Genomic DNA, 56,785 nt, shown 5'->3' on the forward strand with positions numbered 1-56,785 from the left:
CCTCTTCCAAAACACGCAAGACCTCTGGAAGAAGTTGCTTCTTCCGTGAAAGGATACCGGGAAGATCAAAGAGCCCCTGCCCCTCCTTCGGATAGATGAGCCGTTCATCAAGGCTGGAAGCGGTACGGCTGATCAGCTTGCTGTTTTCCTTCAACACATTCGTCACAAGAAGCATCACCCAATCGAGGCGCTGGTCCCCTGCTACACGATCGAGGGAACTCCTTAAATCAGGGATGTTCTCGGAAAGGTCCTCCAACGTCACGACCTCAACCTGGCCGATACCGATGGAATATCCGTATTCCCGATAGACCTTGAAATCGGAAGTGACCACGTGATCGGGGTCCTTTTCCGAAAGGACCGAGGTCCGGCTGAACATCTGTTCTCCGAAAAGACGATAATCGATTTCGGCTATCTCAGCCAGCCGAAACACCGCGGATCGGTCCTCTTCCGTCGTGGTTGGGCTTTTGAGGATAACCGTATCCGATAATATTCCGGAAAGCAAAATTTTCGCACAACGCTTGGTGATCGGCCGATCGAAGGCAAGGTAGTGCTGAAAAACGATGGTACAGGTACTGCCGACAGGCTTCGAAGAGACATAGATGGGATTGCGGGTCTTTTCAGGAGCCAGACGGTGATGGTCGATGATCTCGATAACCTCGGCATGTTCGATACCTCGAATACTCTGGGAGGCTTCGTTGTGATCGACCATAATAAGTTGCCGCTTCGGCCTGTCGATAAAACAGCGTCTGGTAACGACTCCCAGAAAGTGATCGGGATCGGTAGAGGAAAAAACCGGCAGTCCGCGATATTCAGACTGGATAAGCATCTGCTTGGCATCATCGAAATGGGTCTCTTCGGTCAGATGGGGGTAATCATTTCCCATAATATCCTTTACCGGTGCCGACAAGCGCAGGAGCCGAACGGTCTCCGCCGTATCCGTGGCCGAAAGAAATACCGTTCCCTGATAACCGGAAAGGTCTATACTTGGAGCCGCATCCCCCTCAATCCATGTGAGGATAATGGCCGGAAACTCATTCTTTATTGCATACTGGATGATACTGGATCGCTCGCCGACCACAAGCACAGGCGTATCGGGAAGCAGACGGGCGATTCTGTCGACACTCACCTTGAAGGGCATGGCACCGACCATCACGGGGGCCCGGAACCCATCGACCTTCCCCCGACGGTACAGCCGTCCGGGTAGTACCTTTTCAAAATTCGAAACCCGAAAGGTATAGCGGGGGCGCTCGCCCACCTGCTCGCTTATCAGATAATCGGAGACCTCCTGAACGCTCACCAACCCGACAAGATGTTTGTCCCATTCGCTTTTAAAAACGGGCACAATACTTACGGTATAATCATGAAGCGCCCTAATGGCCTTTAGGATCGGCTCTTCGGCCTTCAAAAAGATGGAAACGGGGCTGAGGATATCGGCGACTCGAGGATGAACATCTTTCAGGAGCCTTGGCGGCTCGGTTTCAAGATCCCTGAAGGTCTCTTTCGTCTGATTATTCAAATGGCCGCATCGAACCGCAACATAGCTATGCTCCAGATCAATCTGGTTTTTTAGCTGGGCATATGCCCAGGCGGAACAGACCGAATCCATATCGGGATTTCGATGCCCTGTTATCACAATCTCTTTCACCCCAAAGCCTCCGGCGCTATTTTGGCAGGGAAACTATGCTCCGTCCAGCCCTAAAATGTGAGATTGCCGTTTCCGCCAAAACCAGATACTATATCGTATAGATTTTGCGTAAAGGAGCCTGGCAGCATGAAAAGGATTGTGATTGCCGTAGATCACGGCGCTTTTGAATTAAAGAAACGAATCATTGCCCATATAGAAAAAAAGGGATATGAGGTTGACGACCTGGGGGTGTTCAGCACCGATTCCGTCGACTATCCGGATATGGCGAAAAAAGCGTGCGATGCCTTTTTGCAAGGCGGCTACGATTACGGCATCGTCGCCTGCGGCACAGGCATCGGCATTTCGATTTCCGCCAATAAGGTAGACGGCATCAGATGCGCCCTTCCTCAGAACACCTTTGCCGCACGAATGGCAAGGGAGCATAACAATGCCAATTTCCTCGCTTTCGGAGGGCGGATCGATTATCCTGAAAGTGTGGAGGCAATGATAGATGCCTTCGACGATGCACAGGTTTCGCAAGAGGAACGACATAGGAGAAGAGTAGAAAAGTTGAATGCCATGGGAAAAAAGTAGTTCGTTTCGAATGAAACTCCCGACACTTCCTCAGGGTTCGGTAATCATCCTTCTTACGGTGATTGCGTTGGCCCTTTTTTTTATTCTCAGCACCATGGCCCAGACGGTCATCGTTCAGAATCAAATTGCTGCCAGCGAATTGATCTGCGGATGGAAAGAGATCAAAGATCGCATACTCACGGCCGACAGCATGCCCCCCCCCCTCTCCCTTAAGGATCTGGCGATCGGATCCTATTCTCAGCTTCTCCGCACAACAACGGAGCGTAAGGAATACCGGGCCTTGAGACGCATAGATTCTTCCCTCAACCTGACGATGACAAGTATTCTGCTTCAATGGTCTATTATTCGTCAGCAGATTGTTGTCATCATATCGGAACATGCTACGGGAGACCCCGAACTTCTGGTAAAATACATGACATCACCGCAAGTAAATTTTTTCGAAAAGAACCTTACCGATTTTCGTTCCTATATTCTCGCATACAGTGAGCGACAACGGGCTCTGTTTAATCTGCAATACCTTTTTGTGGCCGCGGTCATCATACTGATACTGCTGCTGCTCGTGGGAAATGCCTTTAGTTCAAGGGAAAAGCAGCTACTGGATCGAAACATCCGGACCCTCACCCAATCACTTATCCAGGTCCTGGAAGGTGAACGGAAAAAAATTGCCTATGATCTTCATGATGAAGTAATACAGGAACTTGCCTCCCTCAAGATGGAGAGTGAAGCCATCGGTGAAGAGGCGGAAGAGGTAGCACCCCTTCTTGGAGGCCGAATGAGGACACTCAGCAACAGACTGCAGGCGGTGATTAAACAAACGAGGGATATCAGCCTTAATCTGCGGCCTCACGACCTTGATCATCTCGGTCTTGTGGGCGGGATACGGGCACTGTGCAGCGATTTTTCCAGACAATACGGCATAACGGTTCAGTTCTCGGCAACAGGAATGGATGCGATTAGATACGATTTTACCATTGCCATCAACCTCTATCGCATTGTTCAGGAGAGCCTGAATAATACAAAAAAACATTCCGGTGCCAGCGAGGTTTCGGTAACGCTCCTCGGTGCCAGCCCCGATATCATCCTGAGAATTAGAGACAACGGAAGCGGTTTTTCCCCATCCTCGATACTCTACAAGCCTGGACGCGGCCCTTATCAAATCGGTATTACCGGTATCAGAGAACGGGTCAGGCTTCTTTCCGGAACATTCAAAATCGTCAGTAAAGAGGGAAGCGGCACAGAAATACGAATTACGGTGCCCGCTCTCGAAGAGGTTGCCTTGTGATGGGCTTAATAAAGCGGGGATCGAAACTCCTTTTCATCGGAAATCCCATGATCGATATGGTGGCAAAGGCTTTTCCCGCGGGGATGTCCCCTCCGGATAGCACCTCCCGTCATCTTCCCATGGAGGAAGTAAAAGTGATCGAAGAGGCGTTGGATCTGCAAGGAACCTTGCTTTTTCGTGGTCCCGCCGGTGGCGCTTACAGTGCGGCTGCGGCTGCGGCGGTCTATCATTCGAAGGTGACGATGATCGGATCAGCAGGAAGCGACGAAGAATATTTCAGGCAGGGAGCCGCTATGGGGAAATTCCGCTTTTTTGATCCTGTCGCCTCAGAGATGGAATTGGGAGATCAAGCACTTTCCGCCGGTAGATTCATATCCTTCACGGAAGACAAGACAGGTCCCTTTGCGAATCCGTCAGCGGCACTTTCCTTTCGGCAATGCCATATTCCCCCGATCTCTAAGCAGGATATTCCCTTCTTCGAAGGGTTTCTGCTCTCACGGTTTCCCGCAACTTTCACCGTGGCATCCCCCCTTTGCGCCGTCGATCTTTCCGCCCCCTTCATTGCCGACAGACTCCACGATCATATAGATTCCCTCGAAAAGAACAGCCGTTTGATACTCTTCGGCAACATCGAGGAGAGTGAACATTTTTTTGATGTCGATTTTGGCTTCGGCAGGCAGCCGGGTTCGGCCCTACGAAAAGCGATCGATACATTTTGCAGGCGCGGTCACTGTTATCTCCTGAAAATGGGTGCTCAGGGGGCATGGATGTTTCAATGGGAAGGGGAAAAGCTCGAAGAACGCTACATTCCTCCCCTATCCGTAAAAGGAATTCACCCGGTGAACACAGGTGATGCATTTGCGGGAGCCTTCCTCGGAAGCATTGCGGCAGAACACTCTCTTCCAGAGGCGTTAAAGGCAGCGGCATATGCAGGAGCGGCGGTCGCCTCCGTTATCGGAAATATTGCCGGAGGTAGAAGTGATCAAACGGACAAAGCCTCATATTCGGAAGGCGAAACGACAACGGTATAACGCTTGAGAATTGCTACCAAAAGATCGAGGCTCTCTTCGATATCCCGGAATCGTTCCTGGATATTTCGTTTTTCAACCCCTTCGATGGCCCGTATGTTGGTAACGATCCCCGGCTGGCGCTGTTTCGCATCACGATTCAGTAGCATAACAAAACGATAAAGCTTACCGAAAAGGGCTCCACTCTGCTTAACCAATTCGGCAGCTTCCGTATCGAGAGTTTTTTGATACTCTTCAATGGCGGTACGGTCCTCGGCAGAAATTCCGTCGGATTGTAAAAGTGACGCAGCCTCCTTGTCCCCGATCGTACGGTCCCCGATAGGTACATCACCTGCAAAGGTACAAAAGGCCTTCAAATTCGTTTCAAGCCCTTCGGCATCGCTCATGATGCGTACCAAACGCTGGCCCAAGGTCGGATCGGGGAAAAAACCCTCATCAAGGAGCTTTGCAAGCTCCCGGGAAATCGAGGGGCGGTAGATGGCTTCCAAGAAGTTCGTCACCGTTTCAAGGGGCAAAACATAACGAAAGCCTACAAAGCCGGCAGCAAGAAGAAGACGATCAATACCCTCCCCATATTCCTTCAACGGCCTGTAGGAAATACCGAGAAAGAGTTTCTCCGCAATCGGACGAAGTTTTTTCTCTTTTGCCGACTTCTCCAGCCGAAAGCGGTCTCGCAGAAATTTCTCTTTGATACGCTGAATCTCGTGTAGCTGACTATTCTCAGGTTTCGGATAGGTAGAGGGCTGAAAAGCGGCATCCTCTTTTTCGATTTGGAGGAGCAGGAGGAACTCCTCGGCCGAAAATCCCCTTTCCCTGGCCTCACGCAGATGATAGAGCCGCTGTTCCAGGGTATCAGAGGCCTCATCACCACTGAGAATCGATATATCCCTTTCAAAGGAAATCGATACCTCGAAATCCTCCCAGATATAGTAGAAGTCAAGAAGCTCTTCCTCAACCTGAGTCAAGGCTATCGGTGAAAATGCCGAAACATAGCGGGGATTGAGAATACTAAATGAGGGATCGAATTGTACCAATAGGCCCTGGAAATCATAGCGGAGTAACTCTGCAAAAAGTAAAAGATGGAAAAAGCCATCCGAAAAACCGGAAAAGCGATCACCGGAGAGGAGCGTAAGCAAAGACTCAAAACGCAGATCAAGCCTTTCAAGGGCGGCAAAGGGATCTAAAGAGGAGGAAACTTCAGCTTTCATTTTTTCGTATGAGAGGGATTCCAACAGCTCGACCGCCTCATCATCCATCCAGGAGCGAAACAAAGTTCTGGCTATCTCCGCCGTCACCTGCTCATCCCTGCCAAAGGCAGAGAGGCGGGAAAATTCCCCGGCAAAACTGTGGATACCTCGAGCCAGCTTCAGCATGGCTGAAGCGAATCCTTCCCCAAGACGCTTTCCCGAGGAATCAAGCCAATCGGGATGGCGCTCTCTAAGGCTTTTTATAATGGCTTTTCGCTGCTTATGCTTATACCACTCCTCCTCGCTGCCCCAGAAAATTCTGGCAAAGAGTTTCAGCAGGAAATCAAATAGCGAAGCCATTGTCGTTTGGCTATTCCGGTATGCTGTTAAATGGAACAGGAAGTAATTCGCCGAAGGTGTAGGTCTGTACAATCCCGGAAAGGTTTGCAACATACACGGGAGTCTCTGCCGAACAAAATTCGGAAAGCACCTGAAGGCAAACGGCACAGGGGACAGCGGCCTGTGCGGCATCACTGACCACAAGCAGAGCTTTGACGGAAAGATGCCCCTCCTCCGACATTGCTTTCATCACTGCACCTCGTTCGGCACATATGGTGGCGCCGTAGCTCGCATTTTCCACGTTGCATCCACTGTACACCGTTTTGGAAGCACTACTTACCAGGGCCGCACCGACCTTAAAACCAGAATAGGGTGCATAGGCGTTCTCCCTTGCGGCAAGCGCCGCTTCCAAAAGCTCAGTCGTCTTCATAAAAGCCCTCTTTCATTTTTTAGGGGAAAAGGTGGCGACTATTCTCTTCCGACCAGTCGTTTCTGTCAAGACACACCGCTCCACCATCGCATAATAGCATCATATCCCTTCACTGCCTTACAGAGCTCTTCAATCTCAAGGTATTCATCATTAATATGGGCGCACTCCTCTCTGCCGGGTCCAAAGCCGAGGGTGGGAATACCAGCGACCCCACAACTCCAGCTACCGTTTGTACAAAAGCGATAGGTACCTTCCCCCTCAAGGACTCCCGCCTTTGAAAGAACCGCCGAAATAGTTCGGCGAAAGGGGTCATCCTCTGAAAGCAACCACGCAGGGGGGGCCTTTTCAATCTCTTCCTTTTTACCATCGGACCCCAGATATGATCCCTTTGCAATCCTGACCTCCACCTTGTACTTCGGCTCGTTCCTCTCAAATGCCGCAATATGCTCCCGATACCTGGAAAGAACAGAACTACCGGTCTCGCCCGGAAGGGTTCTGCGGTCGATGGTTACACGACATTGGGCAGGAAGGACCGAAGCTCCGGGATATGGAGAAGAGAGGATATCGGTTACAACCCCGATACCCGGCCCCAAAACGGGATCGACAGGAACGTCCATCTCATCCAGCGAGCTAAGCAAGCCGACCATTGCATCAACGGCGTTCACGCCAGCTTCGGGCGAAGAGGAATGAGCCGACTTACCGATGGTCGTCAATTCAATTTCAACACGCCCCCGCTGTCCGTACATTAATCGTCTTTTACTTGCTTCGCCGATAATAACCCCCTCAACCGAATATCCGGCAGAATGCAGCGCAGTGACTATCTTTCCGAGGGTGAAGCCTTCAAAAAGTTCTTCTCCTGCAGTACCGCAGACGACGATGCCGGAACCAGGGAGTTCTCCCTTCTCATCAACAAGTAAAGCTGCCGCGGAGATCATGGCAGCCAAAGCCCCTTTCATATCTGAGGAGCCCCGGCCGTAAAGCTTCCCGTCGCGTACGGAGCCAGTGAAAGGATCGCTGCTCCAGAGCGAAGCGTCGGCATCGACCGTATCGATATGCCCGTCGAAAAGCAAAAGTCGTTTATTTTTTCCGGGAAACAGCGCTATAAGGCTAGCCCAGCCATCTATAGAACAATCGCAGCCTCGACAAGTGGCAAGCTGATTTTGCAGAAAAGCAGCAAGTCTCGATTCTGATCCGCTTACACTCGGAATCGAAACCATCTGCTTTGCCAATTCAACGCAATCGCCAAGAATTGAGTTCATACGTTCCTCCATCATATACACAAAAAGAAACCGGTTGTAGCATAGCCAACCGGTTTCAAAGAGACAAGATCCGATCTTCTATTCTTCGAGAATATATGGACTTCCCCACGCCTTCGGAGCCAGTCCGGAACCGGCAATCAAGAAAGCAATCAAGGTAAGTAGATACGGCATCATCAGAGGGAATTGGTAGGGAATGGAACTTCCCATGGCCTGAAGGTTAAGCTGAAAAGCATCGACAATTCCAAAAAAGAAGACCGTCAGGGCTGTGTATAAAGGATGGAAACGGCCGAGAATAATCGCCGCAAAACCAATATAGCCTTTTCCTGCAATCATGTTGTCGACAAAAAGCCCCAGGTCACCTATGGTCTGGCTTGCCCCCCCGATGGCAGCGAAAGCCGAAGCCCAAAGAATCGAAATGTAACGTATTTTATGGACCTTTATCCCCATGGTTTCGGCTGCTTTCGGATTTTCCCCCACCGCACGAATCTTCAAGCCCCAGTTTGTCTTAAAAAAGATGATATAGACGACGGGAATCAAAATATAGGCAATATAGGTAAAAGGATTTTGCCGAAAGAGAACACCAATGATGGGGATGGATGAGAGTCCCGGAATGGCAACCGCCATAAGACGCTGCCCCATAAGCTGTTGTGTATGGGCTCCGAAAAGAACACGGGAAAAAGCTCCGGTGATGCCAAGGCCAAGGATATTGACGGAAACACTCACCACTACCTGATCAACTGCAAGCGTAACGGTACAGAACGCATAGACCAGAGCAATGATCATATTAAACAGTACCGCTAATACAATTCCCTGCACCGCCCCAAGGTAGTAGCTGCCGAGAAACCCAAAAAAGGCGCCCATCAACATAAAGCCCTCAAGTCCGAGAAAAAGCACCCCGCTACGCTCGGAAAAGATACCGCCCATGGAAGCAAGCAAAAGGGGCGTTGCAAGGCGAATACAGGAAGCCAAAAAATCCTGCGAAAAGATCATGTGTATGAGTTCGCTAAACATTCTGAAGTCTCCTTTTCAGCCTGCGAAAGAAACGCGGCATTCCCTGGGCCGCAATGACAAAAATAATTGCCAAAGCCTGAATGATATAGATAAATGAGACGGGAATCCCGAAATCGATTTGCAGCCCACTCGCGGCGTTACGAAGAGCACCGAAAAAGAAGGAAGAAAAGATGATACCCACAGGATTGAGATTGGCCAGCAAAGCAACGGCGATGGCATCATAACCGTAACCAGGCGAAAAACCTTCCATAAGACGTCGATGGACACCGAGGACCTCCACCGATCCTGCAAGACCGGCCAAGGCCCCGGAGACAACCATGGAAAGGACAAGAATCTTCCGGTAGTCGATTCCCGCATAAAGGGCCCCTTCCGGATTGAATCCTACCGCCCTGATCTTAAAACCAAAGGTGGTTTTGTAGAGGATCACCCATACAATGACAACCATGAGAATGAAAACCCAAATTCCCTGGTGCAGGGTATAGCCTCGAATTACCTTATGCAGTAATGCGGTATCAGGGAAGGCGTCGGTCTGGGGATAGTAAGCACCCTCCGCTTTTAAAGGCCCCTGAAGAAAAAAACTGACAAGCAAGATGGCCACATAATTGAGCAGCATGGTAACAACAATTTCATTAAAGCCTTTATAAGCCTTTAGGATACCCGGTAAAAGTGCCCAGAGAGCCCCCATGATCATACCACAGATGAGAACCACCGGCAGTAAGAGGGGGGATGATTCAAGAAAACCGCTGGTAGCGACAACGGCTGTGGCAAGGGCGGCAAGCTGAAGCTGTCCCTCGGCACCTATATTGAAGATACCCGCACTGTAGCTAAAAGCAATTGCAAGACCGGTGAAACCGAGGGGAATGGCGAATACAAGGCTTTGCGAAAAATTATTCAGATTGCCGAATGCCCCATAAAAAAGCTGTCCCATAACGGTAAAAAGACTTCGGTCTTTGTTCACAATTACCAAGGATCCGACAAGCATTCCGATCAGGACCCCGATCACGGGAATGACAACGGTTCGGAGCCTACTCCACTGTAATAGTTCTCGTAATTTTTCTTTCATAGCTGTACACGCTCCGTCTCATCGCAGCTGCCTGGAACCTTCCTACCGGCCATCTGCAGACCAATCTCCATGGGATCGACATGATGACCGACAAGTGAGCCGGTAAACTGCCCCTCGTAGATAACCTCAATCCGATCGGAAAGCGAAAGGATTTCATCGAGCTCGGTAGAAATGAGCAGTATAGCGGCACCGGCATCACGCTGCTTGACAAGTTCCGCCCGAACGAACTCTATTGCCGAAATATCAAGTCCGCGGGTCGGCTGAACCGCAATGATGAGCTTCGGTTTTTGCTCGAATTCCCGTGCGAGAATGACCTTCTGCTGGTTACCGCCGGAGAGCTGCTTTGCATAGGTTTCAGGAACACATCCTCGTACATCATAGGATGCTATAAGGCGTTTCGCATATTCTTTGATGACTCTTCTTTTAAGAAAACCGAATTGGGAGAATTTGTGGTTGGAAATCTCTTTTACCACCATATTATCCTGAACGGGATAATTCAATATCAAACCTGTTCGTTGACGGTCGGGAGGAATGTGGGAAACATTCTTACCATGCAACTTTGCAGTGGACCAGTTCGTCGTCTCCTCACCAAGAATTTCGATCTTCCCGGAGGTCACGGGAGCAAGTCCTGTCAGGGCATTACCAAGCTCGAGTTGACCATTTCCATCAACACCTGCAATACCGAGAACCTCGCCGCTACGTATTTCAAAAGAGAGGCCGCGAACAGCATCTACGCCCATGCTTCCCTTCACATGAAGGTCCTGGACCCTAAGGACAACATCTCCGACCTTTTTTGTCGGCTCCGCCTCCTTGAGAAAGACTTCCCGGCCGACCATCATCTTTGCAAGCTCTGACTCGCTGGTATCCTTCACGGCAACATTACCAACAACCTTACCATCCCTTAGGACCGTAACCGAATCACAAATTGTCATCACCTCCCCAAGTTTGTGAGTGATGAAAAGAATAGTTCTCCCTTCTTTCTTGAAGAGCTTGATGATTTCAAAGAATTCAAGAACCTCATTTGGGGTCAGTACCGCAGTAGGTTCATCAAAAATCATGATGTTTGAATGTCTGTAAAGTACTTTTAGTATTTCGACACGCTGTTGAAGTCCAACGGAGAGATCCCCTATAACGGCGTTTGGATTGATACAAAAATTATATCGATCGGAAAGCGCTTGTATCTTTTCCGCTGCCCCATGATAGTCAACCCAGGGGCCTTTTCCGCTTTTCAAACCAAGAATGACATTCTCGGTTACCGTCAACTTCTGAATCAGCATAAAATGCTGATTAACCATCCCAATTCCCAGGCGAATAGCATCTTCACAGTTGCCGATATAGACCGGTTTTCCATCGACCAGGATTTCTCCCGAATCCATTCCGTATAATCCATACAGACAACTCATCAGGGTTGATTTACCGGCACCATTTTCGCCGAGCAGAGCCCGAACCTCGCCTTTTTCAACCTGAAGAGAAACCTTATCGTTCGCCAATACCCGGGAAAACCTTTTGGTAAGATCCTTGATCTCTAGAATCGGTGCCACAATACCGTCCTTCCAAATCTGTTTTCGACGTGTGGATATTTGCAGACAGGACGCACAGGTATACGCGCCCCGTCTGCAATTTTACGTGATTGATTTTGGTGAAAGGGTTAGTTAACCCTCTTGTGCAGCGTACCAGCCTTCATAGCTTCGAAATCGGCCATAACCTCATCCTTAAGCTCGGCAGGAACCATTTTTGACCAGGTTCCAGGATATTCGACACCGTCGGCGACCCCCCATACCTTGGACATTCCCTTCCAATTTCCTTCTTTGAGCATTTTGCCCTGCATCAGGATCATATCGGGAACACTCTGGACCATGGAGGTAAGAACGATATCAGGAGCAAGACTGTTGAAATCACCGGACCATCCGATCACATAGGCCCCCCGCTCTTTGGCCGCCTGAATGGCACCAACGTCACAAGCGTCACCGATGGCAACAATAACATCAACACCATTGGCAATCTGCGCAAGGGCCGCTTCTTTACCCTTGTTGACGTCGGTCCAGCTACCGGTATACGCAACGGTAAAACTTGCCTTGGGATTAACTTCCGCAATGGTTTCTCTCAGCATGTCGATCTCGGCCAGGGTGGTAGGAATTTCCATGGCACCGATGAAACCGATTTTGTTGGTCTTTGTAAATTTTGCGGAAAGCTTTCCAGCCAGATAAGATAACTCGCCGAGACCAAAGACGCCGGAACCGACGTTATCGGCCTGAACTTCACCACCAACCTGATAGAATTTTACATTGGGGAACTCGGGGGCCACTTCCATGATTGAATCACCGAATTCAAAACCGTGACCAATCACCAGGTCATATCCCCTCTGTGCATAATTCCGAAGGATAGACTTCTGCTGAGACTGAGGAACCATCTCGGTATATGCAATTTCAAAACCGAGTTCGTCCCGCAGCCGCGTTAATCCCTCGTATGCGGACGTATTCCAACCACCGTCGTTGATGGGACCGGACATCAACATTGCAACTTTGACCTGAGCAGGCGCATCAGACGAAGTAGTATCGGCGGCTGGGGCCGCATCCTGCTGTCCGCCGGCAAACAGAACACCGGTGCACAGTACTGCAATGACCATCATCGCAATAAGAATCTTGTTTCTCTTCATACCCTTTTTCTCCTTTTTTTCGGGGCTGGGTCACCCCTATGTATGTATGCAGCAAACCGCTGCCAGGGTACTGAGCCACGGAACATCATACACCTATATGTATAGATGTATAGATGATCTTGCAAATATTATCCCCTCTTTCTCTCCTGCTGTCAACACGGACTTATTTATTTTTGAGAACGGTTTCAGATACTATATACAGAAACACACTATTTTATCCACCATAAGGGAAAAATGAATGTCACAAAGAACTATCGGGCGGCGGTCCGACCTTTTCGCTCTCCCCTTGCCAAAACGCTAAGAAAGGGAATCGTCATGATAAAGAGGGCCATAGCGGCAAAGAGAACGGGAAAAGAGAAGAGGGAAAGGGCCGAGCCGAAAATGAAAATGCCAAAGGCATTTCCGCCATCAATGGCACTTTCTTGAAACGCAAGAGCCGAGGCTCGAAGCCTGGCAGGAACGGAATCGACCACCTTGGCAATCAGGAGTGCAAGAGCCCCGGCATACCCGACACCGGAAATAACGGCGGAAAGATAGTAAAGCAGACGGGGCGAAACTTCCATAAAGGCAAGGATGGCACAACCGGCGGCAAAAGAGAGAAGAACGGGACCGAGAAGCCGGTCGCGCCCCAGCCTGTCGGAGAGGGCCCCAAGCGCCATGGTCCCCAAGGCCCCCAGGGATTCCCGTATGGTGAAATAGAAGGCTGGATTACCGATAGAGGGAAAACCAAGCGCATATCCGGTAAGAAAGGTAAGCAAAATTCCACTTGCCATGCTCAAGGCAAAAATTCCCAAATATGTGCTCCGCAGCTCCGGAATACGAAAAAGATCAAACAGCTCTCTGACGGAGACGCCTTTTTCCTCATCCGGAGAAGCTTGGTGTGGTTCTCCGATTTTTTCGGGGAGCGTAAGAATCAAAAGTGTTCCAGCCACCCCGCAAAGAGATGAAGCAATAAAAAACGATGCAAATCCAAAGTTTTGAATAAGCGTCATGCCTAGTGCAGGAGCAATCATGACCGATAAGGTAACAGCCGTTCGATACATTCCGATGCCTGTTCCCCTAAGCTCATCCGGAGTGTGGTCGGCAACGTAACTGGTTGCAGCGGAGAGAAACGTGGCCATCCCTATAGCCTGATAGACGCGAAACAGGGCCATGACCACAAGGCTGGGGCTGAGCCAGATACCGATAGGCGCCGTGGAAAAGACAAGGGAACCGATGAGAAGAGAGAGCTTCCGGCCTCGACTGTCGGCAAGGGATCCAAGTAGAAACCGAAAGAGTACGGAAAAGAGGGTAAAAATCGCCGCCTGTACTCCAATGGCGAAATCCCCGCCGCCTGCATGTTTGACATAGAGGGGAATAAGCGTAAAGCTGGTCATAACCGTCGAAAGCTCGAGGAAACCGGCAAGATATACGGTACTCAGCTCTTTTCCAAATATTTCTCTTCTATGCAAGAAGATACTATTCATCGCATCTTCCCATTCGTCGTCCCCACTGAACATTACCGAGGCCCGACCGACGTATCAGCGAGCTTGCAACACGTTGAGTCTCCCTCCGTATCAAAGCCTCATCGGCAGTTACAAGTATTCCATTCTCGAGCAGGGGGCGGCCGGCAACCACCGTTGTTTCAATATTTGCCTGTGTCGAGGAATAGACCAGTGATGAAATCGGATCATGCACCGGAATCGACCGAACATGTTCGGGATTGTAGATGAAAAAATCGGCCTTTTTCCCGATCTCCAAACTTCCTATCTCCTTCTCCCTCAAGAGGGCTCTGGCCCCTCCAAGGGTAGCCATTTCAAGGACCTCCGCAGCACTGACTACCGAGGCATCCTTTGAAACAAGCTTGTGAAGAAGGGCCGTCGTCTTCAAAAGCTCAAGGGTATCCTGGCTATCGTTGCTCGCAGCCCCATCGGGGCCGAGACTGACGGGAATTCCTTCCTGCAAAAATCTCGGTACCGGTGCGGTGCCGGAGGCAAGGATCATATTGGAGACGGGACAGTGGCAGACACTGACGCCGTATCGCTTGAAGCGTTCGATATCCCTTTCAGTCACATAGACACTATGAACCGCCACAAAATCGGGACCCAGCATGCCGGTTTCTTCCAGAAGGTCTATCGAACCGATTCCGTAGTTGGCATGAGCATACTGATCGTCATCTTCGGTCTCTACCAGATGCATGGTGATGGGAATTTTCCACTTATCGGCAAGTTCCCGGGTAAGCTGGTAGCCACGGCGACTCAGATCCCAGATAATTCCCGGGGCAACAGAGATGCTTATGGAGGGATGATGCTCATATCTGCAGCAGAGATCGTCGCTGTCGCGGATAAACGCATCCTCACTTTCGGTCCATTCGCAGGCAATCTCGGGGGAAAAGCCGGAAACATCGGTATGACTCTTACTCAATACCCCCCGAATACCAAGATCCTCGTAGGCATCAAGAACAGGCTGGTCGAGTCCCGGCACGGCATGGCAATACTGAAAATCCGTTACCGTTGTGGTCCCTGTTCTGAGGGCCTCTGTGAGCCCGGTCATCGCGCCCCAATACATGCATTCCGGATCGTAGTTATGCAGCGCAACCCTCACCGAGCTGTTGAGCCACTCAAAGAGGGACTTATCCCGTCCCAGTCCCTTGAGGAGGGTCTGAAAGAGATGGGTGTGCGTGGTGATAAAACCGGGAAAGAGGAACCTTCCTGAGGCATCGATTCGTTTCTTCGCCAGATAGCGGCCGGCAAGTTCCTCATCGGGACCAAGATCGATAATGGTGTCTTTTGCAACGGCAAGAGAACCATTTCCTATTATTCGCCGCTCGGGATCCATGGTGATCACATAATCGGCATGCTCGACAAGAAGATCGATCTCCCTCATTGTTTCCTCCTCTCCAAATAGGCTTAGTACTTGTAGCTGTTCAGATCCACTTCCCTATTCACGCCGTAAGAAAGTCTCTGTCGGGTATACATGAAAGAGGGCCCATGCGTGGCCAGGGTAAGGAGCCTCGAATGAGGGTGAGCCTCGCAACCGAAGGGTGAGCCGCTGTTCGGGGTTATCGGCCCACCGGCAAACACCATTGAATAGTTGATGAAGAATTCATCGAGCATAGACTGCCGCATCAAAGCCGAGGTGTAACTGGGGGATTCAATCAATAAGCGATGGAATCCGGCAAGTCGAAGCAACTTCAATAGGGCGGAGGCGTCAGGCCGTACCCCTTCTCCGGTAATAAAAAGCGGAACCTCATCGGCAGAAAGAGAGGCAAGGAGCCTGGCAGCCTCCGCTCCCGCCTCCTTATCGACAGAAACAGCATTAAAGAAGGGGCCTATCTCCCGAAGCTTTCTCGGAAAGCAGGAAGCAAGATAGGAGGCACCGGCAGGACCGGTGGCAATGGCTATGGGAAACCCCTCTTCCGGATCAATGTTGAAAATCAAATGACGAAGCGGAATATCGGTGGCGTCGAAGGAAACAACGATATTCATGGGATGAATCGGTTTTCCCAGCAGGTTTACCCGCTCTTTCGCAAGCTCGGGATCAAAAATGTGGCTGGTGTTGTTGGCTTCCGTCTGAAGGGTTCGGGCACCGAGGATAACAGCGTCACTATAGGCCCGTAAGGCGTTCAGTATCCAGAAATCGGCAAGAGCCCCGTTTGGATCGAAGAAATTGTTTTTGGCAATAACCGGTCCTGCCGGCATATCGGCAAAGGCCATCTTTCCGTCGGAAGAGAGAACGATAGAACTCATAACATAAGGTCGATCCGCCGGTGCCGGGGGAAAAAGCAGTTCATCGTACACGGCTTTTACCTTCGGCAGGGCCGCGTCCGACGAAGATGCAGCTATAGTTCTTAGCCTCTCATCATCCCGATAGCAAAGATTAAGACTGACTTGGTCCGTCGGGAAATCAAACGTAACCAACTTCTCCATAAAGCCTTTCGCCTCCTTTTACGCTCCCCCAGCAGGGGTACAGGGTTCTATATACTATGCAACTCGGTTGTAGAATTGCGCTGGATCAACTCCAGAGGAATGACTTTTCGAATAATTCGCCTATCCTTCAGGCGAAGGCGGCGAAGAACGGCTCTGGCCGCAAGCCGACCAAGCCGGTAGTTGGGATATTTCAAGGTTGTCAGCGAAGGATAGATAAAGGGGCTACTTGGTGCATTATCAAAACCGGTTACCGATAGCTCTTCGGGAATTCGTATTCCAAGCTCGCGGGCCCCTGCCATCGCTCCGAGTGCGATGAGATCGGTAGAACAGATGATTGCCGAGGGACGCTGAGTTCTTTTCACCAGCCTCAGCATGGCCTCATAGCCGCCGTGAATGGACCAGTCGCAAAAGGTATTGTACTCGGGATGCCAGGGAAGTCTCAGATGATCCAAAGCGTCTTTAAAATAGTCGAAACGTAACATGGCGGAGCTGTTCCCGAAGGCGCCTCCTATATGTCCGACCTCCTTATGGCCCAAAGCAGCAAGGTGTTCCGCCAAGAGGCGCATTCCGTACCGCTCATCGCTTACAAAAGTGTCGACCTTAGTGGGGATTTCCGGGCGGGAGATCAATGCAACCGGCATTTTTTCCGCAAGCGCATCGAAATCAAGTTCTCTTCCTGCAGAAGCGAGGAAAATGGCTCCCTCCACCATCTTATGGGGCAAGAGCTCATAAAAGGTCTGTTCCCTGGCAAAATCCTCGTTTGAATCAAAAACGATGGCGTCATAACATCCTTCATCAAGGACCTCGATGATGCCCCGCATCGCCTCGTTCATTAACGGGTTGAGAATTGTCGGAACAACAATGGCAATAGAACCAACCTTACGGCTTCCCAGGGCCCTGGCAACCGGATTGGGAACGTATCGTAGTTCCTCTATTGCACGGTTAACCCTCAGACGTTTATCCTCGGTTACGCTTTCCGGGTTATTCAGAACCCTGCTTACTGTAGAAATTGAAACCCCAGCCAATTTGGCAACGGTTTTGATTGTGACGGTTCCCCTTTGTTCACTGCCATCCTGTATGACGTCCACGAACTTTCTCCTTTGAAAACGTTTTTGAAAATGGTTTCAAAGGAGATTGTATCTACAACCGCCCCATCTGTCAATTTTTATACGATTCCATATACGATCAAGCATCGCCCTCCGGGGGAACAATGCAGATAAAAGAAACATCACTCCCCTGATCCGCACGAAACTGGTGTTCGAGCCCGGGTGAAACATACGCGATGCTTCCCTTTTTTATCGGATATTCATGTTCACCAAGCAGCAGTGTTCCCTTGCCCGAGGTGATATAGTTTATATGGAGCCAGCCATGGCTATGGCGAGGAGTAAAACCACCCGCTTTCAGGTGGAACTGCCGCATCACATAATCATCCCACCCTTCTTTAGGTCCGATAAGTACCTGCTTTCTCACACCCTTTAACTGATCTCCGGAAAGTTCAACCACGGGGACATCATCTTCATGCGATATAAACATAGACGCTTCTCCTTTGCTATGTATTTGCAGTTTATTTCGATCAGGATTTATTTTGATCGGGCAATGCAATAGATTCGGGATCGTTCACCTCGGAAATAACACGCCAATCAAGTTCATCCTCCAACCCTTCGCCAGTGATCTGCTCGAGACTCATCTTCAAGTAGCGACCGGTAGCCTCCACGGCGACAGTTCCGTCGGGAAGAAAGAGTTCACCACTTCCCTCGAAGAGCCTGCCGCGATCACTGGTAATTCGTCCGACGGCACGAAGTTCGACACCAAGCGGGACAGGTTTGCGAAAGCGTGTGGTAAGGTCAACCGTCACCCCCCACACCGTACCCCCTGCACCAACGGCAATTGCCCTGCCAATGGTCTCATCGAGGATGGAAGCGGCGATTCCCCCGTGCAGTCGGCCGGGATAGCTCTGGTGCTCCTCTCCCGTGCTAAAAACCGCTACGAGCTCACCATGCTCAATTGAGTAGAACCGAGCCTTCAGCCCAAAAGGATTCTGCATACCGCAGACAAGACACATCCGCGAATTTTCCTGTTTTCCTGTTACCTTGTATTCCATAACGGAGCTATAGTATCATGAAAGCCGGAGGAAACCAATGATTTACGACTACCAAGGCACCTATCCGGATACCGGTGCAGGAGCTTTTATTGCGGAAAGTGCGGATATTGCCGGGGCCGTTACCGTGGGAAAAGACGCCTCTATCTGGTTCAATGTCTCGATTCGTGCAGATCTGGCTGAGATTGCTATTGGCGACAGGAGCAATATACAGGACAATGCCATCGTCCATGTCGACAAGGAGAAACCTGTTGCCATCGGTTGCGGGGTAACCATCGGACACGGAGCCATCATTCACAGCTGTACCATTGGTGACGACTCTCTTATCGGGATGGGAGCGATCATCATGAACGGCTCTGTCATCGGAGAAGAGAGTATTGTCGGTGCCGGTGCCCTTATCACGGAACATAAAACATTTCCGGCAAGGAGTCTCATCATTGGTTCTCCGGCGAAGGCGGTCCGAACGCTTACAGAGGAAGAGATCGAAGCGATTAAAGAAAATTGCAGAGAGTATGTTGCATTGGCGGAAAAGTACCATCGCAAGGAGCGGGAGAACTAAAACCGGGAAAACAGCACTTCGCATGCAGTTTCCCATACAAACCATAAGATCAGGGGTATGGCACCGGCACTCCCCGTAATTCCACCATCTCGTCGGTATGATAAAAACTGAAGGAAAGAAGTGCCATAGACAAAATGGTATTTGTCGGCCGACGAAATCTGATGTCAGCCATGGTTGGAATTCCAGGCGGGAAAGAAACTCCGGCGGCAAGAGAACCGCCATCCCCCAGATCGGCATATTGGTACTCATTGCCTTCCCTGTCTATGATTCGTGCCGAATAAGGATAGAGAACAAGCTTCCGTTCCTCACCTTCCCCGTTATTTCCCGTAAAGGTGATGACAAGCCGTTCCGGTCTTTTTTCTACGGCAACAAGGGTAAAGCGGATCCCATTCACCGACGAGGTAAAATCCTGCTGAACCTCGGGCGCGGCCGCTTTTCCTTGCTGCTGATCAGGCTCTGCCGTGAGGTTCTGATCAGTAGAGACAATCCCAACACGAAAATCTACCCAACCACGGTACTCTTTCAAAGTATGCGCATCAACGAGGGAAAAACCAAGGCCGTAGCTCCCCTCCGGAATGGTCGACGGCAGGCTTATCGTCACTACCTCGGAAAAATTCCATGAAGGATCTGAACTCCTCCTGCTTACCGGCGTAAAAGGAGACGCCCAGATAATCTTTCCATCGGAACTTTGGTAGTAATATTTCCACTTAACCTGCCCCTCTCCCCATTTTACCCCGAGATTGTTGACCAGAATATACACGTACATCGTCTGACCGGGAGAAAAAAGCGGCTCAGAAACCCGCTGAAAACTTGATGCCGAGCCGGTATTTTCCTTAACGATCCACATCTGATCGACAGATTCGGCAAAGAGAGAGACGTTCCAGAAGAAGGTGAGAAAAACAATTCCCAGTATCACCTTTTTCATATTTTACTCCCATAATCCTTTGAGTGAGAGTATACACCATCCCCCGGGTTTTTCAAAAATCTTCTGTCGCTTTGCATCCGTTGAAAGTCAGAACGGATTACAGCACCATGCCGCCGTCCACAGATAAGGATTGTCCCGTAAGGTATCGGCTGTCACGGGAAGCCAAAAACGATACAACTCCCGCCATTTCCCAAGGTTCGGCAAGCCGCTGCATGGGGCAGTCGCGAGCCCGCATATCGAGCCATTCCTGTGCGGTCATACCATCCCTTCCTCCGACCACCCCGGCAACCGACTTAACCATAGCTGTTAAGGTATTCCCCGGGCAAAGGGCATTGCAGGTTGCACCGTAGGGGGCAAGTTCCATTGCTACGGAACGTGTCAAACCTATTACCCCGCTTTTGCTTGCAGAGTACTCGGCAGAGGCAGGCCAGCTTGTTTTTCCCGCCATCGAAGAGACGTTGATGATCGAACCGGACTTCTGCTTCATCATAACAGGAGCCACCGCCTGGTTGTACAGGAAGGTGCCGGTCAGATTTATATCGAGAAGGCGTTTCCACTGCTCATAGCTAACATCCGCCAGGGGAGCTCCGGTGTAAAGCCCGGCCGAGCAGACCAAGATATCAATGCTGTCGAACTGAGCAAGGACCTCCTTGATCACCGCTGCCGCCCCCGTTTTATCGGTCACATCCTTCATGATGCTTACGGCCTTCACGCCGAATTTCTCACAGGCTTCGACTGTCGACCTGTTCTCTTCCTCTTTCAGATCGACACAGACGATATTCGCCCCCTCCTCGGCAAACCGAAGGGCACAAGCCGCTCCTATACCAGTAGCCGCCCCGGTAATCAGGGCAAGTTGTCCGTTAAAACGTTTCATTCCGGTGACCTCGCTCATGTATCATTCATATAGATGTATATACATCATATGAATAATACCTCGTCGTGTTGTAGGTGTCAATCGTAGATATTATAAACAGAGGAACGCCTGCAAGGCCCGCTATCCGAGCGCAACTTATTTCCGCTCTTTCTTCGGAAACCATCCCTTCTCAACCCGGCGTTTCTGGTGAAAGAGTTCGCCGATGCTCCAGAATGAAGAAAATCCGGCCACGCCGAGGATGGCAGAGAGAACGATCTGTCCGATATAAAGGGAAAGGCCGCAGAAAAGAAGCCCGGCGATAAGAAACAGCGGCCAAATTTTTGTTCCGAAGTGATACTCGCCCTGGATTACCAGGGGATGAAAGAGGCCAATCAATACAAAGGCGGCAAGGCCGATTAGGATGCCCTCAATGTGCACGGTTTGCCCCCTCCTCCTCCAGAAAGCAAAACTGCCCCAAAACCCTTCCTGCCGTTTCAATATCAGCTCCCTTGACCAAAAGGTAATCGGTATCAAAGGTGGAAAGGGCAAACACAGGAATCCCTGCTTCGGCAAGAGGAAGGGTAAGGGAGGAGAGAATGCCGGTGAGCGAGAATTCCAGGGGGCCTTCGACCTTGAAAGCACGCCAGCCGCCTTCCATGGTTACACCGTCGGGAACCCTCTGCTGAGAACAAACAACGGAAAGTTCATCACCGGTTCGGGTAATAGAGACAAATTTCTCGTCTCCGGTCCACGACGGCACAGGGGCATCGTGCTCCAAACGACATATCGCAAGGATCTGTGGTAGTAGCGTTAGGTGCAACATAGGCTTAAGCATAGCGAAAAAGGAGAGAAACGAAAAGTCCGGCCCACCCATAACAAGGCAAGCCGGACAAGAAACAGAGACAGAGACGAACGGGCTTTGTCTATATCGTCTCAATCAATACGCATTCATACTTATTCATTTGTTTCGATGTTCTCCCCTTCTTCAGCATCGGCGGCACCTTCGGTCGTGCCTTCGGAGGGCAAAACATCATCCGAATAGGATTCCTCCTGATCGGGGATTTCGAAAAGATCCTGTTCGGGGGCCACATCGGGGCTCTCGGGAGCAGGTTCGGCAAAGGCAGGAGGATTTTCGTTTTCCGGCACCGGAGCGGCGACGGTATTCTCCTCCTCATGCCGGCAGGAAAAAATGCCGACCAAAAGAAAGGATGCTGCAAGAAGCAGAAACACATGTCGTACGTTTTTCTTTATCATACTATTCCTCCCCCTTTTCAACAGCGTCGGAGGGGCCGGAAACACTATACACGGAGATCAATTCGGTACCGAGATTCTTCTCGCTTGTCAAAACAAGATCACCGATATGGACACGTCCATCACTGTCAAGCGCTACCGATAGGGTGTCGCCGCCGAGGGTGATGACCTTTTCACTGGTTCGCAGTTGATCGTAGCTTAGGGCGCCTATAAGGATATGCCCCTTTAGGAATCGATCGACTGCCTCTGCATCATCGCTTGCCTGAGCCGTTATTGCCTCCAGGGTTTCATTCGGCGGAACCAAAAAGGTAAGCGCTTCATTTTCAGCAAGAAGTGCTTTGATATCACCCTCGTTAATCAGCTGGGCAAAGCGGGCGAAATCTGGATTGCTATCCATAACTTGTGTCAGGGAGTCATTAGCCGACACAGCAAAGGCCGACAATAAAAATGCGATAGATGCACCAATAATCATTATCCGTTTCTTCATACTATTCTCCTTCATGTTAAAGTCTTTTCAATCGATCACAATTAACAAATCTTCCGGCGTATCACCTCCTTACCCGTTTTCTCAATCTACGGATAAGTTATATGCCGGATATCAAGCTGACTTGGGGTAATTGTTAAGCTTTTGCAAAGATGTAACGAGATTTCGGCCTCTTCGGTAGACAGGAGAGCGGAGCTTTGGTAGATAACAGTGCAGCGTTGATATGATTCCAAAGGGTATATGTTTTATACAGAAACGGATCTGTCAAAAACGAGGTATGAATTATGAATCGTGTGAAAAAAATTATTCTTTTCCTTCTTTTTTTTCTTTTTCTTCCCTGGATTCTATGGGCACAAGATAGCGCCACCGATGCTCCTGAGCCCTGGACACAGCACCTTTGCGGCAATGTAGTAAGCCTTTCCGAATATACTGGACAGGCCCTCTCATCACTGGCCCTGAAGCGGACCATTCTCTTTGACGAGCATAATAGACCGCAAACAGAAAAAGGTTATGGTGATGGGGGTGCTCTTAAAAACAAAACAAGCTTTGCCTATAACGATGCGGGGCTTATTGCAGAAATTGTGGGTTCGGGGGCGGACGGCGGTTTCCGCTGGAAGTATGCATATCAATATGATGAAAAGAACAAACTTTTGCGCGAATCCTCTTTCGATGCGCAAATGCAGCTGGAATGGTACGATATCTATCGATATAACGAAGAAGGAATTTTAATTGAAAAAGTCAATTATCAGGCGGACGGATCGGTCAACTTGCAAAACAGCTATCAGTACGACGATCAAGGCCGCATCTCACTCTGGTTGACCCTCTACTCGGACGGAAAACTGCTCAAAAGGGTGGCTTTTTCCTACGATCAAACCGGTAAAGTTACAAAAGAGGAGCGCTATAACGCAAACGGTCTCTATGAGCAGGTCCAATACAGCTATAATGAAACGGGGCAGCAGACCAGAGCAACGGTATCCGATCCGGAAGGCGAGATGAAAGAGACAAACACCCGCCTTTACGATGAGAGGGGCAATCTGTATCGTGAAACGGTACGAAATGTAGAGACAAAGGAAGAGAGCAGTACCTCATATATCTATGATCCGCAGGGAAACTGGGTTCGAAAGCGGGAAGCCTCGGGTAACTACATCTTGCGAGAGCTTAACTATGCCCGGTAGGAGATGAAAGGTGGCGTGCATACTCTTGATCGAAGACAACCCATTTATTCGCGAGGCTTTGAGCGGATACCTCCAACTGGAGGAGCATCAGATTGTGGAGTTTGAGGGGACGAAAGGCGTTATAGAAACAATCAAACGCGATATTGCAGATCTTGTGATCCTTGACATCATGCTGCCAGATGGAAACGGCTTCTCGCTGGCAAAAACAATTCGGGAATTTTCCAATGTTCCGTTGATGTTTTTAACAGCAAAAGATTCGGAATCCGACCGCATTCTCGGCTTCGAAATGGGAGCCGACGACTACGTAACAAAGCCCTTCTCTACAAAGGAACTGGTCCTGCGAGTGCAGGCCCTTTTAAAGCGGTATACATACGGCCGCTCGGAACTTACAGGTAAAAACAGTTGGTACTGTGAAGAGCATAAACTTGAAATCGATCAAAAGACCCATCACCTTCTCATAGACGGCAGCGAGGCATACCTGACAGGTGCCGAATGGAAAATACTCCTTTATCTTGCAAAACAGGAAAGCATCGTCGTTTCCCGTGAAAGAATTCTGGCCGAATGTTTGAATTACTTTTTCGAAGGATCGGAAAGAACCGTTGATACACACATTGCCAATCTCAGATCAAAATTGGGAGAAGGAGAATGGATCGAGACGGTTCGCGGCTACGGATATCGCTTTCAAGGCCATAGGGACAGGGAAGAGGGATGAAAAGCATCTTTTCCAGAACCTTTTTCGGCCTCCTCGCCTCTTCTCTCTTTGTCCTCACCGTTATGTCGTTCATGGTGGGATTTGCCATAAAAGCCTCGATTCTCAATTGGAACGAGGGGAAAAAGGAGGAGCTGGAGGCCCTTCTCATACCCATCATATCCAAGGTCCACAGGCTCAACGGAGGACTGTCGGAAGGAAGCCTGGAGAGTGCACTTACCCCATACATGACCGACTCACTATACGTATATGTCTTTGATGAACAAAAACGTCCGCTCTTTCTTTTAAAACAGGGAAAACGACTTACACTTCAGGAGTTGGAAAAGGAAGAGGGACCGCTCCAGGCCCTACTTCACCAATCCCAGCCCCTGGAAATCCGGGATGGAGATAATGTAATAGGGTACCTGGCGGTAGATAGTGTCGACTTTTTTGCCTATGAGGCGAATAGACAATTTGTTGCAACAATGCGCCGGGCAGTCACCACCGGAACGATCATCACCACAGGGCTCACGTTGGTATTTTCGCTTCTGTTCTCATCATCCTTTTCACGACAAACCAAAGGGCTCGTGAAAGGGATAACAGCCATGAGCAAAGGAGCCCGTAACGTAGATTTTCCCAGTCTGGGAACGAGGGAGATGAACAAAATTTCCCAGTCCGCCCTTGATCTCCAAAGCCAGCTGTCAAAGGAGGAAAGTCTAAGAAGGCAGTGGATGCAGGATATCTCACACGATTTGCGAACCCCCATCACCGCCATTAAGGCCCAATTCGAAGCGATGCTGGATGGGGTGCTCGATATCGGCAGGCCTCGTCTTGCAAATCTCCTTACGGAACTAAACCGTGTAGAGACACTGGTACGGAACCTTCAGGAACTCAGCCGATATGAGTCGCCGGAGATGAAGATCAATGCCCACTATTTCCAGGCCTCAGCCTTTCTTGATGATATCAGGGAACGCTTTGCCCTTCTTGCCGGGCAAAAGAAGATAACGCTATGCTGCGAGGGGAAAGAGTTCTGGTTTTTGATTGATGAACACCTTATGCAGCGTTGTGTCTCCAATATTGTTCAGAATGCCCTTCAGCACACGCAGCCAGGCGGAACCATTCGAGTAACATTGGAATCGGAGGTGAAGGATGTCGTCCTGATCGTCGAAAACAGCGGCCACATTGCAGCACGTGATCTTGATCGAATGTTTGATCGTCTCTATCGGGGCAACAGTGCCCGTATGGGAGGCGGATCGGGTTTGGGGCTTTCGATAGCAAAAGCCATTGTAGATCTTCATCACGGCAGAATCCGGGCGGAAAACAGCGAAACAACGGCACGATTTATTCTTTTCTTTCCCGATCGAAGGCGATTATAGGATAAAGTTATGGTGTCGATAGCTTCACTCGCATGTATCACCAATATTCGGAACACTACATATATGCTACACTCCACACGATATCGAAAAAAGGAGAACATTGTGAAACCTTGCATTCTACCAGTACTTGTAGCAATTATCTTGGTCCTAAGCGGTTGTGTAAGCAGCAATACACTTTCTGAGAATAGACCAGCCCCTCAGGCTGATGAGACCAGTGAAAAAAGCCCCGGGGCAGAGACAGCAGAAACAATAGACCAACGTCCGAAAGAAGAGCCTTTTTTTCAGGACGGCCTGTATCTCTACAATTTTGAGAAGGCCACGACATCCCCGGAGCAGGAAGCCCAGTATGCCCAATCGGGGATCCTGCTGAAACAGTCGACCATCAATATCTACGATAATGTTGTGGTTGCGGTCAAAGCGGGGCAATTTACCGATCCCGTTTCCATGCTCCACTTTACAGTGGCGGAAGACGGCTCGATGAGGTGCAGCGAAACCCCAAGCATTACAGGAAAACTTCAGGAGGACGGCTCCTTTCTTTGGGGAGGTTATCTTGAACAATTCGATTCCTTATACAAAGTTGAGGTTGAAGGATCGCTTCAGCTGGTGAAAGAAAACCTGCGGGCATCCTCCGGTTATAACGGTGTCTATCACATCACCGAATCCATGGGAGACAAGGCCTTGGAGGCAACGGTAAAGGATGGATATCTCATCTATCGTCCCATTAATCCGGAGGAAGCCGACGAAACATTCCAGGGCTGGCCCACCTTGGTACACCCCGACGGCAGCTTCAGCTCGAAGCTGGAGATCATCGTACGAACAGAGATGGGCTATTCTCTCACGGGGGACGGTGAGAACATGCAAACACAGAGCGCCGACAATACCACCTACATCATTTCAGAAGGTCATGTAGACCCGAGCGAGGGCCTGGTTCTCAACTATGCAGCATCCTTTAACACCGCCATCGACGACACATCGGGAGAGGGTACAAGGGTCTATGCAGGTATGAAGGTCGGCGACGCCCAGCTGGGAAATCTTGATCGATCCGGTTATCCGGCCCCCATGGTAAAAACGGCGGTGCAGGACGGAAAGGCAAAAACAACAGCATATTATCCCGACTGGTATCTTAGCCCTCCGCTCTTAGCCGACAAGCTTACTGCGGCGGGGGCACGACATCTATCGGACCAAGAGGGAGCATTACGTTCCGCAGAGACCATTGCAATCGGTGAGATGGCCTTTCAGCTGCAAGTCAGTCTAAAGAGTGCGGTAAACCGCTATTTTACCGAAGAAAGCTCCGGAGAAGAGCACGATAGCCAGGAATCTGTGGAGGCGATAACAGAACAGGCCTCTCAACTCCAATTCGACTATGCCGTTATCCGGTCGGAATACGACCAAGAAAGCCAAACAGCCTTCGTCCTCATCTCAGTGGATAAGGCAAAGGCCAGGGAACAGGTACGAAACTTTTTAGAAAAACAAGGGCTTGGAGACAGGTCAGAAGAAATCGTCGATACGATGGAATAATCTTCCATCGCACCATCCGGCTACCGGCCCTCCTCCAGCTCTTTAAGTAAGGAACGTATAGCCTTCGCACTCCCTTCTTGCTCCAGGCGGGGAAGAAGGGACAGGAGCTTGGACCGATCAAGGGATCTGATACGTTCTTTTGCCTCGGGTATTTTTGCAGGACTCATGCTGATCTCATCCACCCCGAGAGCCAGCAATGCGGCGATTCCGTCTCGATCGCTACCCATCTCTCCGCAGACGCCGATCCTTTTACCCTGCCGGTGTGCCGCCTCGACAGCCAGCTTGATCGCAGATAACACCGCAGGATGAAGAGGATCGGAAAAGTGAACCAGATCGGGGTTTCCCCGTTCGGCAGCCATGACATATTGGGTTAGATCGTTTGATCCGATACTGAAAAAGTCCACAGAGCTTGCCAGTTTTTCTGCAAGAAGCGCGGCCGCCGGTGTTTCGATCATAGCCCCTATCGGCAATGGCCAGCGATGCTTAACCCCTTCCCTCTCCAGATCGTTATGGATCTCTTCGATAGCGCTTCGGATTCGGATACACTCGTCAACCTCGACGACCATCGGGACCATGATCTGAAAATTGAAAGAAAAAGCCGCCCGAAGAATCGCACGAATATGGGCCGTAAAAAGCTCGCGATGGGTTTCATAGAGCCGTAGTCCCCTCACTCCGAGAAAGGGATTTGCCTCACTGGGAAGCCTCATATAGTCGATCTGCTTATCCCCGCCGATATCAAAGGTACGGATGATAACGGGCTTTTCTCCGAAAGCTTCACCGACTTTTACAAACGCCCCGAACTGCTCCTCCTCGGTCGGCGCCGTTTTTCTATTGAGAAAGAGGAATTCGGTTCGAAACAGGCCGCTTCCCTCTGCCCCGTTACGTATTGCCAGCTCGGCATCACGAGGCGATGCAATATTGGCAAAAACCTCCACCAGGCTTCCATCGATGCTGATTGCCGCTTCTTCCGCTTTTTGCCGCAACCTCTCAAGCTCTTCGCGCTTCTGCCTTTCCGCTTCCCGGGCCTCGGCAAGTTCCCCTTCCTGCGGGTCTATGGATACGGCCCCCACTTTGCCGTCGATGATGACCATCGTCCCATCGGCAACAGATTCCATGTCGGCGAATCCGCCGACAGCCGGTATGCCCAGGGCCCTGCACAGAATCGCGGTATGTGAAGTGGGCCCTCCGAAACGGGTAACCACCCCCTTTACAATGGAAAAATCAAAGGAAGCGGTCTGGGTCGGCGTCAGATCATCGGCAAAAAGGATTACCGGCGAGGATATCCCCGTCAGGAGCTCCCCGGAGCCATCCTTGCCGATAAGTGCATCATGAAGCTGAACCCCTACATCCCGTACATCCTTTGCCCGTTGCCTGAGATAGGCATCCGAAAGGGTCTCATACGCCTGGCTCACCTTTTTAACGCGAAGACCCCAAGCGTATGCGGCTTTATATCCTCCATCGGCGATCAACCGTAAGGTCTCATCAAAGAGCTCAGGATCTCTCAACAGGATCGCATGGGCATCAAAGATTTCGAGCTCCTGTTCAGAGAGCCTTGAGACAAGCATTCGCTTTTTCGCCGCGAGATCGGCCTCCACTCTTTCGACGGCTTCGGTAAAAAGCCTGGCCTCGGTATCCCTATCTTCGGCAAAAGCCTTTTCGGCTTCGAACCCATGGCTGGTAAGTAAGAAGGCCTTTCCAATCGCAATACCATCGGAGATGCCGATCAATCCTTCCGGGTTTTTCGACTCCGGCTGAGGGAGAGATTCGAGCTGCTCTTCCGATTCCCCGAAATTATCGTCGACCAAGGCCTCCACCGCATCAAGAAGGGAGGCGGCCTCGGGACCCGAAACAGAAAATCGTACCCGCTCGTTTTGCAGGACATTCAGTGAAGAAAGCCTGTTTAGGCTCCGCCCCGACACCGGACCAAGTTTCCTTGAGAGATTGGAGACCTCCACATCCGCATCGAAGGAACCGATCAATCGTATCAGCTTCGCAGCAGGGCGGGCATGCAGGCCATGCACATTGGTGATGGTCATCACCCGCTCGACACGATTGCCGGTCTCAGGGCCGAAAGAGCCGCTTGCAGCAGAGGGCGTCTCTGTCCCGGAAGCAGTATCGGCAGAAGAGGATGATGTTTCAGGTTGGTCCAGGTGCTCCTGTTTAGGCACAAGCCCGCCACGTGCCTCAAGTTCCACATCCTGAAGAGAAGACCCCAATCCGATCTGAACCGCCGCCGAGACCGCCCCCTCGACAAGAGGAGCCGAAGAGATCCGGATATGCGGTTTTTGTTCGTCGGGGAGAAATTCCAGGGCAAGTTCGGCACTCAGTACGGCACTTCCAAGGTCGGTGAGAACCAGTACCCCCTCGTCGGAATAAACGGAACCGATGGCATCCACAATGTCGCCGGCATCCGTTCCGAGTTCCTGGGCCCCCTCGCCCACTCCACCTGTCGCAACCATGGGTATAGCCTCGTTGCCGGTTCCCCGTATCAGAGAGGCCAGCGCCTCGGCAAGCTTCCGGCTGTGAGAAACAATAACAAGTCCGACCATACGAGTTTTAGTTCCTATTTCCAGGTCTCAAGAGCGGCCTTCAGCAGATAGCAGGAAGATGTTGCCCCCGGATCCTGGTGTCCTTTGCTCCGCTCGCCGAGATAACTCGCCCTTCCTTTCTTCGCGACCATTTCGATCGTCGATGCAAGTCCCGCTTCGGCCGCCTCCACGGCGCCACCCAACAGTGTGGATATATCCTTACCTTCACCTGCGAGGACTTCCATTTTCTCCACGGCGGGAACCAGGGCATCAAGCATGGTTTTATCGCCCACATGGGCCTTCCCCCGTTTTTTGATCGCCTCCAGACCAGCCCGAAAAGCTGCAGCGACATCTGCACTTTCTGCCGTATCCTTACCGTCCAGAGCTTTTGAGAAATCAAGAAAAAAACTACCGTAAAGGGGACCGGAGGCCCCCCCGACCGTTCGTATCAGGACAAACGCCGTCGATTTCAAGGCGGCGCTTATCGAAGAGGGGGACTGTTTGTCGAGCTCGGCACAAACAGCGGAAAATCCTCTGTTCATGTTGATGCCGTGGTCGGCATCCCCAATCTCAGAATCCAGTCTTGTCAGGTACTCTTTCTGTTCGGCATATACCCGTCCAAGCTCCCGCAGCCACTTTTCTGTCATTTCCAGTGTCAGCATACATTCCCTCCGATCGTTTGTAAAAAATTCTCTGAAGTCAGATCCCCCAACGCAGGCCCGCGGTATGTACAGGAGCGTCCCACAAAGCAAGCAGCTTTTCATCAGCCTTTACCGCAGAGATGGAAAACCCTTGCATTTCAAGGGAGGTAATGTAATTACCTACAAGGCGGCGTACGATTTTCAAGCCTTTTGCCTTGCAGAACTGCTCGAACTCATTGTAGAGGAGATAAAGTTCGATGAGAGGAGTACCGCCCATTCCGTTGAGCAGGACAATAAGCTCGTCACCCTTTTTATACGGAATATCGGAAACAACGGCCTCACCCATCATCTGAATATATTCATGAGCTGTTTTCTGCTTCATCCTTTCGCGACCAGGCTCACCATGAATGCCGACCCCCATCTCAATCTCATCAGCACCGATTTCAAAGGTAGGCTTGCCGGCGGAAGGAACGGTACAGGATGTCAGGGCCATTCCCATAGACCTGCCGACCTCGTTGACCCGACGACAGAATTCGGCGGTCTTCTTGAGATCATCACCACGTTCTGCAGCAGCGCCTGCAATCTTTTCCGCAATGACGGTGCAGCCTACGCCCCGTCTTCCCTCGGTATATAAGCTATCTTTTACGGCAACATCGTCGTCGATAATAACGGACTCAACGGTTATCCCTGCCTCACCACAAAGATCGGCGGCCATTTCGAAATTCATCACATCACCGGAATAGTTTTTCACGATGTGAAGAACACCGGCACCTCCGTCCACAGCCTTTGTCGCCTCTTCCATCTGATCGGGAGTCGGAGAGGTAAAGACGGCACCGGGACAGGCGGCATCAAGCATTCCCAACCCTACAAAACCGCCATGTAACGGCTCATGGCCACTTCCACCGCCTGAAATAACCGCAACCTTTCCTTTCCGTGTCTTGCTGCTACGCGTAATAAAGTTCGGATCACGGTGGACCTTAAGGATATCGGAATGAGCGAGCTCCATTCCCGTCAAGGCCTCTTTAATGACATCATCAGGCGCATTGATCAATTTCTTCATGGTAACCTCCGAAAGTTTTGCTATTTTTTTTTGCAACACCAGGATGGTAGTTCAATCCCATTATAAAACAGAATGAACATTTGTCAAATTAGTATTAACACAATTTCACTCTTCACTATCGTTCGTATGTTGCGCTACTTCAGGAATGTGATAAGAAAGAGTACCCTATGATAGATCTATGTATATCGATTAAAGTGGTCGTCAATTACAATAGTTGCAGCACCCAAAAGATTTTCATTTTCTTTGATGTTTGTCATATGGATATCGACAGTGAAAAAATTCCTCGCAATGTAAGAACCGAGTACATACTTTTTTACTGCATCCAAAAACATTTCCGGTCTATACACGACAAAACCGGAAAGAATCACCTTATCCAGGGCCATCAGGTTGACGGCATTTACAACGGCGATAGAAAAAATTCCCGCATAGTGATCAATGATATCGATAAAATAACGCTCACCAGCATAAGCTTTGTCTACGATCTGCTCCCAGGAGACAATATCCGGAACATCTTTCTGTACAGCCTTCAAAATATTAGTGATTCCATAATATTGGTATAAACATCCTCGATTTCCGCAAGCACAGGGTTCTCCGTCGAATTTAATAGACATGTGGCCCAATTCCGGCGTCAAACCGAGCTTTCCGCTATACAATTGCCGATCTTTCACAATACCAAATCCGATACCAACATACGATATTATGCACATGAAATCATCAAGGTGTTTTCCGTAGCCAAAATACAATTCCGCTAAGCTGACTGCATTTGCATCCCGTTCCAGGCAGATATCCACATCAAAATATTTTTTGAACGCCTCAACGATGTGAAAACCATGCCATAATGAAAAATCCGGAATATCACTGTCGATAATGCCATTCATGGTATCAACAGGGCCTGGGGTTGTGATCCCCAGGCCTAAGAGCGAACCCTTTTTGCATTCCGGCAGAATCGTGTTCTTTATCGCATCACTTATGATCTTTACCGCCGTTTCGGGGCTATCGGCTCTGTCAAGTGCAACTGGTTCGGAAATAAGAACAGCACCTCCAAATTCAACCAAACCAATCGTACAGCCATCTCGTGCAATATCGACACCTATGATTGTATAGCGATCGGAAACAATCTCTAAGGTTTTCGGATTACGTCCGACCCTGTTGTTTTTTACGTTAACGTCCGATTCCCGGATAAGACCTTCTTCGATTAATTCGTCAACAAGATTCGTGATTGTTGCCCGGGTTAGGCCTGTCAACCTTGCGAACTCAGCCCGTGAAAAATTCTTTTTAAAAAGATTACGAATAATCAAGTGCCGGTTATAGATTTTGTTGTAAGGTGAATTTCTCGCATGCATATTCTGTAGCGGCGCGAGAAAACTCGGGCGATATGACGGGATAATCTACCAGCCTCATGTATGCACCTGCTGAAAACATCTATTCACTTTTGCTTGGTCGCGAGACAAATACCACCTCGCTCATCACCTGCCTCCGGAGCCGAAAGGTGTTGGCGTGACTGGAATGAGCAATCCATGAGTGAACTGCGGCTCGCACACGATCTATATCGATGCGCCCATACTTGTATTCCGCAGCCAGTCTCTTAAGCCTCTTTCTCATACGCTTGACAGAGTCTTTTCTCAGCTTCCTATGCGTTGGCCAGATCCGGTATCCGAGAAAATCCAACGGTCTGCCGCCGAATCTCCGCAACGGAAACACTTGGGTTTTCCCGTTTGTATGCAGGAGCAACCTGTCCTGCAGAAACCCCTCAATCCGGCGCCTGAGATCCTGCAGGTGCTGTTTGTCGTGGTGCAGTATCACGAAATCATCCATGTACCTGACGTAGTGCCGCTCTCTGAGATCGTACTTGACGAATTTATCCAGCTCGTGGAGGTAGATGTTGGCAAACAGCTGGCTGGTCAGATTCCCGATAGGGATACCACGAGGCCGACAAGCCCCTTCCTCCACGTACGAATCTATGATGTTGTCCAGAAGCCGCAGAGTTGGCTTGCAGGCTATTCTCTTCCTCAGTAGGCGCTTGAGGATCTCGTGGTCTACACTCGGAAAATACTTCGAGATATCGGCCTTGAGAGCATAGACAGCCCCATGCTCACGTCGCACCTTTCGCATCATCCGTTCGGCAGTATCGGCTCCGGCGTGCGTTCCTTTGCCTGGCCTGCAGGCGTAGCTATCCTTGATGAAACGAACCTCCCAGATGGGCTCGATAACCGACACAATTGAGTGATGCACGACCCTGTGCCGGAACGGCAGAGACGCAACCACTCTGGTTTTCGGCTCATGCACCGTGAATAGCCGATAACCGGAGGTATCGTACTCCTCCCAGATCAACTCATTCTGGAGCTGTATCAGCTCCTCCTCGAGGCCGGCCGTGAACCGGACCACTTCATTCTGGTACCGCTTGCCCTTACGGGCTTTTCGGTAGGCTTCATGGAGAGCTTCAAATGAGTATATCTGTGGGTAGAGATTATTGTACGTCTTCGCCATCACGTTCCCTATAGAAAATCGGGGCGCCCAGAGGGGTCGGCTTCAGCCTACTGTCCCAGGCACCCCTGTTTATGTCTTTCGGCGCTTGGCCGAGGAGCACGGGTCCTTTTGATACTGCACTGGATGCGAGCCCATGAGCCCGCGCCTTCTCGCAGTTTTCAAGAGCCGGGCGGAACCCGATGTTGTTGTTCGAGTTCGACCGCAGGTTGTTCAAGTTCAACGTGAACACCCCGGCATCCGCCGCGTTGTTCCAGTTGCCACCCCGGATCGGCAGGCGCTACATGCTTTAACCCGAGCCCCTTTGGATTGCCTTAAACCAACCTCCGATCATACGCCCGATCTCGTTCAGAAGCATCGACCAGTAGTGATACTTCTTGAAAGGGAGATACTCCAACTCCTTTGCGAGACGGATTTGCGCCCGGAGCAGGTCCAGTTCAGCATCCAAGTCTTGCATCGTTGTTTTCTTGTGGTACCTGTGGTTGCACACAATGATCAGTCGCAGCAGGCGCCACATCGTGTCACGGATCTCTTGGCTTAGAACGTGCCGCTCCGACTTTGGGAACTGCCGAATTGCCGTGTATCCGTAGGCTATCATATCCTCGGTCTTCTGTCGGATTTTCAGGTCGTCCATGTTACTTCAGGATGGGCCGGGCTATCGCCCGGCCCCCAGATACCACACCCCAGATATCAGATCCCAACAAAAGCCGGGCGGAACCCGAAGATGTGGCTCGAGTACGACCGCAGGCTGTTCAAGTGCAACGCGAACACCCCGGCAACCGCCGCGATGTGCCAGTAGCCACCCCGGAACGGCAGGCGCTCGCCTACGTTCCGCATATATATGTTGTCGCCACCCAGAGATGTAAGGCCCGGAAAGAGCCCCAATTGCTTAGCAAGATCCGGTACCGTAATCCCGGCGTCGGCGGTCATGGATTCAAAATCCATACTGGCGCTTGTCGACCCGTCGCTCTGGCTGGTCACGGTGTCGTTTAACAGCACATCGCCGCTGCCTGTGGCACCGGTAGCGTCGTACTTCAACGTACCACTAGTACCAGGAGCCACAAGTGACCCGTCTTGCGCTATCGCCTTCCATTCACTCGACCCGGCAGACTGATCCTTGCTGTTGTCAGCTGCATTGTTTGACGCCAGGATCTGAATCTCACCGTCTACCAGCCGAAGACCACCAACCCACTCCCATACGTTACCATTCAGATCCGCGATCCCCGCGAAGGTATGATCGTGACGCCAGGTCGCCGGGCCGGAGCCGGTAAGGATTCGGGCGCTGCCGATCGCCTGGCCCGGTGCATACTGATCTCCGTCCTGGCGAGTGCCGGTTTCGTACGTGGCAGCGTGATCCCTACCGTAGTTGTTGTTGCCGTTCGGCATAGTGCCGTTCTTATGAGCCCAGAGAGCGATCGCGGCCCATTCGGCATTGGTCAGCAAGTGCCACCCCGCGCCTTTGGCCGAGCAGTACCCACGGGCCTGATCGGCGTCGGTGTACACCCTGGGGTCTTGTCCTGGCAAGGCCAAGGCGCGCCCGTCATGGACGACCGCCTGATACTGGCCGACCCAGATCTCGCTCTTTTCGACGCCGTTCACCAGGAAGGCGGGATGCACCCCAGACCCAAGGGACGCATCGATATCCTCGATGTTGAACTTGGGAATCCGCACCATGTAGCTGGGATATCCCTTGTCGTCGTACATAATCGTAACACGTCCGCCGGTCGCCGCTTCGACAGCCTGCCTGGCTGTATCCTTAATACTGATAATCAACCCACTCATTACTCATCTCCTCCTTCGCTGTTTTCCGGTGCGGGAGGCAAGGCCCACACATTTACGACCACTTGATCCAGGTTCACCGGCTGTTTTTCCATCTCCATGATGGCGGATCCTGATTCCGGATCTGCCTCTCCGGTTTCGACCTCAAGGTAAGCCGCCGGCGGGAGTGTTACGTTAGCCACATACCAGCCCGCCCCTTTACCTTCTACCACCTGGCCCTCATGATCGAGCGACAAGTCGATCGTGATTGCCTGGTCTTGTTGCCGTGCGGCAACATCGATCTGATACCCACCTACTTTGAGATACTTAGTTCCCATCGTGATCGGCAGGTACTCGCCTTCTGTCTGATAGAGAATCTCTATACCCATGAACTCCTCCTTATCCCTTGTTGACATTTAGCAGCGTCCAGCGCAACGCCACATTGTCGGCGCTACCCTCATGACGGATCTTGAAGCCATTTTGCTGCTTCTCGACCACCTTGACCGCGCCGATCATCCCGAAGTCCGTTGCGCTCTCGACCGTGAGATTCACGTCGTACTCAGGTGCGTTTATCGCAGGAAACGGAAGTGCAACATACACGTCCTGTACGGTGCTGATCGTGAATCCGTTCCAGCCCTGCACAATCCGACGGTCGGTGAGTGTTACCGCATCAATACTGTCCGTAGTGTCACCGGCCGGTACCGTGATCTCGTACAGCTTGAGGCCGGAGTCCGGGATCTCTTTGGCGATGCTGACACGATATCCACTCCCATCGTGCCAAAGGTATGCCCAGTACGTCTCCGCAGCTGATCCGGGATTTTGGGGAACCGTGACGTGGTAGTCATCATCAGGGACATACCGAACATCTCCATCGATATACGCGATAGACCGATCCCCTGATACATACGCACCCGTCCGTGTCAGATGAAGAGCACGGATATCGCTTTTCACCAAGATGACCCCCTCAACCACCCATTTGTTTTTGAGTACCGCCGTTCCCTGACTAAGCACCCGCTCACGGAGATCCGTGATACCCTTCCGGTTCACCCCAACGCCGGACAGTGCCTGCGCAATAGCTGAAATGATGGCATTCTGCGCTTCATCGTCGATACCTTGCTGTAGGTTCTGCAGTTCTCCGTCCGTCTGGTCCACACGCCCCTTCAGGTACACAGTCCTGTTCGCAAGTTGCTTTGCCTGCAGATTACTGATTCCGTCTGGGCCGCCCAGCACTGGGTCCGTGGTCTCGATCTGGTATATACCGCCTTCCCAGACCGATGATTCTTGTACATTTGCCATGGATCACTCCTCCTTTATGGCTTGGTTTAGAAGATGATCAGCCATTGTCCCTCGATGCTGATATCCGATTCTTTTTCGATCGCCTTCGTTCGATGTTTTCGTGCAAACAAAGCGCCGTCGGCCGTGAGAAGCCCAAATTCCCCGATCGACATACCGTTCGCTTCGGTGACCAAAAGATTCCAGGCAATCTCAACCTGACCAGGCGCCGGATACGAGAATGCCTGCACCGGCTTCATATAAGCCGATGTGATTCCGGTATCACCTGGCGTTGGAGTCGACTGGTTGGTCCCGAAGGCGATTCTGTCAATACTTCTTCCGCTTACCTCACCAGAAATCAACCTCGCCATCACCGAACGCGCCGCGTCGACGATTAGATTCCGGTCTTGATACTCAAGAACCAACTGTTCGCCTCGATATACCTGCATACGAAAATCGCCCCGCACAGGCACCACCTCTCTTTGTGTAATCATGCAACCTCCTCTCTGTAGAACTCGTCTCCCTCATAAAAGATGCCGTCGTAGTAGCTCTTGACACCGTCATGCCGCAATAGTCCATCGTACGGACTGCACCAGTAGCGCATCCGTCCATCAAACCTCCGGTGATGACGAACAATAAATGGCATTGAAGTGTCGATAATCGCGTCTTGGACGCTGCCGTAGGAAAGCCCTTGATACAACAACCGACCGTCGTGGTGCGCCACAATCGTTGCGCGATCAGACAGTGAAACGTCCACTTCGGCCTGCAGAACGTCTCCGCCCGTACTGCTATACGTCGCCGGGTTCGGAATTGTTAGTGGCACCAAGAGCAATGAACTCCCGATGTAGTCAATCTCTGCTCCGTATGTTCGGGATCCCTGGTACTGTTCTGGGATCGCGACCTCATCCAGCATGGTTCCTACCACAGGGTGAAACTGGTTATGCAACCAGCCGCCACCATAAGTGGCGGCACCGTCAAACATCTGCCTGAAACCATGGTCGTGGCGGATGCGACTGTTGTATCGCAGGCCACGCGGGTAAACGTCGCGATCCTTCGTGATTACCGACACCAAAGACTGATCGCCAAGCACAACTCGCTCCACGTACCGAAACCAGTCCGCTATGGTGAGCTCAACGTTCGGATTGAGTGTTTCGTCCAGGAAGCTCCATAGCCACATACGGTCTGCATCGCTGAGGTTCAGAACCTTGACATAGACTTGGAGAAACTCCTCTGTAAGTAGATACCTGTCGCCAAAATGCCCGGTCAGCTGCCCTTTGACGTATACTCGCTCACCGGCCTTGGATAGAAAATAAGAGGCTGCAGTGACACGCAGCCGGTATTCCTCTGAGGTATCTCCCGGGAGGCGAGGAACAAACAGCGCTTTTCCGTGCTTATTAAGCGCGGCATCGTCACAGAGGTATGGATACCGAGCAAACAACGCCGTCTGGGCATCGTTTCTTACCACGCCAAACACCTTGCCCAAAACGGAGAACAGGCTCCCGCGATTCTTTTTTTCTATCCCTGGCGGCGCCACAGCTTCCTTGATCCATTCGATCATCACGTAGCCACCTTAGTTGCAGTGACAGAAGCGGTAATTATGCCGGATTCGTCCGGCTCGACGTCTCGGTCGGGGCTGAGTATCTCGACGGTATCGACATCAACATCATCATAGAGAGCGTACAGATCTCTGATCGCGAAACGACTACCGATACCAAGGCCGTAGACATAATTCTCAGCGATCAATCGGACATCCGCATCGGTGGCCGCGCCAGTAAACTCTATCTGCACGGAAATAGTCGTGGTGTCAGGAGGTTTGACCTGCACGTCGAACCCCATCAGCTCATGATCGTGCAATGCGGCATCGACAGCCGATAGCAATTCAGATCCAGGAACTCCGTTCACTGCTGCAATGATTACGTCCGTGCTACCGGGACCTCGAGGCGTGCGAATGATCTTTGCTTCCAAAACCCCGTCGACAGATGTTGCGTAGAACTTGTATGCCGCTCGGGTGTCGCCGAGACTCTGGCTCTGCCATCTATCCTTTATCCGGCTTCGATACGGCGCATCTTCCTCCGCATCTGTTCCAAGAGCCTCAATCCAGTCTGTGGGAACGGTGAGCAACTCCACGCCGTTGACCACCTTGGTAAGATAGATGGACGTGCCCGGAGATACGTTGTACTCAGAACCAGGTATCGCAGCGGTCACCGGAAGGGAAAACTCGCCCGCTTGAAACGTAATATCCTGCGATACCCGGAACCTTAAATCAGTACCGGTTACCGCAACCCAGCTTCCTGCCGAAATAGCGCCGGCGGCGTACGCCTGTCCAATGAACGACCCGGTTGTCCTTTCGGCTTGTTTTCGCGTAACACCAAGCAATACTCCCCACATTGCCAAAAAATCACCGGAGGCATCGTCGAGTGTCGCATTTAGATAGATCGGATTGATATCCGATTCGTACAACTGTTTTATCGACGCGACAATCGTCTCCAGAAACCCCCGAAGTACTCCGGTAGACTTGAAGTTTGAGATCCCCGTCTCCTGTGTGGCAATTGCGAAGACTTCCTGCCTGATCTCCTCTTCCGTCTTCTCCAGAAATGATGGATCGCTCATTCATTACCTCCGCCGAACAAGTCCGCCAGGTCGAACCTGAGCGCCTCCTGAGTGACGGCGGACAGCGGGCGAAACACCAACTGAAACCGACCGTCCTCGAGGCGAGAGCCACGAACCGAGGAGGCGTCCACCCGGGGATCCTTTAGCGCCAGGCGCTCGAGCTCCTGGATTATCCCTTCTTCACTTGCTGTTGGATCGTTAAGGAAGTTGTAGAGCTCACTCCCTGCCTCCAGGTCCCACTTCACGCTTCCACGTGGGATAGACGCCTCCTCGGCGATATCCTGAGCGACTAACGCGCCGCCGGATATGGTCTCCACATCTCCCGCCGGCAAAAAGACCAGATCCCGATCATCACCCAGTTTGATATCAGTCCCGTAGTTCACGACAGACCGCCTTTGCCGGCGAGCTCATATCCCTCATTTGGAGTTGTTATACTTCCAGTTACCGGCGTTCCAGTTCCATCAAGCAACGTCGTGTTGTACGCGCCTGGAGGTGTCGGCGGCAAAATCGCCACATCCTGCCCGGCGTCAATAGTCACTGACACATGCGCCGAGGCTATGTGCTCGGTGATAATGTTCGCCAAGCGCTCCACAAACTGGTCCTCGTTGACCGTCCGGTCGTGGTAGAGCGTCCTGAGCTGGTCTTTGAATGTCGCGTCATGGTCTACCATCCCCATCGTCTACTCCTTGAATAGCTGACCGATTGTCAGCTTCAATTTCTGCAATTTGACCACTGTATCCGGGGACACCGTATGCTGGGGCGGCGGGCCGATAGTCTTCATGGCAATCACCTCGTCCACGAAGTTTTCCATGATCACCTTCAGGCTCTGAGACCCGTTCAAGATCCCAAATAGCGACCCATCAATCTTGATCACCGCCCCTTTGCCGTCGGTCAACACCAGGGCATTCTCGGTACCGTCCGCCGGGGTATACTCGTCCCCCGCGAATCCCGCCACGTACGGGTAGGCCCGGTTGAACCCGACAAACCCCACCACAATCAACTGCCCAGCCTCCGGGGGAGCAAAGAGCCCCCGGCCATCAGCCCCCATCCATATCGGCGGGAGTGGGATCTCCTTCAAAAGTTCTCCGGTCTCCTCGAGAGTGGCTGGATTCACCACCTGAGCGTCCACGCAGTACCCGCCGGCGGACTGCTTGATATACCCTTTCTCAACCTTCGCCTTGACCGGGGCGGCCATCCCTTCCAGGACTCGCTCCCGGAGGCGCTCAATCACCGGCCGCTCGCTCATAGCGCCTCCAGGACAAGCCCGGCGCGATACCGCCCCGGCTGAATATCCAGCCGGGCGTTGGTGCAGAGCCGGTCTTCATCGCCCACACTCACCACCTGGTTGTAGCCGACGGGAAAAGCAAAGGTATTGAAGTTGTCTCCGGCCCGCAGGATCACGTTCACCCCGGTTTCCAGCGCTACCGGAGACGCAACTTCCCGACGGATCTCCTCGAGGGGGCCGAGATACAGCACGCCATCCGGTCCTACAACCCGACCCGTAAGTATTCCGGCCGCTTCTCTGACTGCATGTTCCAGCGCCTGGAGCGCCCAGTGTCTCGAGCACTGCGGAACACTGAACCGGCGAAGCTCAACATCCGGCCACGCCGATAGATCGGTGTCAAACGGATTGTCCGCCGATTTCAGGATCTCTTCGGCAATGTTGCCGCTACGCTCTTTCCGCCAAGAGGAGGGCTCCACGATTTCTCGGAGTGCTCGCCGTGGTGCCGGCTCCAGGATGTACCGCCGCTTCCCGTGGTGCGGATACACCTCGGAAACGGTCCCGGTAAAGATCGTCTCCGGCCCATTCCCTGGATCCAGCTGAATCTCTACCTGAGAATCCGCATCTATCTCATCGGGCCGAGGAACAACCAACACAGCCATTGAGAACCCGGCGGTGGAGGTGACCGTCAGTCGGGACCAAGACTCCACTCGGGAACCTTCAGCTGCCACCCTGACCTTCGGCCTGTAGAATGTACGAGCCTCAGCCATAGAGATCCTCCATATCTCGGAGACGGCTCCAGTCTGCTTCGTCACCAGCTCGTTCAATCACTGTCTCTTCCGGCGTAGACGCAGCAGCTTCTTCCGTCTCTACATTTTGCCGCTGCACCAGCCCCACCACCGGATCATGCTCGGTAAAGTTGATCGACAGCTCCACCGCGTCCCGGCCGCTGTCGTCTGTCACGTCGAGACCCGCAAACAGCACCTGCCGGATATTCAGAGAAGAGGCCAGTTGAGACTCCAGGGCGTAAATTACCGGCAATCCGTCTTCCAGCTGTTTAAACGCCTCGTTCACGGTGCGCAGGTGATCGTAGCGACTGACCAGCCGCTCGTTCGGCTCGTAGATTGTCGCGTCAATCGACAGATCCCAGTCGTCCCAGCCGTCAAACACCTTGCGGCGACCACTGGACCCTTCTATCTTGGATGAGTCGATTACGATCTTCCCACGGCAGCCGACGCGATTGACGATGCACGGGAGCGGTACCCCATCCATCCTCAATACGCCATTCTTTCCGATTGCGATCCTGCTCACGATACATCCTCCACCTGCTCCCGGAGCTCTTCCACAAACCGAGTCAGGTCGGCCGCCTCGGAGAACTGCACGTAGAGATTCTCGACTTGAATAGGCCGCTCATTCTTGCCACCGTCCGTACCACCGGAGCCGATCCTGTTGACCAGATCCCGGAGCACCCCGGAGATACCGGAATCCTGCTGTCGATCAACCGCCTGTACATCCAGCCGCTCGCCGGAGGGAAACTGCAGGACGTTGTTCACCTGGGCAAACTGGCTGCGCGCCGCATCCGGGAGCCCGTTCCCGGCCCGCATACCATCAGCCATCGTCTCAGGGATCGCCCTGCCTGCGGCGGTCAAGGTAGAGAACGGACCTTCTTTGGCGTCCGAGTGGGGTAGCAGATCACCCACCCGGGCAAAGGCGCCACGCACTCCGTCAACCAGACGCCGCCCCCCCTCGGCCACCCCGGAGCCCACGGTCTGGAAGATCCCTTCACCGCTGGTAAGGAAGTCCGGGAGCAACTCCTGCACCCGCTCCTTGACCGCCCGGAAGGGCGCCAGGATACGGTCCACCGCACCGGTAGCCAGGCTCACGATCGAGTCCCACAGACCTGCAAAGAACTCCCGAATAGAGTCCCAGTTCTGAATGATCTGGCCGATAATGGTGTAGTCGGACCATATACCCTTGATAAAATCCCAGGCACCCGAGAAGACGTTCGTAACGCCTTCCCACAACCCGGAGAAGAACTGAGTAATAGGCTCCCAGTTCTGCACGATGATCCCGATCGGGTGATAGGTCAGGAACAGATTCTTGATCCAGTCCCAGACCGTGGCAAACACGTTCTTGATCCCCTCCCAGAGATTCACAAAGAACTCGGTGACCGTATCCCAGTTACGCACGACCCAGACCGCACCGGCGGCCACCGCCGCCACCCCGGCCACCACCGCGTAGATCGGCCAGTAGGCGGCCATATGCGCCGCCGCTACGCCCCACATCGTACCCATCCAGCTGATCGCCGACGGGATAAACCCGATCACCGCCCGACCGGCGTTGAGGATCCCGGTCCCCAAAGCCTTCACCTGGACGCCTACCAGCGCCATGGAGGAGCGCATCATCCCGGCAATACTGCCGAAACGGTCCATCAGCATCGTGAAGCTCAAGAGCCCGGTAGACATCTGCAGCACGGTCGAGAAACCGCCGGCCATCGCACCGCCCACCTCCAGGGTAGCGCCCGCGATTCCCGCCAGATTCTCCCCGACCAGAGGAAGGCTCGTGGCCCAGTTGAGGAAGCGCACTCCCGCGGTGGCGGCCTCAACCCCGAGACCCTTCACCGCGTTGGCCCCGCCGCCGATCCGCTCCTGGAACACCGCCCAGGAGTTATTGAGCCCCTCCTGCCGCCGGGTGAGGGTGTCAGCCATCTTTCCGGCGTTATCCAGCGTCACCCCGGCGGAGTTGCTTACCGCATCGAAGCCCGCCTCGAGATCCCCGAGGTTGGCCGTCAAGAGACTGACCGCCGGGCCCGCCTCGGTACCGAAGCCCCCGATCAAATCGTCGGAGGAGTACCCGGCGGCCGAGATATTGCGGAGGGTCTGCATCAGATCGATACCACCCTCACTGGTCCGAGCCACGTCGAACCCGAGGCGCTCGCTGGCGGTCGACATCTGTGCCAGGGCGCTCTTCATCGCCGTCCCCGCCTCAGCGCCGGTGATCATATTGGTGTTGAGCTGCCCGAGAGCCGCCGCCACTTGCTCCAGGGGAGCCTGAGCGCTGACCGCCAGACCGCTCACGTTGGCAAAGCCCTGGGTAAACTGACCGAGATTCTCAAAGGCAAAGTAGTTCTGGGTGCCGGCGACGATATCGGAGAGCCGCTGCATCTCCGTGCCCGCCTCGGCGGACTTGTCGCCCATGTTGTTGAAGATACCGGTGAGAGCGCTGGCGGCTTCCTGCAGGGATCCCCCGGTAGCCTGCGCCAGGAGCGCCGCCTGTTCGGTGGCCGCAATACCCTGTTCAACAGTCAAACCGGAGGAGAGCATCGTATAGACCGAGTCGGCAAACTCCCTCGCCCCAACCGATGCAATACTTCCCGCCTCACTGATCCCGCCGGCCATCTCTGCAGCGGCCTCCGCGATCCGCTCCATACTGCCGGCGGTGTCCCCGCCGATCGCGTTGGTGTCGTTCAGGACGGTGGAAACCCGGGCCATTGAGACCTCGAACTCCGCAGCCACTTGACCTGGAACAGCCGTCAACTGCTGGAAGTTCCGGGCGAGCTCGCCCACCTCCATGGAGACCATCGACATATCGGCGGCAACGTCCAGCATACCGCCCGACTTTATTTCATCGGCGTACCCGTGAATTTCTCCCCGCAGCTCTTCGATCCGGCCTGCCGCCTGGCTGAAGCCGGAGGTAAACTGATCGCGGAAGAGTAGGGTTACCGATGTAACAAAGTCGCTCACGCTGATACCTCACCTACGTCCAAACGCCTGGGAGAGGACCGTAGCGATCGCCTCCGTCATGACGTTTACTTCGATGGACCGGGCCGCCTCGGCCTCGGCCATCTTCGCGTCTACCGTCTCGAGGCTGAGCCCCGAGACATCCTCACCAAGAAACCGCCGGATAAACAGCCGGCGGTAGGTGAAGGCGTTTACAGCTTGCGCTTGGTCACGCTGGTGCTGTTGCCGCCGCCGAAAAAAGGGACAATGTTCTGGTCGTTGAACTTACCGACCGCCAGGGGATAGTCCTTGAGCTCCTTCATCACCTCGATCGGCTCGGGGTGCACGATGAGAGAGGCCAGGAGGTTCTGGTTGGCGGCCATAGGGTCACGACCGGCCCCCTGCATCATCACTTCGGCGTCCGCGTTGGTCGGCTCCCGGAAGATGAACTCCACCTTCTGAAGCTCGTCGTTGCGGTCCTTGTAGGTAATGGAACCCTCGTAGACGGTCCCGTGGGCGGCTTTCAGCTCAGCCAGTTTTTCCTTTGTCACATCCATTGATCATTGCTCCTTTGTGTCACGCCGGATCCGGCCTACGGAATAGGAATGTAGGCCGGCTGTCCGTTCAGAATCGGGATGGTCACCTGCTTACCGGTGATCTCCATCATCACTTCACTGTCCTTGCTGCTCTTTCGCGGCACCTCGGTGATCTTCACCGTGATGGTGTCCACTATCGGCGCCTGGCCAACCGCCCCGTAGGTGATCACCACCGGTATCGGCGGCGCCCCCAGGATGCCGGTGGCGGCCATCGACTTGTTGAGCAGCTCGAACTCCGCTAGGGACATAGTCGCCTTGAAGTCGCCCTCAAAGGCTTTGTGCACCACACCCCGGGGGGTGCCGGTCTTGTCCGTCTGCACATCCACGTCCTTTTTCACGCTGTAGCTCACGTCCTCCAGGCTCATCACCATGCCGGTCGGGAGCATCACCTTGGCCGACTCGTGGTCGTATACGACTCCGTTAATCATCCGTTACCTCCTACGCCAGCAGCGGGTTGTGATACGAGATCACGTTCTCGATGTGGCTCATCTTTCCAAGCGGGGTGATCCGAATCCGAGTCACGATCTGCTCGGTCGAGAGAATGTCCTGCATTGGATCGATGTACACCGTCCCGCCGGAGATCTCACCGCCGTTCACCATCTGGTCAAGCGGCTGCTCGGAGATCTTCTTGAACATCTCGATGCCTTCCAGGGAGCCGTCCGCGCCCACCTCCACCGTGTCATTGAGGTAGGTCATCTGCGCATCCCGCACCAGCTTGCACGCCTTGTCCATCACCCGGCGCCGCTCCTCCAGCTTGTAATCGCTAACGTCTTCGGCGAGCATCTTGCCGCTGGTGATGTAGGTCCCGGTGAGCCCGATGTAGTGCCGGGCAGTCACATACCCGGCGTCCGCCAGGGCCTTGATATGGCCCTCGTTCAGGTCGGTCGGAAGGATCTCGACTACGCCGGGGATCCCGCCGTACTTCACCGCATCGATCGGCTCGTGCGGCTCCCGCCGTGCGGAAAGCCCGGTCCCCAGACCAATCAGCCCCCGCTCATCCACGGCGCCGGCCGGATCAACTTCCATCACCCATCCGGCGTACACCTGCACCCGACCGCCCACGGTACTGCCGCGCTCGGATCCGGCCAGGGCCGCCACCCACTCGCTGGTGGTCTCGGCGTCTCCCACATACCGCGCCTGGCACTTGAAGTGGATGTAGCGGTGGTTCGCTTCGGCACCGGCCGCTTTCACCGCCAGGGAAGCCCACAACGGGGACGCACTCACCCCGGCGATGCTGATCCACTCGTAGGCGTATGCGCTCTCGAGCAGGGTATCCACCGCCGCCAGAACCTCGGCGTTGGTCGCCGTCGGAGCGGTAGCGGAGAAGCTCCACTCGTCATCCACCTCAAACTGCGCTTCGTCGCCGCTGGGCGTGCCTTCTGAGAAGGTGAGGGTGATACCAGTCCCGGGAATCTCAAAGGTCCCCGGCGTGTCGGGAACCGTATACTTCTTGCTCAACACCCCGTCGATCTCCACCCGGAAGACCGCCTCGTTCAGGGCGCCGGCTTCCACGATCACGACCTTCACGTCGTACTCGTTCCGCGGCGTTCCCGCCGCCGCAACCGATCCGACGCCCGCGTTGGCGCTGCCGGCGGTAACCGACCCGACCGTACCCGGCGTGGTGCCCTCCAGGGCCACCGCGTAGCAGATCGTCCCGGCCACGCTCAAGGCGCTGACCACAAGATCCCGCAGGGGACCGTCGCCCAGAGCCTCGGCCGCGTCTCCGGGATCGGTGAAAATCTGAATCCCGCCGCCGTAATTGGCGGCCACCCCGACCGCGCCAAAGATGCCGGTCGCATCGGCGCCACGGGCGCCCAGGGCGCCGTCGAGGATCTTGTTCTTTACATCAGGAAGCCCGCTTGCCATCTACTCCCCCTTTCTCGAAAGCCCAGACCGCCGCATCGAAGGTCTTCTTGTCCACCTTCTTGCCGGCGCTCCATCGCTGTGCCTCACAGACCCCGGCAAATACCGCAGGATCCAGCGCGGCGCCCAGTTCCTCGATTGGATATCTGGCGCTCTGGCTGCCCTTGGCCTCCTTGGTCTCCTCTTTCTTTCCGGTCGCCGTAGCATCTGCGCTCTTTGCGTCCGTTGTGCTCGAGCCGCTCTTATCGGCCATGATCACGTCCCTCCTTCATCTGGGTTGGTATCTGCATCCCGGATCACCGGCACCTGCTCGGCCGGGCCAGCCAGGACCCCATTCATCTCCACCTCGGCGCCTGCAACGTAGGCCCCGTGAGACTCCTTATATTGGGCGCTCATCTTACGGACTTTCACCGGCTGGCTCTGGTCCAGGTACACCCACTCCCGGGGAAGCTCGCCCACAAACGCCAGGAGCGCCTCGTCCGCCTCCGCCTCGCTTCGGGCCCAGAACTCCACCGTCACCGGCCAGCTCCGAAGCCCTCGGGACTCCCGCTTCCACAGGTTGTCCTGCTCGTCCCGGAACTTGCACGTACTCGCTCCCTTGGTGGTGATCGACCCATCACCATGGGTCACCGTCACAAAGGGAAGCGGCCCGGTCTGCAGCAGCCTGCGCCGCTCATGCTCGGTATAGCCAAAGAGCCACACCCCTGCCCCTCCCGGAACGCAGGAGGCCAACACCCCGTCAAAAAAGGTGTTCGCCGCGCCCACCAGGCTGGAGTCCACCACCGGCGGATCACCCCACGCCAGGGGAGGCCAGGCAGTAGTCACCGCCCACAACGTGGCGCCGACTTTCCCGATCTTCGCGTCGTACAGACTCTGGGTCTGCACATCCAGCGGCGCCCGGTCAACTCCCGGGAGACTCCGCAACGTCTCCTCCACCGTGTCCAGGATCGGAAGCAGATCCGGCCCGTTGGGCCGTCCCAGGACATACACCGCCAGGCGTATACCGTCCTCGGCTCGCCCCAACACCGCCACCAGGACCGCCGGCAGCGTACTGAACCGCCGCCGGATCTCCTCCTCATCCATCGCCCCGGGGTGCACATCCACGTACACCTTCGGGCGGCGCCCGGAAAACGCCGTCGTCAGCGCCGCCGCCGCGCTCGTTCTCGCTTCGGTCAGCGTCACAGCATCCCCCCGGATGTTCGTCTCACAAACTCAGTCATAACCGTCACCAGGTCCTCCTGATTTTCCCGGGAGATCCCCAGGTACGGCCGGGCCGGAATGTTTTTCGCCGGCCACCCTTCCTGGTGGACCCCGGCGTAGACCAGCCGACTCCCGATGGAAAGCCTTCCGCCGGAGACCCGGCTGGAGATACTTTCGTACAGCCCGGGGCCCCCGCCTCTCAGGATCGATGCACCCGGGTTGTACTTCCGCTGCCGCTCGGCGTAGCGGGGGCTCCATGACTTCCAGGCGCTGCCGTCCGGCCCCACCTTCTCGTCAAACCGTTCCTTGGTCTGGCCCTCCAGCTCGACACCGAGCTCGTGGAGCAACTGCGCCTGATCCATGGTCTTGAGGCGGTTCATCGCCACCGCCAGATCACCGGTCAGACCGTCAAGCTCTGAAAGATCCAGTTCAAAGGCTGAACCTGGCACCGCTTACACCTCCGGCTCTTCGCCGCGGATCCACGTCGCCGATCCCTCGACAATCGCCGCCTCAACCGCGTCGGACTGGTACGCATCCATACCGCCGCCGAGCTCGCTGAGCATCCGCATGGACGCCGCGTGCCGCTTTGCCAGGACATCCTCCCCGCCGGTCGTCGCATCGAAGATAGAGAACAACGCCAGATCCAGAGAGATCGACCGCAGCACCCCCTCCAGTCGGGCGGGGGGCGCGATCGGCGTACCATCATCGGCCAGGAGCTCCGGCAGATACGCCCGAATCACTCCGGCGGCATCCTCAATCGCCGCCTCGATCCGGGTGGTATCAGGGTCCCCGTTGGCATCCCGGGGGACATGATCGCCCGCCCGGGTAAGAAACTCACTGACCGTGATGTAGGTCATGCAGCGTCACCTCCGGTATCACCGGAACCGTCACCGCCCTCGGACCCGTCGTCACCGGAAGACCCGCTTCCGCCGCCGGCGGCCGCCGCCGCGTCGTCGGGAGTCTTCAGGTCCAGGTGCGGGTCCACCATCAGAAGCGCCAGGGTCTCCCGGTCGGTGGTGTACTCGGCCATCTGCCGGGTAAACACCAGTCCGCCCCGCCGGTACTTGGGGTAGGGAGTCGTATGGCGCCCCTGGAAGGTCAGCTTTTCGCCGCCCTTCTTGTCGTTGGAGGCGGAGCCCGAGGGCCCCGCCTTGCTATTCTTTGCAGCCATCAGTTCACCTCACCTACGCCAGCCAGGGAGTCACGAGCACGTCAACCGCCTTGTAGTTGGGGTTGCTCGCACCGTCCGCCTTGTACTGGGCGAGGATGAGCTCGTTGGCGGTCGCCCGCAGCGACGGCGGAACCACCAGAAGATCGGGAGTCAGGTTCAGCGGATCACCGCCGTCGGCCTTGAACTCCATCATCATCTTCATCGCCGCGTTGAAGTTGGTCTCGCTCAGAGTGTCCCGAGCGGCCACGGCCATCTGCCAGAACCCGTACCCGAAGGCCCGACGTGCGCGCACGCCGTAGAGGTACTTGTCCTTCATGAACACCGTGTCCTGCTTGGGATCGGTGATCGTCTCGAACTCCGCCTTGGTCCGCTCCTGGAAAATGAGCGGCTTTACCGGCTTCTTGGTGTGAAGCAGGAACCACGCCGGTTCTGTGGTTGTTCCGGGGTTGAGGATGTTGGCGGTCGCCGTGTCGGAACCGCTGCCGTCTACCTCATCGTTCACCGGATGGTCGGTGTCGAAGAAGTTCTGCCCGTCGTAGCAGAGCGCCGCGAATCCGCCGACCAGGAGGGCGTAGATGTTGCGGTCGATGTGGTTCATCGCCTCCTCGCCCATGCTCTCGACGATCGGGGCGTACATGCCCAGGTTGTCGTCCTCGATGTCCGCCCGGTCTACGTCCACGGTGGACTCGAACTTCTTGTTCGCCAGGCTGTAGGCGTGCTCCGCCATACTCTTGAGCACACGATCGCCTACCCATTCCCGCATCGCCGGGAACTTGCCGAGCCACCCGTAGGTGTTCTCCGCGCCGCCGGAGGGGATCCGGGTTGCCAGGCGCTTCCACTCCTGGGGAGCGCTGCCGAGCCCTTTCTGGAACAGCTTGCTGAACTGCTTCCGCAGGGCCTCAATAGTTGAATCTTTGACGATCACGAGTTGTCCTCCTCTTCATTGAGCCCCAGCTGCCGGGCGATCTCCGCCTCCTCGGCGTTGAGCTCTTTGGTGTCCGCCGCACTACCGGCCGGCGCCACACTGGTGCCGGAGACCACTTCCGGGGCGGTCTTCACAAACTCACTGAAGGCGTTGAGGCCCTCACGAGTCGTGCACTGCGCCGCGTAGTAGTCCTTGGACGCCGGAGCGATCTTCCGGGAGGCGATCGCCGCGTTGATCGCGGTCTCTGCCTCCGCCTTGAGCTCGGCGCTTTCCTTGTCCTTGAGGGCCTTCTCGGCCTCCTCAGCACGATTGAGAACCGTCTGGTAGTCCGCCTTGGGTACCATGTCGTTCTTCCCTTCCGCCGGCGATCCGCCGGCCCCTTGCGCGTTCTGCGCCGTTTTCAGGCGTTCAACCGCCTGCAGCGCCTGCGCCTCGTCGGCGTCGGCGTTCAAGCCCAGCGCCTTCAAAATCTTCTCGAGCACGTTTTCTCCTCCTTCGTCCGTCTCGCTATTGAGTCCGGGGACTTCCAGATTTGGGTTGTTGGTGAGCGCCACGGACTTGACGAACAGGATCTCGCCGTCCGGGCCCAGTCGATATGCTGGTGAGTAGTAGCGGTACTCCGCCGCCTCCAGGGCGCCCTTGCCCCGCTCGGTCCATTCCACCCTGCCCATGAGAGCGCCGTCGGACTCCGAGAGCTCCGTGATCCAGCCGTAGGCCGGGGAGGGATCTCCCAAAGGAGCCTTGAGCTCCTGGGCGTGATTGACATCGATCGGGATGTGGAGACTCCGTTCCTGGAACGCCTGGATGAGCCGGGCCGGGCCGGGGTTTCTAAAACTCCGCCCGTCCCGCCCCACCACTACGGCGCCGGCAGGAACCAGTGGAATCCACTCAGGCAAGGAGGCCGGAACCTGAGGTAGCTGGTTGTTAAGCCCGAGGGCTATTGCCGTTTTCACGCTTCCCACGATAGCCGCGGGGGAGGTCAAACATAACGTACGACCCCTTAGTAATTGTCCCTACTAACGGGCCGCAATCGGCTCGCCCGGCAGCGATTTCCTCCGGGCACAAAAAAAGCACCCTCTCTGGGGTGCCTGGTGGTCTGAGCCTCTCGGCAGATTCTTTTATAAAGGTTTTACAACCGCCTCACAGCGGCTTTCGGCGGAAACTGGTACTTGGACCCTTACTCGAAGTCCAAACGCCCCTGAGCGGACGTATTGCGGCCGCTGCGCTTGGCGCGGATGATCTCGTAGAGGCGCTGGATGGTAATGTCGAAAGAGCGCACAACCTCCTTGTGGTTGTGGCCGTTGAACGCCTGGTAGATCGCCTCGTCGATCTCCTCCCGAAAGGCGCTCTCGGTCTTCGGGAGGTAGACCTGCATGCCGCCGAAGTAATCCAGAATCCGGCGCACCACCATCTTTGAAAGCTCCCGGTCGTCCAGGACCTTGTCCACCACATCAATCATCTCTTGTACCGTCTCTGTCACGTCCCCTCCCGTTGTTCGTGCTCAAGGCGGTCTATCCACTGCTTGAGGCTTTCGATCACCATCGACAACTGGTCACGTCGATACAGATCCTGATCCCCCGCCATCCGGTGCACGTAGCTGAGCATCGAACCGTAGCGCTTGCTCTGCACCGCGCCCAGCTCGTAGAGCCGGCACCACAGGGCGTAACACTTGCCCAGCTGGGGATTCTCCACCTTCGGCCGCCGGGACTTCTGAAACCCGAGGCGCTTGAAGGCATCCAGGACCGCCGCATACTGGCGATAGGTCTCGATGTCCGCCGCCGACCGGACCCCCGCGGCCCCCTCCAGAAGCGCCCGGTAGGACTCGTCGTCCAGCCCCAACTCCTTCTTTGCCACGTGGATTATCGCCATTTTGCGCCGGCGATCGGAGAGCCCCCCGGCCCCCCGATCATCCGTTTCAACCCGTTCCGCTGCCGCCACCATTCTCTCCTTCGGCGCTACACCGCCGCGATATCCAACGCCAGCTGGTGGTAGTTCCCTTCGTCGTCCCGCTGGTAGAGCCGGATATACTCCTTGCTCACCGCCACCGTCACGCTGTCGCTGATCGCCTCCATGGCCCGCTGCCACTCGTCGTCAGTGATATCCAGGCGCCGGAGGCCCAGGATACGCTTCGTGTCCACCTTGCCCTGTTTGTCCACCTTGAAGGCGTCCTCCACCAGCACCTTGATCTCAGACCGTGACCCCTTGCTCCACCGGCGGATGCAGCTGTCGATCAGCTCCTTGGCCACCTGGAGACGCTCGTCAAAGGTCACATAGTCGTTCACCGAGATCTGCACCTTGAAGGCGCCGTCGTAGCTCGTGAGCGTCACATTGCCCTTGGCGCCGCCCATCTCAACACCGTACTCCTCGGCGGACCGCGCCACAAAGCCCTTGACCGCCTCCATCGCCTCCATCTTGAACGCGCTCAGCGTGGTGTGCACGTCCCGCGCCTTCTTCACCAGGTCCCGCACCAGATCGTCACGATCGCGGTCCACCGGCTTCACCTTGTTCTTCGGCACCAGCCGCCCCTGGGGGTCCATCATGTATCCCTTGGGGATCTCCATCGTTGTGTGCATCGTCTCCTCCTTCTGCACGTATGATTTCATCAGGCGGAAAGCACCGTCTCCGCATCGATCCGCGATTGACCGATCTCCGCCGCCAGATTCATGCTTCGTTTGACCAGGTTGTTCACCGTCAGCGGGTAGGCGAGGCTGATCGCCTGGCCGCCCCGGGTCCGCCGGGCAAGGCGTTCCCGCATGGCGTTGTAGGCGCTCTCGTCCACCAGCTCCTTGACATCCCGGCCGATCCGCTTCATCTTCAACTGCAGGTAGGCTTCAAGTTCGCCTGGTCGGGCCAGAGACTCGATCTCGGCAACTTCAACCCGCCTGATTATTTCCCTGGCTTCCCAGTTCCGAGACTCGTCCAACTTACTTTTGAGCTCGGGCTGGGCTATCAGGATAATCGCCAGCAGTTTCTTGAACCCGTCTTCCAGCTCCCAGAACCGCTTCAAATACTTGAGAGTCGCAATCGCCAGATCGTGAGCCTCCTCAATCACCAGCACGTGGCTCCATCCCGCCCGGCTGCTTGCGGTAAGGATCCGCTCCACCTGCCGCGCCTTCGCCTCCAGGGTGCGCTTGGGCCGCTCGGTGCTGCAGTCCTCCACAATCGCATCGGCGATGCTGGTCGCCGTGAGCCGGGTCTTGTCGATGGTCCGGGGGAAGATCACCTTCACCTTGAGCCCCTCCTGGTTGATCCGGTCGCTCATATACCGCCGCAGAGTCGTCTTGCCGCTGCCGGACTCCCCCAGCACCGCAAGCATCCCGCCCACCTTGGCGGTCATGTACATGTACTCCGCCACATACCGGCTGGAGTCGCCCAGATAGACATCCTCCTGCCCGTTCACATCATCCACAAAGGGATCCTGAAAAACCCCGAACTGCCGCTTGGCCGCCTGACTCAACATAACGTTGACCTCCTGTTCTGCCTCGTCTTCGTCGTTGTTCTCGTCCCGGCCGTCCAGAAATCTCCAGATACCGGTGACATCCACGTTCCGGGCGGTGAGGATTCCATTCACCGTATCCCGAACTTCTTTCTGCTTGCGCCCTTTGGGAAACCGACCGTGGTTCACAATCAAGCTGACCGAGGCAATGCTCATACCGAGCTCGCTGGCCAGCCTGGTGTGGCTGATCTTCGCTTCCCGCAGCGCATCCTTTACCGTGCGCACGCTTCCCCTCCCTCAAGGTCACCCAGAAAGGCGTCGAGCTCCGGCTCCGTCACCCCTTCCGGGAACCGTCGTTTAATCTCGGCAAAGTAGGACGGGTCCCACCCGTGACCCAGCCGTGCCATCACGTACTTGGCCGCCTCCACATGGTTGAGCGTCCTCACCGGTTCACGCCGCGTATCTATCACCGCCCCCCGCCGGGGGAAGGGCAGCATCGAGCCGCCCTCGTCGGCGATCGCGTCCACCGCCCGCAGACCCGCTCCGTCGTTGAACTCCTCCATCGGTACCGCTCCCGGCCCGGTGAGGTTGTCCAGTTTCTTGTGAATCAAGTCCACGTAGGTCTCCGGGTTGCGCTTGTAGTTCTCGCCCCACACCGGCGCGTCCAGCGGCTGCCCGAGCTCGTCCATCTCCACCGGATAGACCGTCTCGGTGACCGTCTGTCCCTCCCAGTCGTGGCGGATCCGCAAGGCTCCGAGCTCGTCCATCAACAGCGCCTGCACCTCTACGGTGGCGCCCACACGTACCCCCGGAACCCCGCCCACGCGGTAGACCGCCCGGCGCTTTATTCGCGGGTGCACAAAGGTGATCGTCAGATCCCCGGCAACCTTCCGGGTCTCCGGCTGGTAGGCCAGAAGCTCCTTGGCCTCTTCCGGCAGCTCCCTGAGCTCCTCCGGGCGGATCGCCAGCCACGCCTCCAGGCGGGCAAACTTGACCCCCCGGCGCTCCAGGCGCGTATCCACACCCTTGATCCGGTTGGCGTTGTACAGCGCCGCCCAGCGCTCCGCCGCCTCGTTGAGCTCCTCCACCGATGCCACCGGCTGGAAGCGCAGGCGACTCTCAAAGAGCGTCTCCACCAGGTTGTTGGCGTTCTCAACGGACCCCTTCACCCGGGGCTTACCCGGCAGGTGCACGTGGGTCTTTACATCCAGCCCCTCCAGTGCGTTCTGGATCGGCTTTGAGGTGTTGGCGCTGCCGGCGTCCCAGATCAGCCACTCCGGCACCCCGTGAAAGGCGTAGAGCGGATCATCCTTCGGGCTCCAGGCGTACATCAGAAAGTCCCACAGCGCCGTCATGCTCTCACCCGGCTGCTGGTAGTAGCGCAGTGAGATCGAGCCGGTGCGGTGGTCGGTGAGCACGTAGCGCCACACCTTCAGCTCCCCCTTCTTCTCCATGAAGGGCTTATTCTTGTACGCCTCGGAGTCCTCGATGATCCGCTGACGCTGCTTGGGAAGTCGCTTCATCCCCTGGGTCTTGTCCGGCAGGTAGTACAGCAGGCACAAACTCGGGTCCACCAGGTGAACATGGTTGGGGTGGAGGCTGCGCATGTTGATATGCGCCGTCTCGCTCTTGCTCTGCGTCCCCAGGTCCATCCCCCGGGCCCGCAAAAGCCGCGCCAGGTGCTCGTTGCTCGCCCCGTTGAAGTTGACCCCGTTGGCCTCAAGGATCTGCCGCGCCGTGGGGATGTACAGGGTTGCCTTGCCGTTCTGCCGCACCGCCGCGTTCATCGCCGCCGCCAGAATCTCCAGGCTGTCGGAGGGAACTTCCGTGTCTCCGGCGTCCCGGCGCCGGCGTCGGCCGGACTCCCACCCGGCGGCCTTCAGCTTGCGGTAGAGTTGCTTCGTATCCATCCTGAGCTGACCCGCCCAGGTCTTGATCATCGTCGAGCGTCGGGCCGGGTCCTCGACGCCTTCCAGTAGCCGCACATACTCCTCAAGCATCGGTCATTCCTCATCCGGCTCGGTCGGCTCTGGGAAATACCCCACAAACTCGTCGCTAAAGTGCTCGGCGTACTCCTCTCGGAGGATCTTCGCCCGCTCTTCCACATCTTCCATCTGGAAGGTCAGCTTGGTGGGAACGTGCCCCGCCTGCACGTAGAAGCGGATCGACTGGAACCGCTGAAAGAGCTCCTCGGCGATCCCGGAGAGCTTCTGGTTCAGGTGAAACTGCGCCCCGTCCCACTCGCCGGGCTCGATCTCCCGCAGACGCCCGAGGATGTAGTCGATCCGGTTCTGCAGCCGGGCGCCTTCCATCCATACCACGTCGATCTCCGCCGAGAGGCGCTCGGCCTCCGGCTCCCAGCTATGCGGGTACAGGAGCTTCCGGTTGGCCTGCTCCAGCTCGGTGATCCGCTCCTCCTTCTTCTGGATCCGCTCGGAGTAGGCGATCGCGTCCTGCCGCCGCTCCTCCCGCTCGGCCCGGAGGATCTTCCGCAGCTCCGTGGGGCTCATCCGCTGGATATCGTCCAGGCTCTTGCCCGCCAGGGTGCCCCCTTCCTCCAGCGCCTCCAGGTCCTCGTCGTCCATCATCGCCAGCTCGTAGACCTTGGTGACGGAGTCCAAATGGGCGACCAGTCGCCCTTTTGGGTTTGGCTCACCGTTGTCGCCTATAAACTTTCTGGCGGCCCGCATCATGCTTTTGGCAACGGAATGGCTAATTCCGATATTTTCCTCGACGTACTTCATGAAGTTACCGTGTGACTCATGCTCCTTGAGCTGGATCAACCGGCGCCCCGCCTGGAGCATCGCCATCACTCCCTGGTGGAGATAGAACTTCACCTCACCCACGATCCGCCCGGCGTCGTAGGGCAGGTTGTCCCCGTAGGTCTCGTCTATTTCGTGGATATTCTTGGCTACGATCGCCTGTGCTTCCGGCGTTACGTCCCGCGCCGCTTCATTGTTCCGCTTAGTATTCGCCATACTGACTTTCCCCC

At 54.5% G+C, this 56,785-nt stretch carries 63 protein-coding genes (2 of these 63 only partly in view); 8 read left to right on the forward strand and 55 right to left on the reverse strand.

From position 1 onward, the window contains the following. Window positions 1-1,645, reverse strand: the 5' portion of a protein-coding gene (locus tag F459_RS0113110; RefSeq protein WP_020613180.1) for a putative manganese-dependent inorganic diphosphatase. It extends 17 nt beyond the left edge of the window; 1,645 of the gene's 1,662 nt are visible here — the first part of the coding sequence; the start codon lies at window positions 1,643-1,645; the stop codon falls past the left edge of the window. A 126-nt stretch (window positions 1,646-1,771) separates the two neighbouring features. Here F459_RS0113110 and rpiB point away from each other — a divergent pair, with 126 nt between their 5' ends. Genes rpiB through F459_RS0113125 form a run of 3 tightly spaced genes read left to right on the forward strand, consistent with a single transcriptional unit; the run spans window position 1,772 to window position 4,531 of the window. Then, window positions 1,772-2,218 (forward strand): ribose 5-phosphate isomerase B, encoded by a 447-nt coding sequence (rpiB, locus tag F459_RS0113115; protein ID WP_020613181.1) that lies wholly within the window; start codon window positions 1,772-1,774, stop codon window positions 2,216-2,218. A 10-nt stretch (window positions 2,219-2,228) separates the two neighbouring features. Further along, window positions 2,229-3,500 carry a sensor histidine kinase gene (locus F459_RS0113120; protein ID WP_154651687.1) on the forward strand — a complete coding sequence of 424 codons (1,272 nt, stop codon included), beginning with the start codon at window positions 2,229-2,231 and terminating at the stop codon, window positions 3,498-3,500. After that, on the forward strand, window positions 3,500-4,531 hold the full coding sequence (locus tag F459_RS0113125; protein ID WP_020613183.1) for a PfkB family carbohydrate kinase: 1,032 nt from the start codon (window positions 3,500-3,502) through the stop codon (window positions 4,529-4,531). Before F459_RS0113120 ends, F459_RS0113125 begins: the two co-directional genes overlap by 1 nt. Here F459_RS0113125 and F459_RS0113130 read toward each other — a convergent pair. From F459_RS0113130 to F459_RS0113190, 13 genes are all read right to left on the reverse strand, one after another. Then, on the reverse strand, window positions 4,483-6,075 hold the full coding sequence (locus tag F459_RS0113130) for a hypothetical protein (RefSeq protein ID WP_020613184.1): 1,593 nt from the start codon (window positions 6,073-6,075) through the stop codon (window positions 4,483-4,485). The two genes, F459_RS0113125 and F459_RS0113130, sit on opposite strands and share 49 nt — an antisense overlap. Window positions 6,076-6,085: 10 nt before the next feature. After that, window positions 6,086-6,484: a cytidine deaminase gene (cdd, locus tag F459_RS0113135; RefSeq protein WP_020613185.1), complete on the reverse strand. Its 399-nt coding sequence runs from the start codon at window positions 6,482-6,484 to the stop codon at window positions 6,086-6,088. Window positions 6,485-6,549: 65 nt separating this feature from the next. Further along, a complete protein-coding gene (locus F459_RS0113140; protein ID WP_020613186.1) occupies window positions 6,550-7,743 on the reverse strand; it encodes a M20/M25/M40 family metallo-hydrolase in 1,194 nt (397 codons plus the stop codon). Window positions 7,744-7,821: 78 nt separating this feature from the next. Continuing rightward, entirely contained in the window at window positions 7,822-8,754 is a 933-nt protein-coding gene (locus F459_RS0113145; RefSeq protein ID WP_020613187.1) for an ABC transporter permease, read from the reverse strand. Continuing rightward, complete coding sequence (locus F459_RS0113150; RefSeq protein WP_020613188.1) at window positions 8,747-9,817, reverse strand: ABC transporter permease; 1,071 nt, start codon at window positions 9,815-9,817, stop codon at window positions 8,747-8,749. Before F459_RS0113150 ends, F459_RS0113145 begins: the two co-directional genes overlap by 8 nt. Continuing rightward, window positions 9,814-11,358: an ABC transporter ATP-binding protein gene (locus tag F459_RS0113155; RefSeq protein WP_020613189.1), complete on the reverse strand. Its 1,545-nt coding sequence runs from the start codon at window positions 11,356-11,358 to the stop codon at window positions 9,814-9,816. The genes F459_RS0113150 and F459_RS0113155 overlap by 4 nt, the downstream gene beginning before the upstream one ends. A 107-nt stretch (window positions 11,359-11,465) precedes the next feature. Continuing rightward, window positions 11,466-12,473, reverse strand: a complete 1,008-nt coding sequence (locus F459_RS0113160; protein ID WP_020613190.1) for a BMP family protein — start codon at window positions 12,471-12,473, stop codon at window positions 11,466-11,468. 251 nt (window positions 12,474-12,724) lie between these two features. Next, window positions 12,725-13,939 carry an MFS transporter gene (locus tag F459_RS0113165; protein ID WP_020613191.1) on the reverse strand — a complete coding sequence of 405 codons (1,215 nt, stop codon included), beginning with the start codon at window positions 13,937-13,939 and terminating at the stop codon, window positions 12,725-12,727. Next, window positions 13,932-15,338: an amidohydrolase family protein gene (locus F459_RS0113170; protein ID WP_020613192.1), complete on the reverse strand. Its 1,407-nt coding sequence runs from the start codon at window positions 15,336-15,338 to the stop codon at window positions 13,932-13,934. Before F459_RS0113170 ends, F459_RS0113165 begins: the two co-directional genes overlap by 8 nt. Before the next feature lie 23 nt (window positions 15,339-15,361). Then, window positions 15,362-16,381 carry a RibD family protein gene (locus F459_RS0113175; protein ID WP_020613193.1) on the reverse strand — a complete coding sequence of 340 codons (1,020 nt, stop codon included), beginning with the start codon at window positions 16,379-16,381 and terminating at the stop codon, window positions 15,362-15,364. Between the two features lie 47 nt (window positions 16,382-16,428). Then, window positions 16,429-17,469 (reverse strand): LacI family DNA-binding transcriptional regulator, encoded by a 1,041-nt coding sequence (locus F459_RS0113180; RefSeq protein ID WP_020613194.1) that lies wholly within the window; start codon window positions 17,467-17,469, stop codon window positions 16,429-16,431. Window positions 17,470-17,566: 97 nt separating this feature from the next. Beyond that, window positions 17,567-17,914 (reverse strand): cupin domain-containing protein, encoded by a 348-nt coding sequence (locus F459_RS0113185; RefSeq protein ID WP_013255244.1) that lies wholly within the window; start codon window positions 17,912-17,914, stop codon window positions 17,567-17,569. Window positions 17,915-17,954: 40 nt separating this feature from the next. Further along, on the reverse strand, window positions 17,955-18,482 hold the full coding sequence (locus F459_RS0113190) for a PaaI family thioesterase (RefSeq protein ID WP_013255245.1): 528 nt from the start codon (window positions 18,480-18,482) through the stop codon (window positions 17,955-17,957). 37 nt (window positions 18,483-18,519) lie between these two features. Here F459_RS0113190 and F459_RS0113195 point away from each other — a divergent pair, with 37 nt between their 5' ends. Beyond that, window positions 18,520-19,038, forward strand: a complete 519-nt coding sequence (locus F459_RS0113195) for a gamma carbonic anhydrase family protein (RefSeq protein WP_020613196.1) — start codon at window positions 18,520-18,522, stop codon at window positions 19,036-19,038. Window positions 19,039-19,087: 49 nt separating this feature from the next. Here the strand turns inward: F459_RS0113195 and F459_RS0113200 are convergent, their stop codons facing one another. The 6 genes from F459_RS0113200 to F459_RS0113225 form a co-directional block, all read right to left on the reverse strand. Continuing rightward, window positions 19,088-19,963 (reverse strand): hypothetical protein, encoded by an 876-nt coding sequence (locus F459_RS0113200; RefSeq protein ID WP_020613197.1) that lies wholly within the window; start codon window positions 19,961-19,963, stop codon window positions 19,088-19,090. Between the two features lie 97 nt (window positions 19,964-20,060). Then, window positions 20,061-20,855 (reverse strand): SDR family NAD(P)-dependent oxidoreductase, encoded by a 795-nt coding sequence (locus F459_RS0113205; RefSeq protein WP_020613198.1) that lies wholly within the window; start codon window positions 20,853-20,855, stop codon window positions 20,061-20,063. 117 nt (window positions 20,856-20,972) lie between these two features. Then, complete coding sequence (locus F459_RS0113210; RefSeq protein WP_020613199.1) at window positions 20,973-21,254, reverse strand: DUF4491 family protein; 282 nt, start codon at window positions 21,252-21,254, stop codon at window positions 20,973-20,975. Beyond that, entirely contained in the window at window positions 21,244-21,639 is a 396-nt protein-coding gene (locus F459_RS0113215) for an ACT domain-containing protein (protein ID WP_026295026.1), read from the reverse strand. The genes F459_RS0113210 and F459_RS0113215 overlap by 11 nt, the downstream gene beginning before the upstream one ends. Before the next feature lie 131 nt (window positions 21,640-21,770). Next, window positions 21,771-22,070, reverse strand: a complete 300-nt coding sequence (locus F459_RS0113220; RefSeq protein ID WP_020613201.1) for a hypothetical protein — start codon at window positions 22,068-22,070, stop codon at window positions 21,771-21,773. A gap of 1 nt (window position 22,071) precedes the next feature. Next, a complete protein-coding gene (locus F459_RS0113225) occupies window positions 22,072-22,554 on the reverse strand; it encodes a fasciclin domain-containing protein (protein WP_020613202.1) in 483 nt (160 codons plus the stop codon). A 281-nt stretch (window positions 22,555-22,835) separates the two neighbouring features. Between F459_RS0113225 and F459_RS0113230 the strand changes: the two genes are divergently transcribed. The 4 genes from F459_RS0113230 (at window position 22,836) to F459_RS0113245 (ending at window position 27,308) form a co-directional block, all read left to right on the forward strand. Next, complete coding sequence (locus tag F459_RS0113230) at window positions 22,836-23,726, forward strand: hypothetical protein (RefSeq protein WP_020613203.1); 891 nt, start codon at window positions 22,836-22,838, stop codon at window positions 23,724-23,726. 10 nt (window positions 23,727-23,736) lie between these two features. Next, complete coding sequence (locus F459_RS0113235; protein ID WP_020613204.1) at window positions 23,737-24,438, forward strand: response regulator transcription factor; 702 nt, start codon at window positions 23,737-23,739, stop codon at window positions 24,436-24,438. Then, window positions 24,435-25,790, forward strand: coding sequence for a sensor histidine kinase (locus F459_RS0113240; RefSeq protein ID WP_020613205.1), 1,356 nt, complete (start codon window positions 24,435-24,437; stop codon window positions 25,788-25,790). Before F459_RS0113235 ends, F459_RS0113240 begins: the two co-directional genes overlap by 4 nt. Before the next feature lie 102 nt (window positions 25,791-25,892). After that, window positions 25,893-27,308 (forward strand): hypothetical protein, encoded by a 1,416-nt coding sequence (locus F459_RS0113245; RefSeq protein ID WP_020613206.1) that lies wholly within the window; start codon window positions 25,893-25,895, stop codon window positions 27,306-27,308. A 20-nt stretch (window positions 27,309-27,328) separates the two neighbouring features. Here F459_RS0113245 and ptsP read toward each other — a convergent pair whose 3' ends face one another. The 35 genes from ptsP to F459_RS22370 form a co-directional block, all read right to left on the reverse strand. Then, entirely contained in the window at window positions 27,329-29,857 is a 2,529-nt protein-coding gene (gene ptsP, locus F459_RS0113250; RefSeq protein ID WP_020613207.1) for a phosphoenolpyruvate--protein phosphotransferase, read from the reverse strand. 14 nt (window positions 29,858-29,871) lie between these two features. Beyond that, a complete protein-coding gene (gene dhaL, locus F459_RS0113255) occupies window positions 29,872-30,498 on the reverse strand; it encodes a dihydroxyacetone kinase subunit DhaL (protein ID WP_020613208.1) in 627 nt (208 codons plus the stop codon). Between the two features lie 37 nt (window positions 30,499-30,535). Continuing rightward, window positions 30,536-31,537 (reverse strand): dihydroxyacetone kinase subunit DhaK, encoded by a 1,002-nt coding sequence (dhaK, locus tag F459_RS0113260; RefSeq protein ID WP_020613209.1) that lies wholly within the window; start codon window positions 31,535-31,537, stop codon window positions 30,536-30,538. Between the two features lie 176 nt (window positions 31,538-31,713). Then, window positions 31,714-32,835, reverse strand: a complete 1,122-nt coding sequence (locus tag F459_RS0113265; RefSeq protein ID WP_169517950.1) for an ROK family protein — start codon at window positions 32,833-32,835, stop codon at window positions 31,714-31,716. Between the two features lie 124 nt (window positions 32,836-32,959). After that, entirely contained in the window at window positions 32,960-34,024 is a 1,065-nt protein-coding gene (locus tag F459_RS0113270) for a reverse transcriptase/maturase family protein (protein ID WP_020613211.1), read from the reverse strand. Between the two features lie 286 nt (window positions 34,025-34,310). Beyond that, window positions 34,311-34,655 (reverse strand): diversity-generating retroelement protein Avd, encoded by a 345-nt coding sequence (gene avd / locus F459_RS0113280; protein ID WP_020613213.1) that lies wholly within the window; start codon window positions 34,653-34,655, stop codon window positions 34,311-34,313. Between the two features lie 56 nt (window positions 34,656-34,711). Then, the gene (locus tag F459_RS0113285; RefSeq protein WP_020613214.1) at window positions 34,712-35,803 is read right to left on the reverse strand and encodes an SUMF1/EgtB/PvdO family nonheme iron enzyme; all 1,092 of its coding nucleotides are present in this window, start codon (window positions 35,801-35,803) and stop codon (window positions 34,712-34,714) included. Beyond that, on the reverse strand, window positions 35,803-36,168 hold the full coding sequence (locus F459_RS0113290) for a hypothetical protein (protein WP_020613215.1): 366 nt from the start codon (window positions 36,166-36,168) through the stop codon (window positions 35,803-35,805). Before F459_RS0113290 ends, F459_RS0113285 begins: the two co-directional genes overlap by 1 nt. A gap of 10 nt (window positions 36,169-36,178) precedes the next feature. Then, window positions 36,179-37,075, reverse strand: coding sequence for a hypothetical protein (locus F459_RS23240; RefSeq protein ID WP_020613216.1), 897 nt, complete (start codon window positions 37,073-37,075; stop codon window positions 36,179-36,181). A 26-nt stretch (window positions 37,076-37,101) separates the two neighbouring features. Further along, window positions 37,102-37,545, reverse strand: a complete 444-nt coding sequence (locus tag F459_RS0113300; protein WP_020613217.1) for a hypothetical protein — start codon at window positions 37,543-37,545, stop codon at window positions 37,102-37,104. Continuing rightward, window positions 37,542-38,609, reverse strand: a complete 1,068-nt coding sequence (locus F459_RS0113305; protein WP_020613218.1) for a hypothetical protein — start codon at window positions 38,607-38,609, stop codon at window positions 37,542-37,544. Before F459_RS0113305 ends, F459_RS0113300 begins: the two co-directional genes overlap by 4 nt. Further along, a complete protein-coding gene (locus F459_RS0113310; protein ID WP_020613219.1) occupies window positions 38,609-39,661 on the reverse strand; it encodes a baseplate J/gp47 family protein in 1,053 nt (350 codons plus the stop codon). The genes F459_RS0113305 and F459_RS0113310 overlap by 1 nt, the downstream gene beginning before the upstream one ends. After that, window positions 39,658-40,044, reverse strand: coding sequence for a hypothetical protein (locus tag F459_RS0113315; protein WP_020613220.1), 387 nt, complete (start codon window positions 40,042-40,044; stop codon window positions 39,658-39,660). Before F459_RS0113315 ends, F459_RS0113310 begins: the two co-directional genes overlap by 4 nt. Beyond that, complete coding sequence (locus F459_RS0113320; protein WP_020613221.1) at window positions 40,041-40,337, reverse strand: hypothetical protein; 297 nt, start codon at window positions 40,335-40,337, stop codon at window positions 40,041-40,043. Before F459_RS0113320 ends, F459_RS0113315 begins: the two co-directional genes overlap by 4 nt. Window positions 40,338-40,340: 3 nt before the next feature. Beyond that, window positions 40,341-40,907, reverse strand: coding sequence for a hypothetical protein (locus tag F459_RS0113325; RefSeq protein WP_020613222.1), 567 nt, complete (start codon window positions 40,905-40,907; stop codon window positions 40,341-40,343). Beyond that, complete coding sequence (locus tag F459_RS0113330) at window positions 40,904-41,653, reverse strand: hypothetical protein (RefSeq protein WP_020613223.1); 750 nt, start codon at window positions 41,651-41,653, stop codon at window positions 40,904-40,906. The genes F459_RS0113325 and F459_RS0113330 overlap by 4 nt, the downstream gene beginning before the upstream one ends. Continuing rightward, a complete protein-coding gene (locus F459_RS0113335; RefSeq protein ID WP_020613224.1) occupies window positions 41,646-42,194 on the reverse strand; it encodes a hypothetical protein in 549 nt (182 codons plus the stop codon). Before F459_RS0113335 ends, F459_RS0113330 begins: the two co-directional genes overlap by 8 nt. Next, window positions 42,191-44,626 carry a phage tail tape measure protein gene (locus F459_RS23245; RefSeq protein ID WP_020613225.1) on the reverse strand — a complete coding sequence of 812 codons (2,436 nt, stop codon included), beginning with the start codon at window positions 44,624-44,626 and terminating at the stop codon, window positions 42,191-42,193. The genes F459_RS0113335 and F459_RS23245 overlap by 4 nt, the downstream gene beginning before the upstream one ends. Window positions 44,627-44,814: 188 nt before the next feature. Continuing rightward, window positions 44,815-45,159: a DUF6848 family protein gene (locus tag F459_RS0113360; RefSeq protein ID WP_020613226.1), complete on the reverse strand. Its 345-nt coding sequence runs from the start codon at window positions 45,157-45,159 to the stop codon at window positions 44,815-44,817. 35 nt (window positions 45,160-45,194) lie between these two features. Continuing rightward, on the reverse strand, window positions 45,195-45,626 hold the full coding sequence (locus F459_RS0113365) for a hypothetical protein (protein ID WP_020613227.1): 432 nt from the start codon (window positions 45,624-45,626) through the stop codon (window positions 45,195-45,197). Window positions 45,627-45,636: 10 nt separating this feature from the next. Then, window positions 45,637-47,064, reverse strand: a complete 1,428-nt coding sequence (locus F459_RS0113370) for a DUF2586 family protein (RefSeq protein ID WP_020613228.1) — start codon at window positions 47,062-47,064, stop codon at window positions 45,637-45,639. After that, window positions 47,045-47,314, reverse strand: coding sequence for a hypothetical protein (locus tag F459_RS0113375; protein ID WP_033301743.1), 270 nt, complete (start codon window positions 47,312-47,314; stop codon window positions 47,045-47,047). The genes F459_RS0113370 and F459_RS0113375 overlap by 20 nt, the downstream gene beginning before the upstream one ends. A gap of 2 nt (window positions 47,315-47,316) precedes the next feature. Then, window positions 47,317-48,243 carry a hypothetical protein gene (locus tag F459_RS23955; RefSeq protein ID WP_020613230.1) on the reverse strand — a complete coding sequence of 309 codons (927 nt, stop codon included), beginning with the start codon at window positions 48,241-48,243 and terminating at the stop codon, window positions 47,317-47,319. Further along, window positions 48,240-48,710, reverse strand: coding sequence for a phage virion morphogenesis protein (locus tag F459_RS22355; RefSeq protein ID WP_020613231.1), 471 nt, complete (start codon window positions 48,708-48,710; stop codon window positions 48,240-48,242). The genes F459_RS23955 and F459_RS22355 overlap by 4 nt, the downstream gene beginning before the upstream one ends. A gap of 3 nt (window positions 48,711-48,713) precedes the next feature. Then, window positions 48,714-49,118 (reverse strand): phage protein Gp36 family protein, encoded by a 405-nt coding sequence (locus F459_RS0113390; protein WP_020613232.1) that lies wholly within the window; start codon window positions 49,116-49,118, stop codon window positions 48,714-48,716. After that, complete coding sequence (locus tag F459_RS24155; RefSeq protein ID WP_020613233.1) at window positions 49,115-49,432, reverse strand: hypothetical protein; 318 nt, start codon at window positions 49,430-49,432, stop codon at window positions 49,115-49,117. Before F459_RS24155 ends, F459_RS0113390 begins: the two co-directional genes overlap by 4 nt. A 13-nt stretch (window positions 49,433-49,445) precedes the next feature. Continuing rightward, window positions 49,446-50,357 carry a Mu-like prophage major head subunit gpT family protein gene (locus tag F459_RS0113400; RefSeq protein ID WP_020613234.1) on the reverse strand — a complete coding sequence of 304 codons (912 nt, stop codon included), beginning with the start codon at window positions 50,355-50,357 and terminating at the stop codon, window positions 49,446-49,448. Further along, window positions 50,354-51,310: a phage protease gene (locus F459_RS0113405; protein WP_033301782.1), complete on the reverse strand. Its 957-nt coding sequence runs from the start codon at window positions 51,308-51,310 to the stop codon at window positions 50,354-50,356. Before F459_RS0113405 ends, F459_RS0113400 begins: the two co-directional genes overlap by 4 nt. Window positions 51,311-51,534: 224 nt before the next feature. Further along, window positions 51,535-51,837 (reverse strand): Mor transcription activator family protein, encoded by a 303-nt coding sequence (locus F459_RS0113410; RefSeq protein ID WP_020613236.1) that lies wholly within the window; start codon window positions 51,835-51,837, stop codon window positions 51,535-51,537. Then, window positions 51,834-52,295, reverse strand: a complete 462-nt coding sequence (locus F459_RS0113415; RefSeq protein ID WP_211214009.1) for a regulatory protein GemA — start codon at window positions 52,293-52,295, stop codon at window positions 51,834-51,836. The genes F459_RS0113410 and F459_RS0113415 overlap by 4 nt, the downstream gene beginning before the upstream one ends. A gap of 17 nt (window positions 52,296-52,312) precedes the next feature. Beyond that, a complete protein-coding gene (locus F459_RS0113420) occupies window positions 52,313-52,930 on the reverse strand; it encodes a DUF3164 family protein (protein WP_020613238.1) in 618 nt (205 codons plus the stop codon). Between the two features lie 29 nt (window positions 52,931-52,959). Next, complete coding sequence (locus F459_RS22360) at window positions 52,960-54,078, reverse strand: ExeA family protein (RefSeq protein WP_020613239.1); 1,119 nt, start codon at window positions 54,076-54,078, stop codon at window positions 52,960-52,962. After that, window positions 54,066-55,793 carry a hypothetical protein gene (locus tag F459_RS0113430; RefSeq protein ID WP_020613240.1) on the reverse strand — a complete coding sequence of 576 codons (1,728 nt, stop codon included), beginning with the start codon at window positions 55,791-55,793 and terminating at the stop codon, window positions 54,066-54,068. The genes F459_RS22360 and F459_RS0113430 overlap by 13 nt, the downstream gene beginning before the upstream one ends. Before the next feature lie 3 nt (window positions 55,794-55,796). Continuing rightward, window positions 55,797-56,771 carry a DUF3102 domain-containing protein gene (locus F459_RS23250; RefSeq protein WP_020613241.1) on the reverse strand — a complete coding sequence of 325 codons (975 nt, stop codon included), beginning with the start codon at window positions 56,769-56,771 and terminating at the stop codon, window positions 55,797-55,799. Then, window positions 56,758-56,785, reverse strand: the 3' portion of a protein-coding gene (locus F459_RS22370; RefSeq protein ID WP_020613242.1) for a hypothetical protein. The gene runs 293 nt beyond the window's last position; 28 of the gene's 321 nt are visible here — the last part of the coding sequence; its start codon lies beyond the right edge, outside the window; its stop codon occupies window positions 56,758-56,760. The genes F459_RS23250 and F459_RS22370 overlap by 14 nt, the downstream gene beginning before the upstream one ends.

Source organism: Sediminispirochaeta bajacaliforniensis DSM 16054 (assembly GCF_000378205.1).
Lineage (GTDB): Bacteria > Spirochaetota > Spirochaetia > DSM-16054 > Sediminispirochaetaceae > Sediminispirochaeta > Sediminispirochaeta bajacaliforniensis.

Bases quoted from the DNA above. Each gene is read 5' to 3' on its own strand.
- F459_RS0113225 (WP_020613202.1), bottom strand. From the start codon at position 22,554: ATGAAGAAACGGATAATGATTATTGGTGCATCTATCGCATTTTTATTG.
- F459_RS0113190 (WP_013255245.1), bottom strand. From the start codon at position 18,482: ATGGAATACAAGGTAACAGGAAAACAGGAAAATTCGCGGATGTGTCTT.
- F459_RS0113125 (WP_020613183.1), top strand. From the start codon at position 3,500: ATGGGCTTAATAAAGCGGGGATCGAAACTCCTTTTCATCGGAAATCCC.
- cdd (WP_020613185.1), bottom strand. From the start codon at position 6,484: ATGAAGACGACTGAGCTTTTGGAAGCGGCGCTTGCCGCAAGGGAGAAC.
- ptsP (WP_020613207.1), bottom strand. From the start codon at position 29,857: ATGGTCGGACTTGTTATTGTTTCTCACAGCCGGAAGCTTGCCGAGGCG.
- F459_RS0113165 (WP_020613191.1), bottom strand. From the start codon at position 13,939: ATGAATAGTATCTTCTTGCATAGAAGAGAAATATTTGGAAAAGAGCTG.
- F459_RS0113185 (WP_013255244.1), bottom strand. From the start codon at position 17,914: ATGTTTATATCGCATGAAGATGATGTCCCCGTGGTTGAACTTTCCGGA.
- F459_RS0113175 (WP_020613193.1), bottom strand. From the start codon at position 16,381: ATGGAGAAGTTGGTTACGTTTGATTTCCCGACGGACCAAGTCAGTCTT.
- F459_RS0113290 (WP_020613215.1), bottom strand. From the start codon at position 36,168: ATGGGTATAGAGATTCTCTATCAGACAGAAGGCGAGTACCTGCCGATC.
- F459_RS0113320 (WP_020613221.1), bottom strand. From the start codon at position 40,337: ATGGGGATGGTAGACCATGACGCGACATTCAAAGACCAGCTCAGGACG.
- F459_RS0113140 (WP_020613186.1), bottom strand. From the start codon at position 7,743: ATGAACTCAATTCTTGGCGATTGCGTTGAATTGGCAAAGCAGATGGTT.
- F459_RS0113150 (WP_020613188.1), bottom strand. From the start codon at position 9,817: ATGAAAGAAAAATTACGAGAACTATTACAGTGGAGTAGGCTCCGAACC.
- F459_RS0113285 (WP_020613214.1), bottom strand. From the start codon at position 35,803: ATGAGTGGGTTGATTATCAGTATTAAGGATACAGCCAGGCAGGCTGTC.
- F459_RS0113130 (WP_020613184.1), bottom strand. From the start codon at position 6,075: ATGGCTTCGCTATTTGATTTCCTGCTGAAACTCTTTGCCAGAATTTTC.
- avd (WP_020613213.1), bottom strand. From the start codon at position 34,655: ATGGACGACCTGAAAATCCGACAGAAGACCGAGGATATGATAGCCTAC.
- F459_RS0113145 (WP_020613187.1), bottom strand. From the start codon at position 8,754: ATGTTTAGCGAACTCATACACATGATCTTTTCGCAGGATTTTTTGGCT.
- F459_RS0113375 (WP_033301743.1), bottom strand. From the start codon at position 47,314: ATGGCCGATAAGAGCGGCTCGAGCACAACGGACGCAAAGAGCGCAGAT.
- F459_RS0113120 (WP_154651687.1), top strand. From the start codon at position 2,229: ATGAAACTCCCGACACTTCCTCAGGGTTCGGTAATCATCCTTCTTACG.
- F459_RS0113420 (WP_020613238.1), bottom strand. From the start codon at position 52,930: ATGCACACAACGATGGAGATCCCCAAGGGATACATGATGGACCCCCAG.
- F459_RS0113195 (WP_020613196.1), top strand. From the start codon at position 18,520: ATGATTTACGACTACCAAGGCACCTATCCGGATACCGGTGCAGGAGCT.
- F459_RS23240 (WP_020613216.1), bottom strand. From the start codon at position 37,075: ATGGCAAATGTACAAGAATCATCGGTCTGGGAAGGCGGTATATACCAG.
- F459_RS0113390 (WP_020613232.1), bottom strand. From the start codon at position 49,118: ATGACCTACATCACGGTCAGTGAGTTTCTTACCCGGGCGGGCGATCAT.
- F459_RS0113310 (WP_020613219.1), bottom strand. From the start codon at position 39,661: ATGAGCGATCCATCATTTCTGGAGAAGACGGAAGAGGAGATCAGGCAG.
- dhaK (WP_020613209.1), bottom strand. From the start codon at position 31,537: ATGAAGAAATTGATCAATGCGCCTGATGATGTCATTAAAGAGGCCTTG.
- F459_RS0113230 (WP_020613203.1), top strand. From the start codon at position 22,836: ATGAATCGTGTGAAAAAAATTATTCTTTTCCTTCTTTTTTTTCTTTTT.
- F459_RS0113370 (WP_020613228.1), bottom strand. From the start codon at position 47,064: ATGGCAAGCGGGCTTCCTGATGTAAAGAACAAGATCCTCGACGGCGCC.
- F459_RS0113330 (WP_020613223.1), bottom strand. From the start codon at position 41,653: ATGGCTGAGGCTCGTACATTCTACAGGCCGAAGGTCAGGGTGGCAGCT.
- F459_RS0113160 (WP_020613190.1), bottom strand. From the start codon at position 12,473: ATGAAGAGAAACAAGATTCTTATTGCGATGATGGTCATTGCAGTACTG.
- F459_RS0113215 (WP_026295026.1), bottom strand. From the start codon at position 21,639: ATGTTGCACCTAACGCTACTACCACAGATCCTTGCGATATGTCGTTTG.
- F459_RS0113270 (WP_020613211.1), bottom strand. From the start codon at position 34,024: ATGGCGAAGACGTACAATAATCTCTACCCACAGATATACTCATTTGAA.
- F459_RS0113205 (WP_020613198.1), bottom strand. From the start codon at position 20,855: ATGAGCGAGGTCACCGGAATGAAACGTTTTAACGGACAACTTGCCCTG.
- rpiB (WP_020613181.1), top strand. From the start codon at position 1,772: ATGAAAAGGATTGTGATTGCCGTAGATCACGGCGCTTTTGAATTAAAG.
- dhaL (WP_020613208.1), bottom strand. From the start codon at position 30,498: ATGCTGACACTGGAAATGACAGAAAAGTGGCTGCGGGAGCTTGGACGG.
- F459_RS0113305 (WP_020613218.1), bottom strand. From the start codon at position 38,609: ATGATCGAATGGATCAAGGAAGCTGTGGCGCCGCCAGGGATAGAAAAA.
- F459_RS0113300 (WP_020613217.1), bottom strand. From the start codon at position 37,545: ATGATTACACAAAGAGAGGTGGTGCCTGTGCGGGGCGATTTTCGTATG.
- F459_RS24155 (WP_020613233.1), bottom strand. From the start codon at position 49,432: ATGGCTGCAAAGAATAGCAAGGCGGGGCCCTCGGGCTCCGCCTCCAAC.
- F459_RS0113220 (WP_020613201.1), bottom strand. From the start codon at position 22,070: ATGATAAAGAAAAACGTACGACATGTGTTTCTGCTTCTTGCAGCATCC.
- F459_RS0113365 (WP_020613227.1), bottom strand. From the start codon at position 45,626: ATGATTAACGGAGTCGTATACGACCACGAGTCGGCCAAGGTGATGCTC.
- F459_RS23250 (WP_020613241.1), bottom strand. From the start codon at position 56,771: ATGGCGAATACTAAGCGGAACAATGAAGCGGCGCGGGACGTAACGCCG.
- F459_RS0113325 (WP_020613222.1), bottom strand. From the start codon at position 40,907: ATGAGCGAGCGGCCGGTGATTGAGCGCCTCCGGGAGCGAGTCCTGGAA.
- F459_RS0113360 (WP_020613226.1), bottom strand. From the start codon at position 45,159: ATGGATGTGACAAAGGAAAAACTGGCTGAGCTGAAAGCCGCCCACGGG.
- F459_RS0113200 (WP_020613197.1), bottom strand. From the start codon at position 19,963: ATGAAAAAGGTGATACTGGGAATTGTTTTTCTCACCTTCTTCTGGAAC.
- F459_RS0113240 (WP_020613205.1), top strand. From the start codon at position 24,435: ATGAAAAGCATCTTTTCCAGAACCTTTTTCGGCCTCCTCGCCTCTTCT.
- F459_RS0113170 (WP_020613192.1), bottom strand. From the start codon at position 15,338: ATGAGGGAGATCGATCTTCTTGTCGAGCATGCCGATTATGTGATCACC.
- F459_RS0113430 (WP_020613240.1), bottom strand. From the start codon at position 55,793: ATGCTTGAGGAGTATGTGCGGCTACTGGAAGGCGTCGAGGACCCGGCC.